We start from the raw sequence: 56,929 nt of genomic DNA, 5'->3' as shown, positions 1-56,929 counted from the left end.
ATATCCGCGCCACCGCCAAGCGCTGGCTGATCGATGTGGAGATCCCGGCCTCGCGCATCGACGACCTGCCGACCACCTTCTCCGGCGGGATGCAGCAGCGCTTACAGATTGCCCGCAACCTCGTCACCCACCCGAAGCTGGTGTTTATGGATGAGCCCACTGGCGGCCTGGACGTGTCGGTGCAGGCGCGCCTGCTCGACCTGCTGCGCGGCCTGGTGGTGGAGCTGAACCTGGCGGTGGTGATTGTCACCCATGATTTGGGCGTCGCGCGTCTGCTCGCCGACCGTCTGCTGGTGATGAAGCAGGGTCAGGTGGTGGAAAGTGGGCTTACCGACCGGGTGCTCGACGATCCGCACCATCCGTATACCCAGCAGTTGGTGTCGTCGGTGTTGCAGAACTAATCCTCGAGCGGCGCTGCGCTTGGCCGGGCTCCCCATGCGAAGTAGCCCGGCCGAGCAACGCGGCGCCGGGAAGGCTCAAATGATTAAAGAGGCTAAAAATGAACGCGATTCGCGTCGAAAACGTCAGTAAAACCTTTGTTCTGCACCAACAAAACGGTGTCCAGCTTCCGGTGCTGCGCGATGCCTCGCTCACCGTCAACGCCGGAGAATGCGTGGTGCTGCACGGTCATTCCGGCAGCGGTAAATCCACCCTGCTGCGCTCGCTGTACGCCAACTATCTGCCGGATGAAGGCCATATTCATATTAAACACGGCGGCGAATGGGTCGATCTGGTGAGCGCCCCGGCGCGCAAAGTGGTGGAAGTGCGTAAGACCACCGTTGGCTGGGTCAGCCAGTTTCTGCGCGTGATCCCACGTATCTCCACGCTGGAAGTGGTGATGCAGCCGCTGCTCAACATTGGCGTACCGCGTGAAGTCTGCGCCGCGAAAGCCGCTCAGTTGCTGACGCGCCTCAACGTGCCAGAGCGCCTGTGGCACCTCGCGCCGTCGACCTTCTCCGGTGGCGAACAGCAGCGCGTCAACATCGCCCGTGGCTTTATCGTCGACTACCCGATTTTGCTGCTCGACGAACCCACCGCCTCGCTGGACGCCAAAAACAGCGCTGCCGTGGTCAGCCTGATTACCGAAGCCAAAGCCCGCGGCGCGGCCATCGTCGGCATTTTTCATGACGAAGCCGTCCGCAACCAGGTCGCCGACCGCCTCCACCCAATGGGTACACCTGCATGATTATCAATAACGTAAAGCTGGTTCTTGAGAACGACGTGGTTCATGGTTCCCTTGAGGTTCAGGACGGCGAAATTCGCGCCTTTGCCGAAAGCCAGAGCCGCCTGCCGGAAGCGATGGACGGCGAAGGCGGCTGGCTGCTGCCGGGGCTGATTGAGCTGCATACCGATAATCTGGATAAATTTTTCACCCCGCGCCCGAAGGTTGACTGGCCCGCCCACTCGGCGATGAGCAGCCACGATGCGCTGATGGTCGCCAGCGGCATCACCACCGTGCTGGACGCGGTCGCTATCGGCGATGTGCGCGACGGCGGCGACCGTCTGGAAAACCTTGAGAAGATGATCAATGCCGTTGAGGAGACGCAAAAACGCGGCCTCAACCGCGCCGAGCACCGCCTGCATCTGCGCTGCGAACTGCCGCATCACACGACCCTGCCGCTCTTTGAAAAGCTGGTTGGCCGCGAGCCGGTCTCGCTGGTCTCCCTGATGGACCACTCGCCGGGGCAGCGCCAGTTCGCCAACCGCGAAAAGTACCGCGAATACTACCAGGGCAAATACTCGCTGACCGATGCGCAGATGCGTCAGTATGAAGAAGAGCAGCTTCAGCTTGCCGCACGCTGGTCGCAGCCGAACCGCGCCGCCATCGCCGGGATGTGCCGTGATCGCCATATCGCGCTGGCAAGCCACGACGATGCCACCCATGAACACGTGGTCGAATCGCACCAGTTGGGCAGCGTAATCGCCGAATTCCCTACCACCTTTGAAGCCGCGGAATCCTCACGCCGCCACGGCATGAACGTGCTGATGGGCGCGCCGAACATCGTACGCGGCGGCTCGCACTCCGGCAACGTCGCCGCACGTGAATTAGCTCAGCTCGGCCTGCTGGATATTCTCTCCTCTGATTACTACCCAGCCAGTCTGCTGGACGCCGCCTTCCGCGTGGCGGATGACGACAGCAATACCTTTAGCCTCCCTCAGGCCATCACGCTGGTGACGAAAAATCCGGCACGAGCGCTGAATCTGCACGACCGCGGGGTGATTGGTGAAGGGAAACGGGCCGACCTGGTGCTGGCGCACCGTAAAGGCGAGCACATTCATATCGACCACGTCTGGCGTCAGGGGAAAAGGGTGTTCTGATGAAAGGAAAACTGGTCTGGTTAATGGGGCCCTCCGGCTCCGGTAAAGACAGCCTGCTGGAAGTGCTTCGCCAGCAGGAGCTTTCGCAACTGTTAGTGGCTCACCGCTATATCACTCGCCCGGCCAACGCCGGGTGTGAAAACCATATCTCGCTGAGCGAACAGGAATTTTTCACCCGCGCCGGGCACAATCTGCTGGCATTAAGCTGGCACGCTAACGGCCTGTATTACGGTGTGGGCGTAGAGATTGACCTCTGGCTGCACGCCGGGTTTGACGTGGTGGTGAACGGTTCCCGCGCGCACATGGCGCAGGCCAAAGCCCGCTATGCTGATGCGCTGCTGCCGGTCTGTTTGCAGGTTTCACCAGAGATCCTTCGCCAGCGGCTGCACGCCCGCGGGCGGGAGAACGGCGTCGAAATTGCCGCCCGGCTGGAACGCGCCGCGCGCTATACGCCCTCGGAATGTCATACGCTCAATAATGACGGCAGTCTGCTACAGTCGGTAGAGAAGCTCCTCACGCTGATGGGGAGAAAGGAGCCACGCTATGCTTGTCTGTGAACTACGCCATGCCACCTTCGAGGACATCGAGGACGTTTACGCGCTCATGTGCGAGCTGAAGCAGGCCGAATACGACAGAGACGCCTTTTATACCGGCTTCGCCGCCAATCTTCAGGATAGGAACCTGCACTATCAGCTGGCCGTGCTCGACGACGAGGTGGTGGGTATGGTGAGTTTGCATTTGCAGTTTCATCTGCATCACGCCAACTGGATTGGCGAGATTCAGGAACTGGTGGTGATGCCACAGGTGCGCAGCACCGGCATTGGCAGCCAGCTGCTGGCATGGGCGGAAGAGACCGCGCGCGAAGCAGGCGCAGAGATGACCGAGCTTTCCACCAGCACGAAGCGCCTTCATGCCCATCGTTTTTACCAGCGTGAGGGCTATGCCCCAAGCCACGTTCGTTTCACCAAAGCGTTATGAGGATGCTGTATGAGTTTGAGCCTCACCCTCAGCGGTACCGGCGGCGCACAGGGCGTGCCCGCCTGGGGCTGCGACTGTCTGGCCTGTACGCGGGCCCGTCGCGCCCCGCAGTATCGGCGTAAACCCTGTAGCGGCGTGGTCCGCTTTAACGACGCCATCACCCTGATCGACGCCGGGCTGCACGATCTCACCGATCGCTGGCCCGCCGGATCTTTCCAGCAGTTTTTGCTCACCCACTACCATATGGATCACGTGCAGGGGCTGTTTCCGCTGCGTTGGGGCGTGGGCGACACCGTTCCGGTTTACGGCCCGCCGGATGAACAGGGCTGCGACGATCTGTTCAAACATCCCGGCCTGCTGGATTTCAGCCACACCGTGGAACCGTTCGTGGTCTTTGATTTGCAGGGATTACAAGTGACGCCCGTGCCGCTCGAACACTCGAAGCTCACCTTTGGCTACCTGCTGGAAACGCCACACAGCCGCGTCGCCTGGCTCTCGGATACCGCCGGGCTGCCGGAGAAAACGCTGACCTTTTTAAGCAATAATCGCCCGCAGGTGATGGTGATAGACTGCAGCCACGCTCCGCGGAATCAAACGCCGCGCAACCATAGCGACCTGGCGACGATTCAGGTCCTTAACGACGAGATCCGCTGCCCGCGCGTTATCCTGACCCATATCAGCCACCAGTTTGATGAATGGATGATGACCCACCTGCTGCCACCCGGCATTGAGGCAGGCTACGACGGCATGGAAATCCGTCTGGATTAACGGTCGTAATCGTCGTCGAGACGCTGTTCGTCGTCCGATAGCTGACGGCGCTCCTGGTCTAACTGACGCTGGCGATCGTCAAGCTGGCGGCGGCGGTCATCAAGCTGCCGACGACGATCGTTATATTGCTGACTGCTCTGCGTGCTGCGGCGATCGTTATAGGATCGATCGTCGTCATCACGATCGCGGCTGGAACGATCGCTGCTGCCTGGGTTATAGGCATCGTTGATCGCCTGCTGAATGTTGCCGATGGCGTCATCAATAATGTCGGCGTGGGCGAGCTGGCTGGTCAGCGACAGCGCGCAGAAGAACACGGCGGTGAGGTAGCGTTTCATAGGGCCAGTCTCGTCAGGGGGCTGGCTGTAGGTTATGCAAGTATCTCCTACCGATGTAGCGGAGGAATCCCAATCCTGCCCGATAAAAATCGCGTGATAAATGTCACCCCGTTTTTCCCATCGACACGTCAAATATGACGACAGCCTGTTTTTCGTCAGCGTTTTGTCCAAAAATCAGCCGTATTATCAGGGAATGTCCACAATAAAAAAGTGGCATAAAAGATGCATACTGAGGGCGACAGCGCGTATGCGCGATTTGATTAACTGGAGCGAGACCGATGAAAAAAGTCGTCACGGTTTGCCCGTATTGCGCATCAGGTTGCAAAATCAACCTGGTGGTCGATAACGGAAAAATCGTCCGGGCAGAGGCGGCTCAGGGGAAAACCAACCAGGGTACCCTGTGTCTGAAAGGCTATTACGGCTGGGATTTCATTAACGATACCCAGATCCTGACGCCACGCCTGAAAACCCCAATGATCCGTCGCCAACGTGGCGGCAAGCTGGAATCCGTCTCCTGGGACGAAGCGCTGAATTACGTGGCTGACCGCCTGAGCGCTATCAAAGCGAAATACGGCCCGGATGCCATTCAGACTACCGGTTCCTCACGCGGAACGGGTAACGAAACAAACTACGTCATGCAGAAATTTGCGCGTGCGGCGATTGGTACTAACAACGTCGACTGCTGCGCACGCGTCTGACACGGCCCTTCGGTTGCAGGTCTGCACCAATCGGTCGGTAACGGCGCCATGAGCAATGCCATCAACGAAATTGATGACACTGACTTAGTGTTTATTTTCGGGTACAACCCGGCAGATTCCCACCCTATCGTGGCGAATCACGTGATTAACGCCAAACGTAAAGGGGCGAAAATCATCGTCTGCGATCCGCGTAAAATTGAAACCGCGCGTATTGCTGATATGCATATTGCATTGAGAAACGGCTCGAACATCGCGCTGCTCAACGCCATAGGTCATGTCATTATTGAAGAAGATCTGTACGACAAAGCGTTCGTCGCTACCCGTACCGACGGTTTTGAAGAGTATCGTAAGATTGTCGAAGGCTACACGCCGGAGTCCGTCGAAGATATTACCGGCGTCAGCGCACAGGAAATTCGTCAGTGTGCGCGTATGTATGCCGGTGCGAAAAGCGCGGCCATCCTGTGGGGCATGGGTGTCACCCAGTTCTATCAGGGCGTGGAAACCGTACGTTCACTGACCAGCCTCGCAATGCTGACCGGTAACCTCGGTAAGCCACACGTGGGCGTGAACCCGGTTCGCGGTCAGAACAACGTTCAGGGCGCCTGCGATATGGGCGCATTGCCGGATACCTATCCTGGCTATCAGTACGTGAGCAACCCGGCTAACCGCGAGAAATTCGCCAAAGCCTGGGGCGTGGAAAGCCTGCCAGCACATACCGGCTATCGCATCAGCGAGCTGCCGCACCGTGCCGCGCATGGCGAAGTTCGCGCCGCGTACATTATGGGTGAAGATCCATTACAGACCGATGCAGAGCTCTCTGCGGTCCGTAAAGGCTTTGAAGATCTGGAGCTGGTCATCGTCCAGGATATCTTCATGACCAAAACCGCTGCTGCCGCAGACGTCATTCTGCCGTCTACGTCATGGGGCGAGCATGAAGGGGTGTTCACGGCCGCAGACCGTGGTTTCCAGCGCTTCTTTAAAGCCGTTGAACCGAAGTGGGACCTGAAAACGGACTGGCAGATCATCAGCGAAATCGCCACCCGTATGGGCTACAAAATGCACTACAACAACACCCAGGAAATCTGGGATGAGTTGCGCGGCCTGTGCCCTGATTTCTACGGTGCCACCTATGAGAAAATGGGTGAGCTTGGCTACGTCATGTGGCCTTGCCGCGATGAGTCCGACGCTGACCAGGGGACGTCTTACCTCTTCAAAGAGAAGTTCGACACCCCGAACGGTATGGCGCAGTTCTTCACCTGCGACTGGGTAGCGCCAATCGACAAGCTCACCGACGAGTTCCCAATGGTACTGTCGACGGTGCGTGAAGTTGGCCACTACTCTTGCCGTTCGATGACCGGTAACTGTGCGGCGCTGGCAGCACTGGCGGATGAACCGGGCTATGCCCAGATCAACACCGCAGATGCCGCGCGTTTAGGCATTGAAGATGAAGCGCTGGTGTGGGTGAACTCCCGCAAAGGCCGCGTCATCACCCGTGCCGCGGTGAGCGATCGTCCAAACAAAGGCGCGATTTACATGACCTACCAGTGGTGGATTGGGGCATGTAATGAACTGGTAACCGAGAACTTAAGCCCGATTACCAAAACGCCTGAGTATAAATACTGCGCCGTAAACGTTGAGCCGATTGCCGACCAGCGTGCCGCAGAGCAGTATGTTATTGATGAGTATACGAAGCTGAAGGCCGGACTGCGCGAAAGCGCAATGGGCTAAGCGGACTCGTTTCAACGCCTCCATTCGGGGGCGTTTTTTTATCCTGCCGATCTCTTTATACTGCCCCCTTCCTCGACAACCTACATAATAAGATGAAACGAATTTTTGCATTGTTATGGTTATGCCTGACGACGCTATCCGCGCACGCTGAAGAGCCGGGCAGTCAATACCTGGAAGCCGCCAAAGCGGGAGACGCGCGGGCGCAATACTATCTGGCCGATACCTGGTTTAGCTCCGGCGACCTGAGTAAAGCCGAATTCTGGGCGCAAAAATCTGCCGATAGCGGCGATGCCGATGCCTGCGCGCTGCTGGCGCAGATTAAAATCACTAACCCGGTAAGCCTCGACTATACCGAAGCCAAAGCGCTGGCTGAGAAAGCTGCGAAAGCGGGAAGCCGGGCCGGTGAAGTTATCCTGGCGCGCATTCTTATCAACAGACAGGCGGGCCAGACCGACTACCCGCGGGCGATTACGCTACTCCAGCAAGCGTCGATGAACGCCGAGAGCGATTTCGCGGTAGACGCGCAAATGCTGCTGGGGTTGATTTATGCCAACGGCGTAGGCGTGAAGGAAGATGACGAGAAGGCGACGGACTACTTCAAAAACAGTTCCGCGCTCTCCCGCACCGGCTACGCCGAGTACTGGGCCGGGATGATGTTCCTGAGCGGCGAGAAAGGGTTTATCCCGCAGAACAAGCAGAAAGCATTGCAGTGGTTGAACCTGAGCTGTACGGAAGGGTTTGATACCGGGTGTGAAGAGTTTGATAAGGTGAGCGCGGAGTAGCTTTTTCCCATGGTCGCTGCGCTCGCCCGGGCTACGTAGCCCGGCCAAGCGAAGCGCCGCCGGGATCTGCACCTAAACCAAAAAAATAATGCCGGGCAAGCCCGGCATTATTGTTCTATTTATTGATCGGCAGTTTTATCAAACCTGCCCAGCACTTCGCGCTCATACGCCAGCGCTTTCTTGCGGTCAAACTTGTGTTCCCACTTAGCAATAACCAGCACCGCCAACGCGTTACCCACCACGTTCAGCGCGGTACGCGCCATATCGAGGATACGGTCAACGCCGGCAATAAATGCCAGGCCTTCCAGCGGAATACCAACGCTGCCGAGCGTCGCCAGCAGTACCACGAACGATACGCCCGGCACGCCCGCGATCCCTTTTGAGGTCACCATTAGCGTCAGCACCAGCACGATTTCCTGCCAGATAGAGAGGTCGATACCGTAAAGCTGCGCGATAAAGATAGCCGCGATGCTCTGGTACAGCGTTGAACCATCGAGGTTAAATGAATAACCGGTCGGCACCACGAAGCTGGTGATAGACGCCGGAGCGCCATAAGCTTCCATCTTCTCAATAATACGCGGCAGCACGCTCTCGGAGCTGGCGGTGGAGTAAGCCAGAATCAGCTCGTCTTTCAGGATACGAATCAGGATCCAGATGCTCAGCCCGCAGATGCGCGCCACGATGCCCAGCACCACCAGCGCGAAGAACAGAATCGCGAAGTGCACCAGCAGCACCAGCCTCGCCAGCGGCCACAGCGAAGCGAAACCGAAGTTAGCGACCGTCACCGCGATCAGCGCAAACACACCCACCGGCGCGTAACGCATCACCATATGGGTGACTTTAAACATAGTTTCAGAGATAGAACGGAACACCGTAACCAGCGGTTCGCGGTGGGTGGCAGGCAGCGAGGAGAGCCCCAGACCAAACAGCACCGAGAAGAAGATAATCGGCAGCATATCGCCTTTCGCCATCGACGCGATGATATTGGTTGGTACCAACGACAGAATAGTACCCATCAAGCCATGCGCGTGGCTTTGCACTTCCGCGGTGGTGCTCTGGTATTTCGAAATGTCCACCGTCGCCAGCTGCGACATGTCGATCCCGGCCCCTGGCTGGAAGACATTCGCCATGGTAATACCGATGATAATCGCTATCGTGGTGATCACTTCAAAATAAATGATGGTTTTTGCGCCAATACGCCCTAACTGTTTTGCATCGCCCACACCGGCTATTCCAACGACCAGCGTGGAAATAACGATCGGCACAACAATCATTTTAATCAGGTGGATGAATATATCGCCAGCGGGAGATAACAGATTCATAACCAGCCAGTCGCGGCTATCGCTATGATAATGCAGGTAACTACCGAGAATAATACCTAGCACGAGGGCAATGAGAATTTGCCACGCCAGGCTGATTCGTGTTTTCTTCATAACTGCAGACTTCCTCAATGAAAAATACCATGCCAAACAGGAATGGTATCCATTTGAAAGGGGGTGATTTGTGTTGCGTTTACTTTTAGAGGTTTTTAACGCGCATTATCAGTACCATCTGCACGGTGTCTCGCGCAAGCCTTTCAGAACAGGGCTTTTCACTAAGAAATTCCATATTACTGCTGATTTCTACCAGTAATTATTTATAAGTTTTTGTTATAAAAAAAGAAAAAATCAGTTTTTTTCTATAAATCCCTCTCCGTAATTATTTTTGTTCAAAGAATCAAATGAACGTTATTTGAACAATTCCAATATTGCGTGATCTGCCGCGCAAATAGTAAACAAAGCGTCTTCTCCCTCTGTTATTAACTTTTATGAGACATATTATTAACATCTTACAAGGAGAAAAAAAGCATGAGCCAAATTCACAAACACCCTATTCCTGCAAATATTGCAGAACGCTGCCTGATAAACCCGGAGCAATACCAGACCAAATATCACCAGTCAGTCACTAACCCGGATGCATTCTGGGGTGAAGAGGGAAAAATCCTCGACTGGATGCAGCCTTACACCAAAGTGAAAAACACCTCCTTTGCGCCTGGCAATGTCTCCATCAAATGGTATGAAGACGGCACCCTGAACCTGGCAGCAAACTGCCTGGACCGTCATTTAGACGCCCGCGGCGACCAGACCGCCATCATCTGGGAAGGCGACGATGCCTCCCAAAGCAAACATATTACCTACCGCGAACTGCACCGCGACGTTTGTCGCTTCGCCAATACCCTGCTGTCACTGGGCGTGAAAAAAGGCGACGTGGTGGCTATCTATATGCCGATGGTGCCGGAAGCGGCGGTAGCGATGCTGGCCTGTGCCCGTATCGGCGCCATTCATTCCGTTATCTTTGGCGGCTTCTCACCGGAAGCGGTCGCGGGTCGTATCATCGACTCCAACTCCCGTCTGGTGATCACCTCTGACGAAGGCGTTCGCGCCGGGCGCAGCATTCCGCTGAAGAAAAACGTCGACGATGCGCTGAAAAACCCGAACGTCAAAACCATCGAAAACGTGGTCGTATTGAAGCGCACTGGCGGTAACGTCGAATGGCACGAAGGCCGCGACCTGTGGTGGCACGACCTGATGGAAAAAGCCAGCGACCAGCACCAGCCAGCCGAGATGAACGCGGAAGACCCGCTGTTTATCCTTTATACCTCCGGTTCCACCGGTAAGCCTAAGGGCGTGCTGCACACCACCGGCGGTTATCTGGTGTATGCCGCGACCACCTTTAAATACGTCTTCGACTACCATCAGGGCGACATCTACTGGTGTACCGCCGACGTGGGCTGGGTCACCGGTCATAGCTATCTGCTGTACGGCCCGCTGGCCTGCGGCGCGACGACGCTGATGTTCGAAGGCGTACCAAACTGGCCAACCCCGGCGCGTATGTGTCAGGTGGTGGACAAGCACAAGGTCAACATTCTCTATACTGCACCGACGGCGATTCGTGCGCTGATGGCGGAAGGCGATAAAGCCACCGCCGGCACCGACCGCTCTTCCCTGCGCATTCTGGGCTCTGTCGGCGAGCCGATTAACCCGGAAGCCTGGGAGTGGTACTGGAAGCAGATCGGCAACGAGAAGTGCCCGGTGATGGACACCTGGTGGCAGACCGAAACCGGCGGCTTTATGATCACCCCACTGCCGGGCGCTATTGAGCTGAAAGCGGGCTCCGCCAGCCGTCCGTTCTTCGGCGTACAGCCCGCGCTGGTGGATAACGAAGGCCATCCACAGGAAGGGGCGACCGAAGGCAACCTGGTTATCACCGACTCCTGGCCGGGTCAGGCGCGTACGCTGTTCGGCGACCACGAGCGCTTTGAGCAAACCTACTTCTCCACCTTCAAAAACATGTACTTCAGCGGCGACGGCGCGCGTCGTGATGAAGATGGCTACTACTGGATCACCGGCCGCGTCGATGACGTGCTGAACGTCTCCGGCCACCGCTTGGGTACCGCAGAAATCGAATCGGCGCTGGTATCACACCCGAAAATTGCCGAAGCGGCCGTAGTTGGTATTCCGCACAACATTAAAGGCCAGGCGATTTACGCCTACGTCACGCTGAACCACGGCGAAGAGCCGACGCCAGCGCTGTATACCGAGGTGCGCAACTGGGTCCGTAAAGAGATTGGCCCGCTGGCAACCCCGGATGTGCTGCACTGGACCGACTCGCTGCCGAAAACCCGCTCAGGCAAGATCATGCGCCGCATTCTGCGCAAGATTGCCGCTGGTGACACCAGCAACCTGGGCGATACCTCTACGCTCGCCGATCCGGGCGTGGTGGACAAACTGCTGGAAGAGAAGCAGGCCATCACGATGCCGTCATAAGAGCAGGCTTTCCCCTCTCCTGTTCACCGGGAGAGGGCCGGGGTGAGGGTGCGCCGCCGTACACCGCCCCTCGCCCGATCCTTTTTCCGCTCGGAGAAAGGAACAGTACGGTGTTCTGGTTCTGATTTGCACAACAAAAAACACTACGTAAGAAAACCTCTGGAGACTCTGTGATGAATGATCAAATTTGTCAGCAGATAGAAGATAGTGCGCATTTCAGGGAGCTCGTCCAAAAACGGCAACGGTTTGCCACCTTCTTATCGCTGATTATGTTAGTGGTGTACGTCGGTTTTATTTTACTCATCGCTTTTGCCCCTGGCTGGCTCGGCACGCCGCTGCATCCGGGCACCAGCGTTACGCGCGGTATCCCGATTGGGATCGGCATTATCGTCATTTCCTTCTTGTTGACCGGCATCTACGTCTGGCGGGCCAACAGTGAATTCGATCGCCTGAACAAGGCCGTACTGCGTGAGGTAAAAGCATCATGAAGAAAGTCCTGACGGCGCTTGCCGCCACACTTCCTTTCGCAGCCAACGCGGCCGATGCGATCAGCGGGCACGTGGAGCGTCAGCCAACCAACTGGCAGGCGATTATCATGTTCCTGATTTTCGTCATGCTGACGCTGTATATCACCTACTGGGCCTCGAAGCGCGTGCGTTCGCGCAGCGATTACTACACCGCTGGCGGCAACATCACCGGTTTCCAGAACGGGCTGGCGATTGCCGGTGACTTTATGTCAGCGGCCTCGTTCCTCGGTATCTCCGCGCTGGTGTACACCTCCGGCTACGACGGCCTTATCTACTCACTCGGCTTCCTCGTCGGCTGGCCAATCATTCTGTTCCTGATTGCCGAACGCCTGCGTAACCTCGGCCGCTACACCTTTGCTGACGTCGCGTCATACCGACTAAAGCAGGGGCCAATCCGCATGCTTTCCGCCTGCGGCTCACTGGTGGTGGTAGCGCTGTACCTGATAGCCCAGATGGTCGGTGCCGGTAAGCTTATCGAACTGCTGTTCGGCCTCAACTACCACGTCGCCGTGGTGCTGGTTGGCGTGCTGATGGTGATGTACGTGCTGTTCGGCGGCATGCTCGCCACCACGTGGGTACAAATCATCAAAGCGGTACTGCTGCTGTTCGGCGCCAGCTTCATGGCCTTTATGGTGATGAAACACGTCGGCTTTAGCTTCAATAACCTGTTCACCGAAGCGATGGCGGTACACCCGAAAGGCGCAGCCATCATGAGCCCTGGCGGGCTGGTGAAAGACCCGATATCGGCGCTGTCGTTGGGTCTCGGCCTGATGTTTGGTACCGCTGGTCTGCCGCACATCCTGATGCGTTTCTTCACCGTAAGCGACGCCAGCGAAGCGCGTAAGAGCGTGTTCTACGCCACCGGCTTTATGGGTTACTTCTACATTCTGACCTTTATCATCGGCTTTGGCGCGATCATGCTGGTGGGGGCGAACCCGGCGTTTAAAGACGCAGCGGGCGCGCTGATTGGTGGCAACAACATGGCGGCGGTTCACCTGGCCGATGCCGTGGGCGGTAACCTGTTCCTGGGCTTTATCTCTGCGGTTGCTTTCGCCACCATTCTGGCGGTGGTCGCCGGTCTGACGCTGGCCGGGGCTTCAGCGGTCTCTCACGACCTGTACGCCAACGTCTTTAAGAAGGGCGCAACCGAACGTGAAGAGCTGAAGGTCTCGAAAATCACCGTACTGGTACTGGGCGTGGTGGCGATCCTGCTGGGCATTCTGTTCGAGAATCAGAACATCGCGTTCATGGTGGGCCTGGCGTTCTCCATCGCGGCAAGCTGCAACTTCCCTATCATCCTGCTCTCCATGTACTGGTCGAAGCTGACCACCCGTGGCGCGATGATTGGCGGCTGGTTGGGCCTGCTGACGGCGGTCGTGCTGATGATCCTCGGCCCAACCATTTGGGTGACGATCCTCGGTCACGAGAAAGCTATCTTCCCGTATGAATACCCGGCGCTGTTCTCTATTGCCATCGCCTTTATCGGTATCTGGTTCTTCTCTGCCACCGATAACTCTGCCGAAGGTAATCTCGAACGCGAGCAGTTCCGCGCGCAGTTCATCCGTTCGCAGACCGGTCTCGGCATCGACCAGGGCCGCGCGCACTAAAATCCCCTCCCCGGCCTCTGGTCGGGGATCACATTTTTTCCCCCTTCAGGTGACGTTTATCACGTCGCCAAAACGAAAAAAGCCGATGCGTATCACAAGCTTTATCTGCGATTCGCAAAGGCCATCACACTTTTCCCGTTTTCACGCCTATCCCCGGTTTTACCTCTACGACGTTTACAGACAACCCGCGCCGCGCTTTTTATTCTTTACTCAAGGCTTCTGGCAAAGCGAGTTAAGCGCTCCGGGCTTAACAGCAGCGGCAGAAACAGCGGGCCGCTGACGGGCGGATTCACCAGCCAGCGTTCCAGCGTATCGGCATAGCGAAGCAGCTGCTGTTGATGCTTTTGCAACGAGCCAGCAGGCAGGCTTTGCAGGCCGTAATGGTCAAGCCACAGGGCATCGGTCACCGCCGCCGCCACGCGAGAGAACATCTGGCTGTAGATTTCCGCGCTGCGCCAGGCTGCCAGCAGCACCTCCAGCGTGTCGTCCGGGCAGGTAATCCGCGGCATCAACTCCCGCAGGTTTTGTACCGTGCGAGTGGCAAGGAAGCAGGCGGCCTCTTTTTCCAGCGTGACACGCTCGCGCTGCTCTTTGCCAAGCACCGGGTCGTCGGTCGGCATTAAGGGCTGCCAGGCGTGCATCCAGTTGGCACTGCGGGTGTCCATGTGCAGCAGCTGCTGCGCCTGGGAAAGGCTCTCAGGGATTTGGCTTTGGTAGTGCAGCCGTCGCCCGAGGAAGTTTGGCGTTTTACACAGCCAGTCGTAGCTGGCGTGAACGATAGTAGAAAGCCGGTGTTTATCCTGAGTCGAGCGAAAGCCAAGCTGCTGATGCTCGGCCCAGCGTTCAAAGGCCGACGGCGCGGAATCCTCGATCTGATTGGCGGCGGAAAGGCCAAAGAGATTAATGGCGTTGGCGGAGTCCATGACCCGGCTATCGGGCAACCACTGCCAGCTAACGCGAGAGGTAATGGCCTCAATTTCGTTTTCGGCGGCGCTCAGCGCCCAGCTCAGACGGCCGCTGATTTCATCGGCCAGATAGCACGGCAGCGCGGTCCAGCCGTAGCCGGTGCCGAAGAGGTCGTACTCGATCCATTTTTTATGCCCCGGCAGCGTTGCGATGTGCGGGTGGTTGGCAAAACCGGGGTGATAGTCCAGCTCGGTGGCTTTGATAGAGGCGCGAACGTCGTCCGAAAGCCGAGCAAGGATGTTGGAAAGCTGCTGGCGAGGCCAGCTGTCATCAATAAAGTCGCGCAGCACCAGCTTTTTCCCCTGGGCGCGCAGCAGGCTCCAGACATCGTGCAGGCTCTGCTGCCAGCGGACAGTCTGAAAGTCCGGCGTGGTCAGGCTCAGAATCATGCCGCTGAGGTGCGGCAACGACGGCAATAACGAGTGCAGTATTGCGGCATAAAACTGCTGCCAGAAATCCGGCGCACTTTTTTCGTCGAAGGTCAGCTCGGGAAATTTACGCTTAATAATATCGTCATTAGGCGCCGCTTCCCCCTGAAGCCAGAACGAAAGGTTATTTTCCGCCAGATAACGGTCAACGCGTTTTAAATACTGCAACGCGTAGTTTTGCTGATGAATTAAGTTCTCGACGTGGAGTTTCTGACTTAACGGCGAGGGCGTCGCAAGAATAGAAAGCAGTTCCTGCTGGTGCAGGATGATGCCGGTGAAACCGTGCTGTTTCGCGCTTTTAACGCCCTGAATAAACCAGGGCCAGTGCCAGATAAAAGTGCTGTTCAGCTCCATCAATTGATGCGGAATACGTTTCATTGCGTCGCCTTGCGGATTTTGGTGTTGATATATTAATCGAGGATGTCATGAAAAAATATGCGTTGGTCGGAACTGGGGGTCGTGCAGGTTTATATATTTCCGCTATTGGTGGCACCTGGCGTAATAACGCCAGAATGGTCGCCTTTTGCGATACCAACCAGACGCGAATGAACTACGCCAATACGCTGCTGCAAAAAGAGGGAGCCGAGCCGGTCTCCACCTGGAAAGCGGCGCAGTTTGAAGAGATGATCTGCGAAACGCGTCCGGATATCGTCATCGTCACCACCATGGACCGCACCCACGACGACTATATCGTGCGGGCGCTGCACGCGGGCTGCGATGTGATCACCGAAAAGCCGATGACCATCGACGAAAAGCGCGCGCTGCGTATTCTGGACGCCATCGAAGAGACCGGGCACACCGTGCGCGTGGCCTTCAATTACCGTTATGCGCCGCACCACAGCAAGGTGCGTGAACTGCTGATGCAGGGCGTGATAGGCAACGTCACCTCCGTTCACTTCGAGTGGCTGCTCAACACCGAACACGGCGCAGACTATTTCCGCCGCTGGCACCGCGAAAAACGTAACAGCGGCGGCCTGCTGGTGCATAAATCCACCCACCATTTCGACCTGATGAACTTCTGGCTGGCGAGCTATCCGGAGCGCGTGTACGCCGAAGGCAGCCTGCAATTCTACGGCAAAGAGAACGCCGAGAAGCGCGGCGTCAGCCAGTTCTACCCGCGTACCCATGGTTATGCCGAAGCCAAAGACGATCCGTTCGCGTTGAATATGGCGGACAACGAACAGCTGAAAGCGCTGTATCTGGACGCCGAGCATGAAGATAACTACTTCCGCGACCAGAGCGTGTTCAGCGACGGCATCACCATCGAAGACACCATGTCGGTGCTGGTGAAATATCAGAACCAGGTGCAGCTCACCTACTCGCTTAACGCCTATCTGCCGTGGGAAGGGCTGAACGTGGTGTTTAACGGCACCGAAGGCCGCCTGGAGATGAAAATCGTTGAGAAATCCTACGTTAACGCCGGTGGCAAACGCGAAAACGAAGGCAGCCTGGAGCAGTGCGATATCACCGTCTTCCCGATGTTTGCCGAACCGTGGAAAGCCAAATTTAATCTCGGCGAAGGCGGCCACGGCGGCGGCGATAACGCCATGCTGGCGGACCTGTTTGGCGAACCGGGCAACGACCCGCTGCAGCGCGCCGCCGACCACCGCGCGGGGGCGATGTCTATCCTCACCGGCATTGCAGGCAACATTTCGATGCAGCAGCAGCGCCCGGTGAACTTTAAGGAGTTTGAACTGGTTTCCCGTCTGACAAAACGTTAAGCCGCACGCCTTCCGGCGTGGCAGGAGGCTGCGCCGGAGCGAATGGTCAGTATTTTGCTGTTACTCACCTGTTTAATAACGCTATCTATGCCTCTATCCTGGAGACAAATAATGAATAAACTCGTTTCAGGTGTCATCGCATCGCTGTTATTTTCCTGTACCTCTGCCTGGGCGCAGCAGCCCGTTGAATTACGCATGTCGTGGTGGGGCGGCAATAGCCGTCACCAGGCCACGCTCAAGGCGCTGGAAGCCTTCGAGAAAAAGTATCCCGATATCAAAGTGAAAGCCGAATACACCGGCTGGGACGGGCACCTTTCGCGCCTGACAACCCAGATGGCAAGCGGCACCGAGCCGGATGTGATGCAGACCAACTGGCCGTGGCTTATCATTTTCTCCAAAAACGGCGAAGGCTATTACGATCTCAATAAGCTCAAGAGCGAGCTCGATTTCAGCCAGTATCAGGCCAAAGATTTGCAGTCCACCACCGTCAAAGGCAAGCTCAACGGCCTGCCTATCTCGGTTAACGCGCCGGTCTTTTACTACAACGATGTCACCTGGCAGAAAGCCGGGCTGGCCTATCCTAAAACCTGGGACGAATTCTTTGCCGCCGGGAAGGTGTTCCAGCAGAAGCTCGGCAACAACTACTACCCGTACACCATGGTCGATCAGGATGTGATTCTGCTGCTTAACGCCTACATGATGCAGAAACACCAGAAGCCAATGTTCAACAGCGACGGCAAGTTTGCCTGGAACGACGCGCAGTGGATTGAAGCCTTCAACTTTGTGAAGCGGCTGAGCGATGACCACGTGCTGCCGTCACCGAAAACGCTCTCCGCCTACGGCAAGGGCAATCTGTATGAGATGAAACCGTGGATTAACGGCGAATGGGGTGGCCTGTTCACCTGGAACATTACCATCCGGATGTTTGCCAACAACATGACGCCACCGGCGAAGCTGGTACTCGGCGACTACGTAATGCAGCCGGGAACGGACGAGTCCGGCGTTTACTTTAAAACGTCACAGATGTTCTCGATAGCGAAGTCCACCAGGCATCCGAAAGAGGCGGCGATACTGCTGAACTTCCTGGTCAGCGACCCGCAGTCGGTCGAGGCATTAGGGCTGGAGCGCGGTATTCCGCTGAACAAGGCGGCAGAAACGCTGCTGACCGAAAAAGGAGTGATTGATCCGAATGACCCGGTCGTCGCCGGATTGCGCCAGGCGCAGTCGATGCACACTACCGCTGTCGCCACGCCGTATATTGAAGATTTGCAGGTTATCGATCAGTTTACCTCAGCTCGCGAGAAGCTGGACCTCGGTAAGCAGACGACCGCTGAAGTGGTCGCCGATTTCCGCCAGCAGGTGGAACGCATTGTGCGGCGGTTGAATCGCTAATGTTGCCTGACGGCGCTTTGCTTATCTGGCCTTCGGGATTGCGCCCTTGTAGGCCGGGTAAGCGCAGCGCCACCCGGCAACGGCGTCAAAACATAATCCAGCCCACTAACGGTGCCACCAGCACCATCACCACACCGGACAGCATCATCACCAGGCTTGCCACCACACCTTCCTGCGGCCCTAGCTCATAGGAGCGCGCCGTCCCGGCACCGTGCGAGGCCGCACCAAAGCCCGCGCCCTTCGCCATCCCTTCACGGATCGCTAAGCGCAGGAACAGCACGTCGCCAATCGCCATACCGAATACGCCGGTCACCACCACAAACAGCGCCACCAGCTCAGGCTGGCCGCCGAGGGATTTCGCCGCCGCGAGGGCAAACGGCGTGGTGATGGAACGTACCGCCAGGCTACGCTGAATTTCATCCGACAGCGTAAACAGACGCGCCAGCCATACTGAACTGGTTACCGCCACCACCGTCGCCGTGATCACGCCCGCGGAGAGCGACATCCAGTGGCGCTTGATGATCGCCAGGTTGTCGTACACCGGCACCGCAAACGCGATAGTCGCCGGGCCAAGCAGCCACAGCAGCCAGTGCGCTTCGCCCATGTAGTTCTGATAGGAGATATGGCCGAACACCAGCATCAGCACCAGCAGCACCGGGGTCAACACCAGCGGCATCAGCGGCAGCTTGCGAAAGCGGCGATACAGGCGTTTGTTGGCAAAGTAGAGCACCAGCGTAATCGCCAGGCACAGCACGCTCAGCTGAAAGTTACTCATGACGCATCCGCTTTAGCTCGTAACGATAGACCTTATCGACCACCCACGCGGTCGCCGCCAGCACCATCATCGTGCTCAACGCAATTACCACAAAAATCCGCCAGCCGTCGACCATCAGCAGTTGGGCATAGTTCACCACCGCCACCACCGCAGGCACAAAGAACAGCAGCATTTCCGCAAGCAGCCAGCGAGACCCGGCGCGTACCCACTTCAGCGGCACAATATGGCAGACGATCAGCGCCAACAGCAGCACCATGCCAACCAGGTTAGCGGGAAGCGGCAAATGCCACCAGCTCACCAGATATTCAGCAAAAACAAACAGTCCCGCGTACAGCACGACCTGTACTGGAACCTGGAGACGGTTTAAAACGGAGGGCACAACGCGCCCTAAGGCCTCAGCCATGGAGGGATGTCCAGAAAAAATGAGAGAGGCACAGTATAGTGAGACAACGATGATGACAAAAATGAATTAAACTCATCGGTAGCATAGTTTAGAGGCATAATCATGGACATCAGAACGCTGCGCTACTTCGTCGAAGTTGTTCGTCAGCAGAGCTTTACCCGCGCGGCGGAGAAGCTCTTCGTGACGCAACCCACCATCAGTAAAATGCTCAAAAACCTGGAAGATGAGCTGAACTGCACCCTGCTTATTCGCGACGGCCGCAAGCTGTTAATGACCGATACCGGGCAGGTCGTGTTCGACCGCGGGCTGGCTATCCTCGACGAATTCCGCCAGCTAGAAGCGGAGCTCAGCGATATTAACCATCTCAATAAAGGCGTGCTGCGACTCGGCATTCCCCCGATGGTCGGCATGCTGATGGCCGGGCCCATTAGTCTGTTTCGCCAGCGCTACCCCGGCGTAGAGCTGAAAATCTCCGAGGGCGGCGGGCTAACCGTGCAGCAGGCGGTCATGAACGGCGAGTTGGATCTGGCGATGACGGCGCTGCCGGTGGAAGAAGAAAGCGCGCTGACCACCCGGCTCTTGTTCAGCCACCCACTTTGCGTGCTGGTGCCGCGTTCCGGCGACTGGCTGGAGCAAACGTCGGTATCTCCACAGCAGCTTGCCGCGCATCCTTTGCTTATCTACAACGAAGATTTCGCCCTTAGCCGCCAGCTGATGCAACTGTTTACGCGCCATCACGTGAAGCCACGTATTGCGGTGCGCAGCGGGCAGTGGGATTTTCTCGCCGCGATGGTCCAGGCGGGCGTCGGCGTGGCGATTCTGCCGGAGCCGATTTGCCGCAGGCACGATGAGAAAACCCTGCGCTGGCTGCCGCTGGAGAGCGATTTGCGCTGGCAGTTGGGGATGATTTGGCGGGAAGGGGTTTATTTGTCTCACAGCGCTCAAGCGTGGCTGAAGTGCTGTGAGGGGTTTACGCTGCCAGAGTAGATATGGTGCCATTCCCGGGGTCGGCGTAAACGCCTCGCCCGGGCTACGATACACGACCGTAGCCCGGCCAAGCGCAGCGCCGCCGGGGCAGCACCGGACTTAACTACGCATCCTCAATCAACAGCGCTTCCAACAGGTCGAGGTCATGCAGCAGCTTCTGCAAGGTCTCGTTGCTTATCTGACGCGTCGCGCGCAGGTGATACAACTCCCCACGCTCAGAGCGCAGCGCCGCGAGGCGGAAGCGGCGTTCAAGCTGCTCTTCCAGCATCGAGGTCTCCACGTCGTTGCGCCCATCGACGCGGCGGCGCAGGTTACCAATCACGCGTGAACTGACCTCGGTCAGCAGCTGATTATCGATGTTCTCGGTGGTATCCGCGGCAAGACGCTCCTCCATTTTCTGAATAGCGACAATCGCCACGTCCGCCGTCGCCGCCCGCGCCAGGCGCTCTTCTTTACGCTGCTGCACGTTATCGGTTGATTCGATATGACGCAGCAGAATCGGCAGCGCAATCACCCCGACAAACAGCGAGAACAGAATCACGCCCGCGGCCAGGAAGATAAGCTCATAACGCGCCGGGAAGGCATCACCAGAAGGCAGCAGCAGCGGAATGGAGAGCACACCGGCCAGGGTAATCGCCCCGCGCACGCCGGCAACGGAGGAGATCAGCAGCTCACGAGTGGTCCATGAGCCAAACTCCATCGGTTTCTTTTTCAGGAAGCGCTGGCTCAGCTTGCGCATCGTCCACAGCCAGCCAAAACGTACCAGCATCAGCGCCGCGTAAATCAGGATGATATCGGTAAACAGCATCCAGGTTTCGACGTTCGGGTCAGCCTCTGCCGCCACCAGCGAGCTTTCGAGAATATCCGGAAGCTGTAGACCTAACAGCAGGAACACCATGCCGTTAAACACAAACTCCAGCATCGCCCAGGTGCTGTTGGCACGCAGACGCATCGCCAGCGGCGCGGTGCGCATCACGCCGGAACGGGTGATGGTCATCCCGGCCGCTACCGCCGCGAGAATACCGGACACCCCGATATGTTCGGCAATGAGATAAGAAGCGAACGGCAGCAGGAACAGCAGCACAATCTGCGTGGCCGGTTCATCACCACCCCAGCGGCTCAGGAAACGCATCGAGCGACCGTACGACCAGCTGACCACAAAGCCTGCCAGAATGCCGCCGATTGCCACTTTGAGGAATTCCATCGTCGCACCGCCGACGGTAAAGACCATCGTGCCCATCGCCACCGCGACGGCAAACTTCAGCGACACCAGGCCAGAGGCGTCGTTCATCAGTGCTTCGCCTTGCAGAATCCCCATGATTTTTTTCGGAATGCGCCCCTCACCGACAATCCCGGAGAGCGCCACGGCATCGGTCGGCGAGAGTACGGCCGCCAGCGCAAAGGCTGGAATCAGCGGTATACCTGGCACAATCCAGTAGATCAGGAAGCCAATCCCTACGACCGTCACCAGCACTAATGCCAGCGCCAGCCCGAGGATCTCTCGCCCATGCTCAATAAACTCGCGCGTCGGCGTTTTCCAGCCGTCGGCAAACAGCAGCGGCGGGATAAACAGAACGAGGAACAGTTCCGGGTCAAATTCAACGTGCAAACCAAACGTCGGCCACGCCAGCAGCGCGCCGATGGCGATTTGCATTAAAGGTAGTGGGATCTGGAAGGGCATTACGCGCGTAACCACCCCGGAGAGCGAAACCACGAGGGTCATGATGAGTATAGTGAAGAATATTTCCATGCGTTCCCTGTTTACAGCGTTGTCTTATTATTCAAAACATGAAGCGTCGTGCTTCCGAGTTTACGTTACCCAGATTAACGCAAAAGGAAACGAGAGGTGGCTGAAAATAGAAAAAAAGTCCAGACCTGTAGCCCGGCCAAGCGACAAACAAAAAACCCGCCATCAGGCGGGTTTTTTCTGCGAGAGTAGGAGATTAAATCGCCCAGCCGCCCGCATAGAAGATAACCAACGCCGCCGCAATCACTACGGTGCCGATGTTCAGCTTGCGCCATTCGCCTGAAACCACGCGGCCAACCACCAGCGTCGCGAAGCCAATCATGATGCCGGTAACGATGTTACAGGTCAGCACGATCATCACCGCGGTGATAAGACCAGACATCGCGTCAACGAAGTCGTTGAAGTCGATACGCGCCACGTTGCTCAGCATCAGCAGGCCGACGTACATCAGCGCAGGTGCGGTCGCATAGCCTGGAACCAGGTAAGAGAGCGGAGAAAGGAACAGAATCAGCAGGAACAGCACACCGACGGTGATCGCCGTTAAACCGGTTTTACCGCCTGCCGCCGTACCCGCTGCGGACTCAATGTACACGGCCGCCGGGGATGCACCCACAACCGCAGAGAACACGCTGCTCAGGGAGTCAGTGGTCAGCGCTTTGCCGCCGTTAATGATCTGGCCGTCTTTATCCAGCAGGTTTGCCTGACCGGCTACCGCGCGGATAGTACCGGTGGCATCAAACACGGCGGTCATCACCAGCGCCAGTACGCTTGGCAGTACAACCGGGTTCAGCGCGCCCATAATATCGAGGCTACCAATCAGCGAGTTGCCTTGGTCATCGCTCAGCGATGGCATGGCAAACACGCCGGAGAAGTGCACGTTTGGATCGAAAATCAGGCCGACGATAGAGACACCAATGATGGTCAGCAGAATGCCGCCCGGTACCTTCAGTTTCTCCAGACCGATAATCATCGCCAGACCTACCAGCGTCATGATAACCGGGAAGCTATCGAACTGACCCAGCGCAACCGGCAGGCCGTCCAGTGGGTTTTTCACCACCATGCCAACGCCGTTCGCGGCGATCAGCAGCAGGAACAGGCCGATACCAATGCCCGTACCGTGCGCAATGCCCTGCGGCAGATTGCGCAAAATCCAGCTACGAATACCGGAAGCAGAGATGATGGTAAACAGTACACCCATCAGGAATACCGCGCCCAGCGCAACCGGAATGCTGATGTGCTGGCCCAGCACCAGGCTAAAGGCGGTAAAGGCGGTCAGTGAAATCGCACAGCCGATAGCCAGCGGCAGGTTTGCCCACAGGCCCATCACGATAGAACCGACACCGGCCACCAGACAGGTTGCCACGAAGACCGCAGCCGGTGGGAAACCGGCTTTACCCAGCATGCCCGGCACCACGATCACCGAGTAAACCATCGCCAGGAAGGTAGTAAGACCGGCGACAATCTCCTGACGAACGGAGCTACCACGTGCAGAAATTTTAAACCAGGCGTCTAACGAACCGCCGGTACGCGCTGAAGGCGTAGACATAGAAAACATCCCCTGAGAGTTTTTATCATTCGTTCGTCTGCGTGGTGGAACATCCACTGCCAGCTAAGCGTCATCTCCATGTGCTACTTGCGGCAATAGGGGAGCCACAAAAAAGCAAACGATTAACTCCGCGCAGACAAAACGATATTCGGAATTCCTTATCCTCGGCGTGTGCGAGATAAGGTTGACCCGCTCATTTCCGGCGTAAGATGCGTCCGAAATTTGAAGGCAAACGATTATCTGGCTTTTATGCCCCTTTTTTCAACAGAAGTTTGCCCTGGTTTATGAAAATTAACGAATGCCGATGGAGAATTGGTCAACCCATGCGCAAACGTTATCGTTCATGCGCAATCCAGCAACATTTCTATGGCAAAAATGTCGCAATTATCAGAGGAAGAATGAATAAGGATTACTCATCTTCCAGCAAACGAGCACCGGTCCCCTCTTCCCCCAGTTTATCGCCAGGGTTACGCAGCGGACAGTCGCGCAACGACATGCAGCCGCAGCCGATGCAGCCGTTCAGTTGGTCGCGTAAGGCTTCCATCGCGTGGATGCGTTTATCCAGTTCTTCGCGCCATTGCGTGGTGAAATGCTTCCAGTCTTTCGGCCCCAGCGTGTGGTTTTCCGGCAGAACGCTCAGCGATTCACCGATAGTGCCGAGCGGGATCCCTAACCGCTGGGCAATTTTGATAATCGCCACGTAACGCAAAACATCACGCTTATAGCGTCGCTGATTACCACTATTTCTCGTGCTACGAATTAGCCCTTTGCTTTCATAAAAATGCAGCGCTGAGACCGCAACGCCAGTTCGTTTCGCTACTTCACCCGGTGAAAGCAGCGTTTTTATTCTCGTCGATTTTTTTTCCATAATCCGCTTTACCTCAAGTTAACTTGAGGAATTATACTCGCCGACAGAACAGAAATCGACGCGAAAATAGACAACGGGGAGAGCCTTATGTCCCATCGGGAAATTATTCAGACGCTAATTGAATGGATAGATGAACATATCGATCAACCGCTTAATATCGATATCGTGGCCCGCAAGTCCGGCTACTCTAAGTGGTATCTGCAAAGAATGTTCCGCACCGTGATGCATCAGACGCTAGGCGACTATATCCGCCAGCGACGCCTGCTGCTTGCCGCAGAAGCGTTGCGCACCACCCAGCGGCCCATCTTTGATATCGCCATGGATCTCGGCTACGTCTCGCAGCAGACCTTCTCGCGCGTATTCCGCCGCGAGTTCGATCGCACGCCGACGGACTACCGTCACCATATCTCCGCCTAATACGCATTCAGGCTGCCACACCGGCTGTAGCGGCCTTATCCATGCTTTGATCAGGGTTATTGGATTGACAAAAATCCTGCGTTTACCTCTGGTGAATAAAACAGCAAACGTGATATAGTTCACATTATGATATGAAACAGAAACGCTGTTTCACTCAATTTGTGAATGCCTTCAGATAGCCAGAGCGCCCAGTGCCTCATACACAAGTGCTGTCCGGGCAGCTTGTCGTTTATCTCTGAGGAAAAGGTCCCATGCTTTCACTTACCGCAGGCGTTACGCTGTTACGTTGGCCATTAACCAGCGCGGTGCTGATGTTCGTTGCTAGTACCCTGAAAATCAAACTTCGTAAAGCCGATTACATCGGTCTGGGCGCTATTTGCAGCATGCTGGGTCTTGCGGCCGCCTGCTGGTTCGCAACCAGTTTGCTCGGTATTACCCTGGTAGAAATCTCCACTATCTTTAACAATATCAAAGATGTGATGGTTGAAGTGATGAGCCAGACGCCGCCAGAATGGCCGGTTGCGCTCTACTAAATATAAAAAACCCCGCCGCGGCGGGTTTTTTTATTATCAGGGTGCGGCTATTCCCCGCCTAAGGCCAACGCAATACGCCGGGCCGCTTTTTTGAGTTTGTCCTGCCACTCCCCCACGTTGCTTTGCGCAAAATGTTGAGTCGATGACACCAGCGCCAGCGCGGCGCAGTGTTCTTTCGGCGCAAAACGCACCGGCACCGACAGCGACGATACCCCGACCGCCAGCTCCTCATCGGCGCGGTAGCAGCCCGCTTTGCGAATCTGCTGCATCCGCTTAAGAAACGCCTCTTCCGTTTCACCCAGACCTGCGGCCAGAACCTCTTCACGACAACGTTCGAACAACCCACGCTGCTGCTTCGAGGTTTGGTTGGCTATCACCACTTTTGGCGCGCTGCCGGAAAACATCGGGCGCGGGCGACCGCGGCCATAAATCAGCGCAATCTCCTGATTCGAACATTCGTGGTGCAGGTCGAGAAACACATCGCCATCAAGTCTGGAGAGTGTGCAGTGGCAGCCTGTCAGCGTCACCAGTTCACGCATCTGCGGGATACTCGCCGCCAGCAGCGGGTCAGTGCTGCGAATAACATAATCCAGCAGCGTGATACGCGGGCCAAGGGCGTAGAAACCGCCGTTAAAACGCTGCAACAGACCAGCCAACATCAGCTCTTTCAGGTAGCGGTAGCCAGTGGGAGTTGAACATCCCAGCGCTTCGACGATGCGGTCGGCTTCCCATACGGGGCGTGCGGCAGTGAACAGATCAAGTACCGACAGCATTCGATTCAGGCTGGTCATGATGTCTCTCCATGGCAAAACGCGCATTGTAGCGGTTGCCATCGACACGAGCCAGATGGCGGCTTCCACCGGCTTGAAAAAGCCCTACCGAAGCCAGGTTTTTTAGCCGTATTTGGTTAAATGAGGATGTCGTGCTGCGCGACCTCAAGAGTGCGAAATATGTGCAGAACGTAGCGGCGGACTCTCGACGAAATGAATTGGAAGCGGGCGGCGACGGGAAAACCGCCGATTATGCCCACCTCCGATAAAAATGACGGATAGCCTCGGTTACAAAATTTGCTTAACCCGCACATCCTGCAAGCGTCGCAGAGTGATAGTGCTGGCACCTTTGTAGGCGTCCTGAATATGCGCGACGATCAGCGCTACTGCTCGCACTTCGTCACGCTGTTCAATGGCCTCCAGCAGCTCAGCATGCTCTTTGTAAGTCTGGGTTATTCGGGTTTCATATTCAAAATCGAGCCGCCGCATAATGCGAATGCGGTTGGTGATATTGGTCAGAATCGCCGTCAATTCCCGATTGCCTGCTGCCTCGGTTAGCGCCAGGTGAAACTGCTCATCCAGCGAAGCGATATCATCACACGCCAGCGCGATTTCCGGCGCAACCTGCCAGATAGCCTTCAGTCTGGTGAGCACCTGCCGGTTCACTTTTGCTGACGTCGAGCTGCACAAACTGCGCACCGAATTGGCTTCAATCAGCGCGCGCGTTTCGTACAGGTCTTCGTAGACATCGAAATCAATGGGGAACACTTCCCAGCCGTTACGCAGGCAGCGTCTGACCAGCCCCTCGTTTTGCAGCAACAGCAGCGCCTCGCGAACCGGCGTGCGGGAACATCCCAGCCGCCGGGCGATCTCCACCTCCGTAAAGCGATCGCCGGGTAGCAGGATAAATTGATAAATCTCCTGCCTCAGTTGCTGAAATACTCGTTCCGAATGCGCAAGAAGCGGCGTGGGTTCCGATGTCGTGACCGTCATAGAGTGCTCCGCAATTAACTGTGCTGGCGAATAAAGCGCGCACGCCAGGGTTTCAGCACCCACAGTGCCAGCCCAGCCGTGATGAAATCAAGAGCAATCGCACAGCCAAAGACGACATGCCACCCTTGAGTGTGCTGATACAGTAACGCGGCCAGCGGCCCACCGAAAATGGAGCCAATCCCCTGCGAGATATACAGCCAGCCGTAGTTCGAAGCGGCATTTTCGCTGCCAAACGTGTCAGTCAACGTAGAAGGGAACAGCGAAAAGATCTCGCCCCAGCCGAAGAATACGACCCCGGAAAGCAGCACAAACAGCATCGGATCGTCTCGACAGGCCAGCCACAGCATCATCGCTACCCCTTCAAGGGCAAAGGCGATAAACATGGTTTTTTCACGGCCATAGCGGTCGGAAATAAAACCAAACAACGGGCGAGTCAAGCCGTTGGTAAAGCGGTCGATGGTCAGTGCCAGCGGCAGCGCGGCCATGCCGAATACCACCGCTTTACTGATGCCAAAATCTTCGGCAAAGATAGCCATTTGCGAGGTCACCATAAGCCCGGAGGTCGACATCATCGCCATCATGGCAAACATCAGCCAGAACAGAGGCTGGCGCAGCATTTCACGAGAGGTAAACTGACGCGTCCCCTGCACGATTTTCCGGCTAACCGGCAGCGCAGTCGAGTTGGGTGGCAGGCTCAGCCCTTGGCTGGCCAATAGCCCTACGATAGCGAAGACGATACCAAACACGGTCATGGTCTGCTCCAACCCATAACTGCCCAGCGAAATCGAGATCGGGAAGGTAGTCAAAATCGCCCCCATACCGTAGCCCGCCGCCACAGCCCCTGCGGCAAAGCCTCGGTTTTGCGGGAACCACTTAACCATCAGCCCAACGACGCCAATGTACACAATCCCGGTGCCCAATCCGCCGATACAGCCATAGACCAGGTATAGCGCCATCAGACCATTGATGTGCGCGGAGAGCACCCAGCTTAGCCCGGCCATCACCGTGCCGATTGAAATCAACAGCCGGGGGCCAAATCGTTCAACCAGCCGCCCCTGAAAAGGAGAAAAGAAGGTCTGCAGAATAATCAGCAGCGAAAAGGTTACCTGCAGCTCCGGTAGGCCGACACCCAACTTCTCGGTCAGCGGTTTGGTCAGCAGCGTCCATACATACTGCGGGCTGGAGATTGAGGCCATACAGATAAGCCCCAACACCAGCTGCGCCCATTTGCCAAATTTTGGTGCTACCAAAGGTTCTCTGAGAACGGTCATTTTACGCTCCAATAGACGAAAAAATGTCGTCAGAACGCGGGCGCGCCCAGCGCGCCTCATCATTCCGCGAATGTTTCATTTGGAAAATGCTGGGTTACCAGCGGGCAACGCCACCATCGCTACGAGGGTCGCTGCCGCCTTCCAGCATGCCGTTGCAGTGCCGGAGAATAGCCCCGGCATGCCCCATGAGGTCGTCATAAGGGGGATAAATATCGACGTCATGGCCGTACTGTTTGAGGGTGTCGGTAGTCGCCGCTCTGAGGCGGCTTTCAATCTTAAGCGTGTCGCTGCTTTCTCCCCAGGTGCGCCCTAATAGCCAGCGCGGAGCGGCCACGGCCGCCTGCGGGGTCATTTTCTGGTGGAGGATGCGGTCAAAGACCGCCGCCAGCGTCTGTGGCTGGCCGTCTCCGCCCATGCTGCCGTACACCAGCACATCGCCGTTGGCCAGATGCGCCAGCCCGGGGTTGAGAGTATGGAACGGTAGGCGGCCCGGCTGTAATGGGTTGGTGGCATTTGGGTCAAGCGAAAAGCTGCTGCCACGGTTTTGCCAGATGATGCCGCTGTCGGCGAGGATCACCGCACTACCAAACTCATGATAAATGCTCTGGATAAAGCTGACGGCGGTGCCAGAACCGTCGATAACGCCCATCCAGATAGTGTCCGCAGGCCCGCGCCCTTTGCCCCAGGCCTGTGCCCGGTCGGGCACAATCTGCGCGCTGAGCTGAGCGATACTCTCTGCCGTCAGCAGCGACTGCGGGTCAAGGGTCATATGGGCCGGGTCGGTGATATGGCGATCGCGCAAGGTGAACGCCAGCTTAGTCGCTTCAACACAAAGGTGGACAAAATCGGCTTCGTCAGCAATAGCGCCCTTTTTACGCTGCTGTTCGATAATGCCGGTCATCAGCAGCGAGACCAGGCCCTGAGACGGTGGCGGCAGGTTATATACCGTCCCACTCTCCGTTTCCAGCGCCAGCGGCTTCACCCGTGCCGCGCGATAAACATCAAAGTCGCTAAAGCGCAGCAGGCTTCCGGCCGCCTCAAGTTCGCTAGCGATCAGTCTGGCCGTTTCACCGTGGTAAAAATCACTCAGCCCGTGAGTTGCCAACCGCTCCAGAGTGTTGGCAAGCGCAGGTTGAAGCAGCAGATCGTCGGGATCGAGCGCCTGACCTGTTGGCGCAAACAGGCCGCGAAAGCCAGGGTACTGGCCGAGCTGCGGCAAGCGTGCGGTGATTTGTTGATGCAGCCCTGCGCTCACCGGTACGCCATGACGCGCATAGTGGATGGCATCGTTCAGCAGACGCGTTAACGGCAGCGGCGCGTTGGCCATCTGCTCTCCTGCCCACTCCAGCGCACGTTCCCAACCGCCCACCGTGCCGGCGACAGTATTGGCTGCCAGCGGGCCGCGCACCGGAACCTGCTCATAGCCAGCCTGGCGATAAAAATCGATATTTGCTTTCTCCGCTGCAAAGCCACAGGCCTGAATCGCCACCGGCGCTTCACCCGGTTTTGAGATTAACCAGAATCCATCGCCGCCGATGCCATTCATATGCGGGTAAACCACCGCGATGGTCGCCGCCGCCGCCACCATCGCCTCAACCGCATTACCGCCATCGCGCAAAACGGCCACTGCACTTTCTGCGGCCAGCGAGTGCGGCGCAACGGCCATGCCCTGCATACATTTAGCTGATTGGATTTGAGTCATCGTCTGCACCTTGCCTACATGAGTGTATACACAGATGTAGGCACAAAGCGTGCCAATTGTTATTTTTGTTAATTATCTTGTGGTTATATGAATAAAACAGAAAAGGCGGAGGTTAACGCGGAGCAATGTTCGCACCGAAGCGGTGCCGATGTGGTCTGATGGTGCGCACTAAAAAAGCAAAAACCCTGCCGAAGCAGGGTTTTGTCGTCTTGATAAATGCCGCCGGGACGGCGATGAATCAGAACGGGATATCGTCATCGAAGTCCATCGGCGGTTCGTTAGACGGTGCCGGAGCGGACTGCTGCTGCGGGCGAGACTGCGCGCCGCCGCTGAACTGATTGCCGCCCTGTGGCTGCTGAGGCTGACCCCAACCGCCCTGCTGCTGCTGGCCGCCACCTGCCGGTGCGCCGCCGCCCTGACGGCCACCCAGCATCTGCATGGTGCCACCAACGTTAACCACGACTTCGGTGGTGTATTTTTCAGCGCCGGACTGATCGGTCCATTTGCGGGTACGCAGCTGGCCTTCGATATAAACCTGAGAGCCTTTACGCAGGTATTCGCCTGCTACTTCCGCCAGCTTGCCGAACAGCACAACGCGGTGCCATTCAGTCTGCTCTTTCATTTCACCAGTCGCTTTGTCACGCCAGGATTCGGAAGTAGCCAGCGTAATGTTGGCAACTGCGCCACCATTCGGCATGTAGCGTACTTCCGGGTCCTGGCCCAGGTTACCGACGAGAATCACCTTGTTTACGCCTCTGCTGGCCATGTTTGTCTCTCCTGAAAAATGAATCTTGATTAAGTGTAAACGCGCCAGTGTATCATTTCCAGACGGTATTTTGGTAGCTGCGAGACAGATTCCACTAAACATCTTATCCCGCTGCAATTTTCAACAGCATCCGGAATCGGCATTCCAATACTGTATATTCATTCAGGTTAAGTTGTGTCATAATTAGCCGTTTCTGCCGTTTGTCCTTCTAACAAACCAGGCAATCCGTGTATCTCCTCTACCGGGAAAGGTGAATGGATAAGATCGAAGTTCGGGGCGCCCGCACCCATAATCTCAAAAACATCAACCTCGTCATCCCTCGCGACAAACTGATTGTCGTGACCGGGCTGTCCGGGTCTGGCAAATCCTCACTGGCTTTTGACACCCTCTACGCCGAGGGGCAGCGTCGCTATGTAGAATCGCTTTCTGCCTATGCGCGCCAGTTCCTGTCGCTGATGGAAAAGCCGGATGTCGATCATATTGAAGGGCTGTCGCCTGCGATCTCTATCGAGCAGAAGTCGACGTCACACAACCCGCGTTCGACGGTCGGTACCATTACCGAAATTCACGACTACCTGCGCCTGCTATATGCCCGCGTAGGCGAGCCGCGCTGCCCGGATCACGACGTGCCGCTGGCGGCGCAAACCGTCAGCCAGATGGTCGATAACGTGCTGTCACAGCCGGAAGGCAAGCGCCTGATGCTGCTGGCCCCGATCATTAAAGAACGTAAGGGCGAGCACACCAAAACGCTGGAGAACCTGGCAAGTCAGGGCTATATCCGCGCGCGCATCGACGGCGAAGTCTGCGATCTGTCCGATCCACCAAAGCTGGAACTGCAGAAGAAACACACCATCGAAGTGGTGATTGACCGCTTTAAAGTACGCGATGACCTGACGCAGCGTCTGGCGGAATCGTTTGAAACCGCACTGGAGCTCTCCGGCGGCACGGCGGTGGTCGCCGATATGGACGACCCGAAAGCAGAAGAGCTGCTGTTCTCCGCCAACTTCGCCTGCCCGATTTGCGGCTACAGCATGCGCGAGCTTGAGCCACGCCTGTTCTCGTTCAACAACCCAGCGGGCGCATGCCCAACCTGTGACGGCCTGGGCGTGCAGCAGTATTTCGATCCTGACCGAGTTATCCAGAACCCTGAGCTGTCGCTGGCCGGTGGCGCGATTCGCGGCTGGGATCGTCGTAACTTCTATTACTTCCAGATGCTGAAGTCGCTGGCAGAACACTACGAATTCGACGTTGAAGCCCCGTGGGAAAGCCTTGATGCCGCCGCGCAGAAAGCCATTCTTTACGGCTCCGGCAAAGAGTCGATTGAATTCAAATACATCAACGACCGTGGCGATACGTCCGTGCGTCGCCATCCGTTTGAAGGCGTGCTGCACAACATGGAGCGCCGCTATAAAGAGACGGAATCCAGCGCGGTGCGCGAGGAGCTGGCGAAGTTCATCAGCAACCGTCCGTGCGCCAGCTGCGACGGTACCCGTCTGCGTCGCGAAGCACGCCACGTCTACGTTGAAAATACGCCGCTGCCGACCATCTCCGACATGAGCATCGGTCACGCGATGGACTTCTTCAACAACCTGAAACTCTCCGGCCAGCGCGCGCAGATTGCGGAAAAAGTACTGAAAGAGATCGGTGACCGTCTGAAGTTCCTGGTCAACGTCGGCCTGAACTACCTGACCCTCTCCCGCTCCGCAGAGACCCTCTCCGGCGGCGAGGCGCAGCGTATCCGTCTGGCAAGCCAGATTGGCGCGGGGTTGGTTGGCGTGATGTACGTGCTGGATGAGCCGTCTATCGGCCTGCACCAGCGCGACAACGAACGCCTGCTCGGCACGCTAATTCACCTGCGTAACCTCGGTAACACGGTAATTGTGGTCGAGCACGACGAAGACGCTATTCGCGCCGCCGACCACGTTATCGACATTGGCCCTGGCGCGGGTGTCCACGGTGGCCAGGTAGTCGCTGAAGGGACGCTTGACGACATTATGGCGGTGCCAGAGTCGTTAACCGGGCAGTTCATGAGCGGGAAACGCAAAATTGAAGTGCCGAAAAACCGCGTTCCGGCGAACCCGGAAAAAGTGCTTAAGCTAACGGGTGCTTCGGGTAACAACCTGAAAGACGTGACCCTGACGCTGCCGGTCGGCCTGTTTACCTGCATCACCGGCGTGTCCGGCTCCGGTAAATCAACGCTGATTAACGATACCCTGTTCCCGATTGCGCAGACGCAATTAAACGGCGCAACTATCGCTGAACCGGCGCCGTACCGCGACGTTCAAGGGCTGGAGCATTTCGATAAAGTTATCGATATTGACCAGAGCCCGATTGGCCGTACTCCGCGTTCCAACCCGGCCACCTACACCGGCGTCTTTACGCCAGTGCGTGAGCTGTTTGCCGGCGTGCCAGAATCACGTTCACGCGGCTATACGCCGGGCCGCTTCAGCTTTAACGTCCGCGGCGGGCGCTGCGAGGCCTGTCAGGGCGATGGCGTTATCAAAGTCGAAATGCACTTCCTGCCGGATATCTACGTGCCGTGCGACCAGTGCAAAGGCAAACGCTATAATCGCGAAACGCTGGAGATTAAGTACAAGGGCAAGACCATCCACGAAGTGCTGGATATGACCATTGAAGAGGCACGTGAGTTCTTCGATGCCGTTCCGGCGCTGGCGCGTAAGCTGCAAACGCTGATGGACGTTGGCCTGACCTACATTCGTCTTGGCCAGTCGGCAACCACGCTTTCCGGCGGCGAAGCCCAACGCGTGAAGCTGGCGCGCGAGCTGTCCAAACGCGGCACCGGTCAGACGCTCTATATTCTGGACGAACCGACCACCGGCCTGCACTTTGCCGATATCCAGCAGCTGCTGGAAGTGCTGCATCAGCTCAGAGATCAGGGCAACACGATTGTGGTTATCGAGCACAACCTGGACGTGATTAAGACCGCGGACTGGATTGTCGATCTCGGTCCGGAAGGCGGTAGCGGCGGCGGTGAAATTCTCGTCTCCGGGACACCAGAAACGGTGGCTAACTGCGAAGCCTCGCACACGGCCCGTTTCCTTAAGCCTCTGCTGGGTTAATCACGAGTACATCTGCTGTCGGAGCGTTTCCGGCAGCAGATCCACTGCCAGCTGATACGACGCATCTACCAGATAGTAAATTTGCGAGCTTGGCAGCGACCCATCCAGGTAGACGGTGCTCCAGTGCGCTTTGTTGAGGTGTCGGCTTGGGCGAACGTCTTTATGCTGCTGACGCAGCAGCTCTGCCAGTTCGGGGCTGGTTTTCAGCGACACCGCCGGGCGGTCTTCGACATCCTTCACCATCGCAAACAGCACGTCGGCCACTTTAATCTGTGTTGCCTTCCAATCGCTGTGCACGCTCTGTTCCGCGCCACGCTTCGCCATGCAGTACAGCAGAAGATCCGAACTGGTCATCATTTTATACTCCTCAGTCTCGCAAACCATGTTGTGCAAAAAAGCATCATTTCAGTGTGCAACAAGACGCCGAAAGGATAAACCTTTCAGCGCCTGATTTTGACTAAAAAAGCATCATTTATTGATAGGGCGTTAGTACTCGGAGTTAACGATCACTTCTTCGTTAAACGCACCTGCCTGCGGCAGCGGGCGATAGGTCGAGTTAGAGGCGCGCAGGACGCGGATACCGCGGGCTCCTACTTCACGCGCGGCGGTGATGTCGTTATCGGAATCACCATAGAACACCCTGATGTTCTTCTCTTTCAGCCACTGGGTCTTCGTGTTCTGACCCGGCTCATCACCGGCAAAAATCACCGGATTCATGTTCGCCCCGGGGATCAGGAAATCATCCTGCAGCGTTTTAGAGACGGTTTCGGTTTTGGTCTGGCTACGACCGGTCACGAAGTAGATGCTGTCGCCGCGCTTCACGTGCATTGCAATCAGCGAACGGGCCACTTCTTTCGGGATACTGAACGCGTCCCAGCCGTTATTCATTTTTTCCCAGAACTCGGGGTTCTTCAGGTAGTCCTGGCTATCCGGCGAGTAGGTTCTTTGCCCGCGCCAGAAGCCTGGGCTTGAGAACAGGACGGTATCGTCGATATCAAAACCGACCGCCATTGGCGGATGGCCCATCAGGCTGTTTTCAATTTGCGCCACGGAAACCCAGTGGATAGGAGCCTGTTCGGCCAGCTTCGCAACGTCGGTACCTGGATAGAGTGGAGAAGGTGACGAGGCGTGAGCCGTCACCGAAGCATTCAGTGCAAATAACAAGCAGACGGCACTGAGAGCTTGCGTGATCTTGCGCATGTTTTCCCTTAATTCGTCGAGTCGTTATTGTAATAAAGTGAGTGTTGCTTCAAATAAAAGCACTGCGACCTTACCGTCTGAGGGATACGATTGAAAGGTTTATCTCAGAATAATCCTGAAAAAAGTAAGGGGATCACAGTTTGATGCTTTGAAAGCACGCTGGCTCAGCATATACCTCCGAGTCAGCGTGAGCACTTACTTACATGACTGCAGCAAAGGCTTTTGCCACACGCTGTACGTTGCGGCTATTGAGGCCCGCTGCGCACATACGACCGCTGGCAATCAGGTAGACGCCAAATTCATCGCGCAGACGATCGACCTGCTCGGCGCTCAGGCCGGTATAGCTGAACATTCCTCGCTGTTTGAGCAGGTAGTCGAAGTTACCGTTCGGCATCTCTTCTTTCAGCACGTTTACCAGCGCCTGGCGCATGTCCAGAATCCGAGTGCGCATTCCTTCAACTTCTGCCAGCCACATGGCTTTCAGCTCAGCATCACCGAGAACGGCAGCCACAATCTGCGCGCCGAAGTTTGGCGGGCTGGAGTAGTTGCGACGGACGGTCGCTTTCAGCTGACCCAGCACGCGCAGCGCGGTCTCGTTATCTTCACAGATAATCGACAGGCCGCCGACGCGTTCGCCGTACAGGGAGAAGATTTTGGAGAATGAGTTGCTGACCAGCGCTGGCAGGCCAGCATCGGCGATGGCGCGAATGGCATATGCGTCTTCTTCCATGCCTGCGCCAAAGCCCTGGTAGGCGATATCGAGGAACGGAATAAGATCGCGTGCTTTCAGTACTTCAACCACGCCATCCCACTGTTCATTTGTGAGATCGGCACCAGTTGGGTTATGACAGCACGGATGCAGCAGCACGATGCTGCGCGCTGGCAGCGTGTTCAGCGTTTCCAGCAGCGCGTCGTAACGCACGCCGTTGGTTTCACTATCAAACCAAGGATAGGTGCCAACCTTGAAACCAGCGCCTTCAAAAATCGCGATATGGTTTTCCCAGGTAGGGTCGCTAACCCATACGCCAGAATCCGGGAAGTAGCGCTTGAGGAAGTCTGCGCCCACTTTCAGCGCGCCGGAGCCACCCAGTGTCTGGATAGTCGCCACGCGCTGTTGCTGGAGAACCGGGTGATCGGCGCCAAACAGCAGCGGTGCTACTGTGTGACGATAACTGTTCAGCCCTTCCATCGGCAGGTACAGCGATGCGCCGTGCGGCTGCGCGTTGAGTCGCGCTTCGGCCTCCGCCACCGATTTCAGCTGCGGAACAATGCCGTTTTCGTCATAAAACAGGCCGATGCTGAGGTTAACTTTGTCGCTGCGCGGATCTTCTTTAAAGCGTTCCATTAAGGAAAGAATCGGGTCGCCCGCATAGGCGTCAACTTTTTGAAACACGCGATGGTTCTCCAGGTTTACAGAAGGCAGGAAATAACACAATAAACTGGATGGGGAGGAAGGTCGAGCGGTTGATGAAAAGATTGCCGGATGGCGGCGTAAACGCCTTATCCGGCCTACGGTCAATGCGCGATGTAGGCCGGATAAGCGCAAGCGCCATCCGGCACGCGATAGGCTTAGTCGATATACTTCATCGCCACCCGCGACGTCAGGCGCGTAATAAGTTCGTAAGCACTCACTTTTGTGATTTCAGCAATGCGTTCAACCGGCAGGCCATCGCCCCACATGATCACTTCATCACCGGTTTTATCCTGGGCATTCGGACCCAGATCGACGCAGACCATGTCCATCGCCACGCGGCCCACAATTGGCACTTCGCGGCCGTTAACCAGCACTGGCGTGCCGGACGGTGCCGCGCGCGGGTAGCCGTCGCCGTAGCCCATCGCGACCACGCCGAGGCGGGTATCGCGTTCGCTGACCCAGGTGCCGCCGTAGCCAACCGGCTCACCGGCTTTGTGCTCGCGTACGGCAATCAGGCTGGAGGTCAATGACATCACCGGCTGCAGGCCGAAGTCTGGGCCCCACGGTTTCTGTTCCAGCGGGGATACGCCGTAGAGAATGATACCAGGGCGCGCCCAGTCGAAGTGCGATTGTGGCCACAGCAGAATGCCGCCGGATGCCGCGATAGAACGTAGACCCGGTTTGCCGTCGGTGAAGGCGGTGAAAATCGCGAGCTGTTTTTCAGTCGCGCCGCATTCCGGTTCGTCGGCACGGGCAAAGTGGCTGACCACGTTAACCGGCTGGCGCACGTTTTTGCACTGGCTCAGACGCTGATAGAACGCATCGGCATCTTCCGGGAGTACGCCCAGACGGTGCATACCGGTGTCGAGCTTCATCCACACGGTGACCGGCTCGCTGATGTCAGCGGTTTCCAGCGCTTCAAGCTGTTCGATGTTATGCACGGCGGTATGCAGATGCTGGGCAGCAATCGTCGGTAGATCGGTCGCGTTGAAGAAGCCTTCCAGCAGCAGAATTGGCTGAGTGATCCCGCCCTCGCGCAGGCGCAGCGCCTCTTCAAGACGGGCAACGCCAAAAGCATCGGCGTCGGGGAGCGTTCGCGCGGTCTCGAGGAGACCGTGTCCGTAAGCGTTCGCTTTCACCACCGCAACCAGCTTGCTGGCAGGTGCCAGTTCACGCAGACGTTGCAGGTTGTGTCGCAGAGCGCGGCGGTTAATGACTACAGTTGCCGCTTGCATTTGTGTTCCTTGATATGAATTTGCTGATTCAGCGTTGTTATTCGTCGTCGTACTGCGGACCGGCGTAGTTATCGAAGCGCGACCATTGACCGTTAAACGTCAGGCGCACCGTGCCGATTGGGCCGTTACGCTGTTTACCGATAATAATCTCGGCGATGCCTTTTAAGTCACTGTTTTCGTGATAAACCTCATCACGATAGATGAACATGATTAAGTCGGCATCCTGCTCGATCGAGCCAGATTCACGCAGGTCGGAGTTGACCGGGCGTTTGTCCGCACGCTGTTCCAGGGAGCGGTTAAGCTGCGACAGCGCCACCACCGGCACGTGCAGCTCTTTGGCTAACGCTTTGAGCGAGCGGGAAATTTCGGCGATCTCCAGCGTACGGTTGTCGGAAAGCGACGGCACGCGCATCAGCTGGAGGTAGTCGATCATGATAAGGCCGATGCCGCCGTGTTCACGGGCGATACGGCGCGCGCGGGAGCGCACTTCCGTCGGCGTCAGACCGGAGGAGTCATCGATATAGATGTTTCGTTTTTCCAGCAGAATGCCCATGGTGCCGGAGATACGCGCCCAGTCCTCGTCATCGAGCTGGCCGGTACGAATACGGGTCTGGTCAACACGTGACAGCGACGCCAGAGAACGCATCATAATCTGTTCGGATGGCATCTCGAGACTGAAGATCAGCACCGGTTTATCCTGCAACATCGCCGCGTTTTCGACGAGGTTCATCGCAAAGGTGGTTTTACCCATCGACGGACGCGCCGCCACGATGATCAGGTCCGACGGCTGGAGACCGGCGGTTTTCTTGTTGAGGTCATCATAACCGGTGTTCACCCCGGTGACGCCGTCATGCGGCTGCTGGAAAAGCTGTTCGATGCGCGCGACGGTAGCGTCGAGCACTTCGGTAATATTTTTCGGGCCTTCGTCTTTGTTAGCGCGGCTTTCAGCGATTTTAAAGACGCGGGACTCGGCGAGATCCAGCAGGTCTTCACTGGTGCGCCCCTGCGGGTCGAAACCGGCTTCGGCAATCTCGTTAGCCACCGCAATCATTTCACGAACAACGGCACGTTCACGGACGATATCGGCATAAGCGCTAATGTTCGCCGCACTTGGCGTATTTTTGGAGAGTTCTGCCAGATAAGCAAACCCGCCGACGCTGTCCAGTTGCCCCTGTCGCTCCAGCGATTCCGCGAGCGTAATCAGGTCAATCGGGCTTCCGCCTTCCTGCAAACGGCCCATCTCTGTAAAGATGTGACGGTGCGGACGGGTATAAAAATCTTCCGCCACCACGCGCTCGGCAACGTCGTCCCAGCGCTCGTTGTCCAGCATTAGCCCGCCCAACACCGATTGTTCCGCTTCAATCGAGTGCGGCGGTACTTTCAGCCCGTCTACCTGAAAATCGCGGACGCGAGGTTCGGTTTGCGGTTTGTTGAAGGGTTTATTTGCTGCCATAGTGAATGGTATTACCGAGATAAAGAGTGGGTCGAAAGATTACCACATAATCGTTCTGGAGGAAGCATGGCAACCCGTATTGAATTTAGCAAACATGGCGGCCCGGAAGTGCTTAACGCGGTCGAGTTCACTCCATCAGCCCCTGGCGAAAACGAAGTGCAGGTGGAAAACAAAGCTATCGGTATCAACTATATCGACACCTATATTCGCAGCGGGCTGTATCCGCCACCGTCAATGCCCAGTGGTTTAGGCACAGAAGCGGCTGGCGTGGTGAGCCAGGTGGGCAGCAACGTGAAGCACATCAAGGCGGGCGATCGCGTAGTCTACGCGCAGTCCGGGCTCGGTGCGTATAGTTCGGTGCATAACGTCCCGGCGGATAAGGTCGCCCTGCTTCCGGCGGCTATCTCCTACGAGCAGGCCGCCGCCTCTTTCCTCAAAGGCTTAACCGTCTTCTATCTGCTGCGCAAAACCTACGAAATCAAACCCGGCGAACTGTTCCTGTTCCATGCCGCCGCAGGGGGCGTAGGACTGATTGCCTGCCAGTGGGCAAAGGCGCTGGGGGCGAAGCTTATCGGTACCGTCGGCAGCGCGGAGAAAGCACAGCGTGCACTTCAGGCCGGTGCCTGGCAGGTGATTAACTATCGCGATGAGAATATTGCCGAGCGCGTCAAAGAACTAACCGGCGGGAAAAAGCTGTCGGTGGTGTACGACTCGGTGGGGAAAGACACCTGGGAAGCGTCGCTGGACTGCTTAAAGCGCCGTGGGCTGATGGTCAGCTTCGGTAACTCTTCCGGCCCGGTCACCGGGGTTAACCTTGGCATTCTCAATCAAAAAGGCTCACTGTTCGCCACCCGCCCTTCCCTTAACGGCTACATCACCAACTATGATGAGCTGAAAGAAGCTAGCCACGAACTGTTCTCGCTGATTGCGAGCGGGATTATCAAAGTGGACGTGGCGGAGAGCCAGAAGTATCCGTTGAAGGACGCGCGGCGCGCGCATGAGATTCTGGAGAGTCGGGCTACGCAGGGGTCAAGCCTGCTGATTCCGTAACGTTCCTGCCGCACAAAAGACTAGGGCTTCCCGTAGGAAGCCCTTTCTTTTTTTAGTTCGGCTGTATGTAGGGTACAGCTCGATGAATTCTTTAACGGCGGCAATAGTGACAGATTTATTACGCGAATCCTATGAGGTTTTATGCAAAATGATTGAGGTTGTGACGAGGACCTCAATACCTCCGATAATTGCCGCGATATGGCCGTTCTTTCGGTGAATTAATCGCCCGGATAATCCACACCGCCGCGACCGCCAGGATAAGCCATGGCAGTAACTTAATCATAATAGCAAACAGCCCGCCAACGAACATTAATACGGTGGCCACCACCAGCGCGGCAATAATGCCGAGCAGCGAAATCCCGGTGACCAGCAGCATCACAAAAAATCCAATCACAAATAACAGTTCCAGCATGGTGGTTCTCCCAGAAATCATACGTAGCTGTCTGAACTATTACAAAAAACGTGCCAAAAATAACTTATTGATTATCAATAAAAAAGCCCCGCAACATTGTGCAGAGCTTGGTGAATTTGACCAGGATTTAGCGAAAAAATTAACGCTTATCCGCGACCAGCTTTAACGCGTGTTCCAGTACGTTGATATCGGCACCCGCTTTGTGAGCGTTCTCGCTCAGGTAGCGACGCCACTGGCGCGCGCCAGGGATGCCCTGGAACAGACCCAGCATATGACGGGTGACGTGGCCCAGATAGGTGCCGTTGCTCAGCTCGCGCTCAATGTACGGATACATGGCACGCACTACGGCGACAGGGTCGGCATCAACATCGGCGGCACCGAAGATTTCGCGGTCGACCGAGGCCAGAATGCCAGGGTTCTGATAGGCTTCGCGGCCCACCATCACACCGTCCATATGTTCCAGATGCGCTTTGGCCTCTTCCAGCGACTTAATGCCGCCGTTGATGGACATGGTCAGGTGCGGGAAATCGCGTTTAAGCTGGTAGACGCGCGGGTAATCCAGCGGCGGAATTTCGCGGTTCTCTTTCGGGCTTAAGCCGGAGAGCCAGGCTTTGCGGGCATGAATAATAAACATCTCGCACTCGCCGCGACCGGAAACTGTGTCGATAAAATCGCAGAGAAATTCGTAGCTGTCCTGGTCGTCGATACCGATACGGGTTTTCACCGTCACTGGAATCGACACCACGTCGCGCATCGCCTTCACACAATCCGCCACCAGCTGCGCGTTGCCCATCAGGCAGGCACCAAACATGCCGTTCTGCACTCGATCAGACGGGCAGCCGACGTTGAGGTTAATTTCATCGTAACCGCGTTCTTGCGCCAACTTCGCGCAGTGCGCCAGCGCCGCCGGGTCGCTGCCACCCAGCTGTAATGCGACCGGATGCTCTTCTTCGCTATAGGCCAGATAGTCGCCCTTGCCATGAATAATCGCCCCGGTGGTCACCATTTCGGTATACAGCAGCGTGTGCTGCGACAGAAGACGCAGGAAGTAGCGGCAGTGTCTGTCGGTCCAGTCGAGCATGGGCGCGATGGAGAAACGGTGAGCGGGGAAATTGAGTTGTGATTCTGAAGACATGGCGAAGTTTTGAGCATCTGGTGAATTGGGGGCGCTACTATAGCACAGGCCGCAATTGGATACGATTCGCCTTGATGTGATATCATAAAATGATAGCATTAATGCACTTTGGCGGATGCAATACACAACGGAATGGAAGCATAAATGAAGTCATTAAACGCCAGGCACCAGAAAACACTGCATCTGATATTTTCGTTACCCACTCCTGCCACCCTGGAATGGCGAAAAATTGAGTCTCTGCTTGTAGCGTTAGGTGCAAAAGTATCGGAAGGAAACGGTTCCCGGGTACGGTTCGAAATCAATCAGATTGTGGCTTCTTTCCACCGACCTCACCCCGATAAAGAGGCAAAGGTTTACCAGGTTCGTGATGCAATGGCATTTCTTATCGCAGTAGGAGTAACTCCATGATGAATACCATGACGTATAAAGGCTATGCCGCAAAGATTGATTACAGCGACGAAGACTTATGCTTTGTCGGGCGAGTTGCAGGCATCAGGGACGTGATTGGCTTTCACGCCGATAACGTTACGGACCTTCGTACAGCCTTCGAAGAAGCCGTTGACGATTATATTGCCTACTGTGCAGAACAAGGGCGTGAACCACTGCGGTCAGCCAGTGGCAAAATCAGCCTGCGCATCTCTCCAGAGGTTCACTCTGCCATCAACGTTGCGGCAGAGGTCTCGGGGAAAAGCGTCAATCAGTGGATTAACGATACGCTTTCCAGAGCGGCTCACGGCTAACAAGAGTTGGGAGATCCCCAGCGGCGCTTCGCTTGGCCGGGCTACAGGATAGTATGGCCCTGTAGCCCGGACGAGGTGCGCAGCACCGGCTCCGGGAAGAGAGCTACGTTAGAACGCAACGCTCAGCTGTGCCCCCGCACCCCAGGTTTGGTTTTCGCCGTACAGCCCCATCAGGTCGACGTGGACCCGGTTGAACGGCGCAAAGCCAACCCCGCCGGTGAAGACGTTGCTGTCGTTGTTTTTCACATCAGCACGATAGCCCGCACGCACCGCCAGCCAGTCGAGCGGACGTACTTCGGCACCTACGCCAACGTACTGCGAGGTGTCTTCGCTTTTAAAACCTTTCGTTTCGGTGAGATCGCCATCGGCACTGAGGGTCAGCATATCGGTATGCCAGGCGACCCCAGCGGTGACCAACGGGCGAATCTGGTAGGTATCGCGCACGCCGTCGACCTCTTTGGTGTCGATGTCGCGAGAGAACAGGTTTTGTCCACTCAGGCCCACCGTCCAGTTATCGCCAAAATCAGCGGCCAGACCGGCATCAACGTTGAAACCGGTATCGTCATTGCGATAGCGGCTACTGTTGATGTCGTCGCTGCTGAAGTTGTAGATGGAGACGGTGTAATTATAGAGCCAGGTTTGCTGAAGCTTTGGCGTAATGCCCAGCGACACCGGCACACCGCCGAAGTCAAACTGGCGCGCGATAGCCACGCCGTAGTCACTGACGATTGCCGCGCGGCCATAGCCCTTCGATTTCAGATCCTGTGGATTCACGCCAAGCGCGCTTATCGGCGCCGCTTCAACGCCGCGCAGCAGGTTGATATCGCCCTGATCGATATACGAGCTGACCCGCGCCCTGGCGCTGGCTTTCGTGACAAACGCCACGTCCAGCACGTCGTTAGGGATACTGATAGCCAGCCCTGCGCCCGCTTTGGCGTTAGCCGTCTTTCCTTTCAGCGAGGAGAGTTGATCCGCCAGATCGCCTGCCGCTGCAGAAACCTGACGAGAAGAAGCGCTGTTTGGATTGACAAGATCGGCAAGGTTAATCGTGCTCAGTACCCGCCGGTAGTTGTTCACATCGTCGCTGATATCATCAATTTTGCTGCGAAGATCGTCCTTATCGGAAATCTGCGCACCAATGGTCGGCACAATAAGCGTGATATCGTCGTCCGGCTTCGCCTTCGCCAGCAGCGCCGGGTTGATGAGTACGCCGCTGCCATAATTCGCAGAAGCCACCCCCGTGCCGCCCATTGCGTCGTTACGCGCCTCCGTCCAGCCATTTGCCGCCCCTGCCTGTCCCGCCACGAAAAAGGAGACAGCGACCCCCATTAGCGAAAATTTGTCTTTTTTATTCACAGTTTGCTCGTCTTATTGTCGGTAATGAAACAACCCTCCATCCGTTATCGCCTGGATGGAGACGAACTGTTGCTGTGAATAGCGAGGAAAAAAGTGGTTTGTTCCCCTAACTGAAATTTTCTACGGTTATCGTTATTTTTAATAAGCACCCTAATCTTTATAGAAGAAGATGCTAATTTCGCCCAGGTTTTCCGTCGTGAGGGCCAAAAAACTGCGGCGGGTGATCGACCCAGCGATCCTCACGCGTCACGGCATACGAGGCGTTCAGCGGGTAATAGATGCGGTTGTGTTTTTTGTTCGCCTCGCCCACCACCAGCAGCCGCACCTCTTCGGAGGTGTTGTTGATAAAGGTATGGCACACGCCGGTTCCGGCGGGAAAACCGACGCTATCTCCCGGCTGGAGCTTCCACAGATAGCCGTTGATCCACGCCTGCGGGTAGCCCTCCAGCACGTAGATAAATTCCTCTTCGTCACTCTCCGCATGCGGATAAGAGGTGCGACGGCCGGGTGGGAGACGCTCGTGGTGAATACCGAGATGCCGCAGCCCTAGCGCGCGGGCCAACGGCGCGCCGATGGCAAAAAGCTCGTTGCTGTCGGGGTAAGTCGAGTCATCCGGTCCTTCAACATCATGCCAATGGCGAATGCAATCGGGTCTTTTCATCATTTTTCATCCTGAGTGTGAAGTACGCCTGCTATAACACACCTATAGCACACCGGTGGAAACTCGGCGTTTCCGGCATAACATGGTAAAGTAGGAGTTTGTTTCACCCGTAACCCGAGGACGCCAATGGATAAGACCACTACGCAAGAACTGTTAGCGCAGGCTGAAAAGCTGTGCGCGCAACGCGGCGTGCGCCTGACTCCGCAACGTCTGGAAGTGTTGCGCCTGATGAGCCTGCAAGAAGGGGCGATTAGCGCCTACGACCTGCTCGACCTGCTGCGCGTCAAAGAGCCACAGGCTAAACCGCCAACCGTCTATCGCGCGCTGGAGTTTTTGCTCGAACAAGGCTTCGTGCATAAGGTGGAATCGGCGAACAGCTACGTGCTTTGTCACCTGTTCGATCAGCCAACTCATACCTCCGCGATGTTTATCTGCGATCGCTGCGGCGTGGTAAAAGAAGAATGCGCGGAAGGGGTGGAAGACATTATGCACGCGCTGGCGGCCAAAATGGGTTTCGCTCTGCGTCATAACGTGATTGAAGCGCACGGCCTGTGCTCGGCCTGCGTAGAAGTAGAAGCGTGCAGCGCACACGAGCACTGCCATCACGACCATACCATTCAGATTAAAAAGAAATCCCGCTAGCGGGCGCTAAGCAGGGGGAGCGTACTTCCTTGTACGCACGGGCAGGAGGACGTTATTACCAGCGGTGGTTGTGACGTTTATCCCAGTTATCCACCTCTTTTTCGGCCTGATCTTTCGCGTAGCCGTAGCGTTCCTGAATTTTACCGACCAGCTGATCGCGTTTGCCTTCGATCACCGTCATATCATCATCGGTCAGTTTGCCCCATTGCTCTTTCACTTTACCTTTAACCTGTTTCCAGTTACCGCCGACTTCATCTTTATTCATCATTGAATCCTCGATCGTCAGTGAGTGAATAGCGAAAACGATGCTTCAGGAAAGACATCTTTTTTGCTAAGCGTGAGGTTAATTGTAGTCAGTCATTCTGGTGCTATTTCATTATTCGGAATCTTTAACCATTTCGTCAGGCAAACCAGCTGTTGTTTTTCCAGTGACGACGCCAGATAACGGCCAGCGACAGCCCGCGCAGCGCAAGGAATACGGCAAGCGCCAGCCACAGCCCATGGTTGCCCAGCAGCGGCAACGCCAGCATGGTGAGCGCAAACCCGGCGGCAGCCACCGCCATGCTGTTACGCATCTCCGCGCCGCGGGTGGCGCCGATAAACATGCCGTCGAGCAGGTAGCACCACACGCCGATAACTGGCAGCACTGCCTGCCACAGCACGTAGCGGTCGGCAAGCTGACGCAGCTCAGGTAGCGAGGTCAGCAGCGCCACAATATGTTCTCCCAGGAGCGCGTAAATCAGCGCAAATGCCAGCGCCACAACCCCCGCCTGACGGCATGCAGCACGCCATACTTCCAGCAGCTTGCTGCCGTCGCGCGCGCCATAGGCTTGCCCGGAATGCGCTTCTACCGCGTAGGCAAAGCCGTCCAGCGCGTAGGCAGTGAAGGTCAGCATCGTCATCAGCACCGCGTTCACCGCCACCACTTCGCTACCCAGCCGCGCGCCGAAGACGGTTATCGCGCCAAAGCAGAGCTGGAGCAGCAGCGAGCGCAGCATGATGTCGCGGTTGAGCGCCAGCAGGCGGCGAAAATCGCCCTGCCAGGCCGTTTTCAGCATCGCCCACGAGATCCCGCGCATCACCAGCACTTTGCGCGCCATTCCCAGCCCGACCAGTAACGTAGCGTATTCCGCAATCGCCGTTGCCAGCGCCGCGCCCTGCACGTTCATATGCAGCCCCATCACCAGCCACAGGTCGAGAACGATATTCAGCACGTTGCCGACGATGAGCAGTACCACCGGAGCCCGCGCATACTGCACGCCCAACAGCCAACCCAGCAACACCAGGTTCGCCAGTGCGGCAGGCGCGCTAAGCCAACGAATAGCGAGGAAGCGCCGGGCCTGTTCCAGCACCTCGCCGCTGCCGCCAACGATAGAGAGCGCCAGATTTATCAACGGTGTTTTAAACAATACGATAAGCAGCCCTGCGCCCAACGCCAGAAGCAGTGGCTGCACCAGCGCGCGAGCCAGCGCCTGCGGATTTTTCGCGCCGAACGCCTGCGCCGTGAGCCCGGTAGTGCTCATTCGCAGGAACAGCAGCAGCATAAACAGGAAGCTGGTTGCCGTAGCACCAATAGCGACGCCGCCCAGATAGACGGGGCTATCGAGGTGGCCAATAACGGCGGTATCGACCAGGCCCAGCAGCGGCACGGTGATGTTGGAGAAGATCATCGGTAGCGCAAGGCGCCACAGCGCCTTATCGGCGTGAGTAAGTAGCGGCATGAGTATCGACCAGAACGAAAAAAGGCTGCGATAGCGGAAGTATCGCAGCCATTAGAATCAGGGGAGAGTTACAGCCATTCGCCGTTGCGGATAACGCCAACGGCCAGCCCTTCGATGGAGAAATTCTGCTGGCGCAGATCGACCACGATAGGTTTAAATTCGCTGTTTTCTGGCAGCAATTCGACGACGTTGCCCTGTTTTTTCAGGCGTTTTACCGTCACTTCTTCATCAATACGCGCCACGACAACCTGGCCGTTACGTACATCCTGGGTTTTATGTACGGCAAGCAGGTCGCCATCCATAATACCGATGTCTTTCATCGACATGCCGCTGACGCGCAGCAGGAAATCCGCGCTTGGCTTAAACAGAGACGGGTCAACCTGATAGTGACCTTCGATGTGCTGCTGCGCCAGCAGCGGTTCACCCGCCGCCACGCGGCCCACCAGCGGCAGGCCCTCTTCTTCTTCCACCAGCAGGCGGATACCGCGAGAAGCGCCTGAGACAATCTCAAGCACGCCTTTACGTGCCAGCGCTTTCAGGTGCTCTTCAGCCGCGTTTGGGGAACGGAACCCCAAGCGTTGAGCAATTTCCGCACGCGTTGGCGGCATGCCCGTCTGGCTGATGTGATCCCGGATGAGATCAAACACCTCTTGCTGCCTGGTCGTTAACACTTTCATTCCGCCCCCTGGGTGTATATACAGTTATGCTGTGAGTATATACAGCTACTGGCTATTTTGGAACCGTAAAACTCACGAAATCAGGCAGTTTTCGCAGGTTTAGTGAAAATGAGCCCACAGTAAGATGACCCAGGTGATTACCGCCACGAAAATGGACAGCAGCACCGCCGCCGAACCCATGTCTTTTGCCCGGCCAGACAGCTCGTGATACTCGGAGCCGATGCGGTCAACCACCGCTTCCAGTGCACTATTGAGAATTTCCACTATCATCACCAAAAGGACCGATCCGATGAGCAGGACACGGGTGATGGCATCGACATCCAGCCAGCAGGCGATAATAATCGCGATAACAGAGGCTACCCCTTCCTGGCGGAATGCCGCTTCATTGATCCACGCCGCGCGGAATCCTTTCCAGGAATAACCCGCAGCTTTGATGATTCGGGTAATCCCAGTGGTATTATTGGCCATCTCAAGAACCTTTTTCGTTTTTACGTCAATGACAATGCGTGATATGAGGCGGTAGAACAGAAATTTCACCGACTTTCTGATATTCTTGCCGCGCATTTGCATGATTAACCAGAGGCTTTACATCGTTTATGTCCGGCTGGCCACGAATTTACTACAAATTACTGAATTTACCATTAAGTGTTCTGGTAAAAAGCAAGTCTATTCCGGCACAACCTGCCCAGGAATTGGGGCTTGATACGTCGCGCCCTATTATGTACGTCCTGCCTTATAACTCTAAGGCTGACTTGCTGACGCTGCGCGCTCAGTGCCTGGCGCACGATTTACCCGATCCGCTTGAACCCCTGGAAATCGACGGTACGCTACTGCCGCGCTACGTCTTTATCCACGGCGGCCCGCGCGTGTTCACCTACTACACGCCGAAAGAAGAGTCGATCAAACTGTTCCACGACTACCTCGATCTGCACCGCAGCAATCCAGAACTGGATGTGCAAATGGTGCCGGTGTCGGTGATGTTTGGTCGTTCGCCGGGTCGTGAGAAAGGCGAAGTGAACCCACCGCTGCGCATGCTGAACGGCTTCCAGAAGTTCTTTGCCGTTTCCTGGCTCGGTCGCGACAGCTTTGTGCGTTTCTCGCCGTCCGTCTCCCTGCGCCGCATGGCTGACGAACACGGTACCGATAAAACTATCGCTCAGAAACTGGCGCGCGTCGCGCGTATGCACTTTGCTCGTCAGCGTCTGGCCGCGGTCGGCCCACGTTTACCGGCGCGCCATGACCTGTTCAAGAAGCTGCTGGCGTCAAAAGCCATCGCCAAAGCGGTAGAAGACGAAGCGCGCAGCAAGAAAATTTCCCACGAGAAAGCCCAGCAGAACGCTATTGCGCTGATGGAAGAGATCGCGGCGAACTTCTCCTACGAGATGATTCGTCTGACCGACCGTATCCTCAGCTTTACCTGGAACCGTCTGTACCAGGGCATTAACGTAAACAACGCCGAGCGCGTACGCCAGCTGGCGCACGACGGGCATGAAATTGTCTATGTGCCGTGTCACCGCAGCCACATGGACTACCTGCTGCTCTCTTACGTGCTTTATCACCAGGGGCTGGTGCCGCCGCATATCGCTGCCGGTATCAACCTGAACTTCTGGCCAGCGGGCCCGATTTTCCGTCGCCTGGGTGCCTTCTTTATTCGCCGTACCTTTAAGGGCAACAAGCTCTACTCCACCGTGTTCCGCGAATACCTCGGCGAGCTGTTCAGCCGTGGTTACTCCGTTGAGTACTTTGTGGAAGGCGGGCGTTCCCGTACCGGCCGTCTGCTGGACCCGAAAACCGGCACCCTGTCGATGACCATCCAGGCGATGCTGCGCGGCGGTTCACGTCCGATCACCCTGGTGCCGATTTACATCGGCTACGAGCACGTGATGGAAGTGGGGACCTACGCCAAAGAGCTGCGCGGTGCGACCAAAGAGAAAGAGAGCCTGCCACAGATGCTGCGCGGCTTGAGCAAGCTGCGTAATCTGGGCCAGGGCTACGTCAACTTCGGCGAACCCATGCCGCTGATGACCTACCTGAACCACCATGTGCCGGAGTGGCGCGAGTCTATCGACCCGATCGAAGCCGTACGCCCAGCCTGGCTGACGCCGACCGTCAACAAGATGGCGGCCGAGCTGATGGTGCGTATCAACAACGCAGGCGCGGCAAATGCCATGAACCTGTGCTGTACCGCGCTGCTGGCTTCGCGTCAGCGTTCGCTGACCCGCGAGCAGCTGACTCAGCAGTTGGATTGCTATCTGGCACTGCTGCGTAACGCGCCGTACGCGCCGGATGCAACGGCACCGACCTCCTCTGCCAGCGAGCTTATCGATCACGCGCTGCAGATGAACAAGTTCGAAGTCGAGAAGGATACCATCGGCGATATCATCATTCTGCCGCGCGAGCAGGCGGTGCTGATGACCTACTACCGCAATAACATCGCGCATATGTTGATCATGCCGTCGCTGCTGGCGTCAATTATGACTCAGCATCGCGAGATTTCCCGCGAGCAGGTGCTGAGCATTATCGATACGCTGTATCCAATGCTGAAAGCGGAGCTGTTCCTGCGCTGGGATCGCACAGAGCTGCCAGCGGTTATCGATACGCTGATTGCGGAGATGGTTCGTCAGGACATGATTAGCGAGCAGGACGGTGAGCTGCGTATCAACGCCTCTCACTCCCGCACCCTGCAGCTGCTGGCTGCCGGTGCGCGCGAGACGTTGCAGCGCTATGCGATCACCTTCTGGCTGCTGAGCGGCAACCCGTCGATGAACCGCAGCACGCTGGAGAAAGAGAGCCGCACGCTGGCTCAGCGTCTCTCGGTACTGCACGGTATCAACTCGCCGGAGTTCTTCGATAAAGCGGTGTTCTCTTCCCTGGTGTTGACCCTGCGCGATGAAGGCTATATCAGCGACAGCGGCGATGCCGAGCCGGAAGAGACGATGAAGGTATACCAGATGATGGCTAGCCTGATTACCTCGGACGTGCGCTTGACGATTGAGAGCGTGACGCAGGAAGAGGCGGCGCAGTAAAAAAACAAAAATCCCCGGCTGAAACCGGGGATTTTTTTATGCATTGATATTGTAGCCCGGACGAGGCGGCACGCCGCCGTCCAGCAATGAATGCGCGTATCAAAACTGCCAGTAGCTCATCGCCAGCCCAATAAACAGCACCAGTCCCACGTAGTTATTGTTCATAAACGCCTGGAAGCACGGCCCGCGTTCGCGATGGCGAATCAACTTTTGCTGGTAAACAAACAGCGCACCGGCAATCAGAATTGACCAGTAAAATTCCCAGTGCAGGCCATTGAGCCAGCCGATAATCGCCATCAGCCCCAGCACGCAAGCTTGCAGGATACCGATAATCAGGCGGTCATTATCACCGAACAGAATCGCCGTCGATTTAATACCGATTTTCACATCGTCGTCGCGGTCAACCATCGCATATTGCGTATCGTAAGCCACCGCCCACAGAATATTGGCCAACAGCATCAGCCAGCAGCTCAACGGCAGCGTTTCGCTGACGGCGGCAAAGGCCATAGGGATAGACCAGCCGAACGCCGCACCAAGCACCACCTGCGGTAGATGGGTGTAGCGCTTCATGAACGGATAAATCCAGGCAAGCGCCAGCGCGGCAATTGATAGCAGGATGGTCATGGTGTTGAGGGTCAGCACCAGCACGAAGGAGAGCAGCACCAGCACAATAAACAGCGTCCGCGCTTCTTTCTCCGTCACCGCGCCGCTTGGCAGCGGCCTGTTGGCGGTGCGCTTTACGTGGCCGTCGAATTTACGATCCGCGTAATCATTGACTACACAACCTGCGGCACGCATCAACCAGACACCAGCGACAAATACCGCCAGGATCCACAGCGGCGGTACGCCAGGGGAAGCAACCCACAGTGCCCACAGCGTCGGCCACAGCAGCAATAGCGCGCCAATCGGTTTGTCCGTTCGCATGAGCCGATGGTAAGCGAGCAGCTTATTCGACCTAAGACTCCACTCCATTTTTCTTCTTCCTCTTAGTACAGCGGCGATGCGGGCAAAAAAAGCTCCGTCAGCAGCAGCGGTTTGCCGCTCAGACGCAGGCGGGAACGTCGCCCCCACAGCGCATCATGACACCCTATTTCAATAAAATCCCGGGTCAACGTCGATGACGTAAACAGATAGCGCCCGAGTGGCGTTTGCCCCAGCTGCTGTAGCGCCAGTTCCGGGCCGCAAAGCGTCGACTCCGGCACCACGGTACGCCCAGCAAGCCAGGGTTCGTCGCCCACGCACAATAATATTTCTCTCAGCCAATAGCGAGGTTCGTCCGGCAGCAAATGCTGCTCGCCTTCCAGCGCATCACGGGTGACAAAGGCTTCGTTCAGCAGCGTGACGCTAACGGGCTTCCCGAACTGCTCAAACCGTTTGGTCATCGAATCTTCCAGCATCAGCCAGTCGCGCTGTGCCGATTCAAGCGGGGGGATAACGTCAAAATAGCGCAGCGCGCGAAGCTGCGTCAGTGCAGAGTGCGACATGCCTGTCTCTCCAATACATAACTTCTGGCTATTGTATCGCAGAACACAGCGGGAGGGGGTGCAGGAATGGTCAAATACGATCATTAGCGCAACAGCAGTGCAACAGTTTGTTGTCGCGCAATGACGTGTAGAAAAAAGGTGTGCCCATAAGGGCACACCGAAAGGCTTCGCCTAAACATCGGCGCTGCGGGGTAAAACTTACCCCTTGCCTTTTACAGCGCCGATAAAGGTGGAACGAGCAGATTTCGAGCCCAGGCGTTCGGCTTCATTCATCAGCTTCAGGGCTTTGTCGATATCCCCTTTGGCCACCGCCTGTTTAATACCGTTGTTGAAGTAGGTTTCCGTGTCATCCAGCATCGGCTCTGCTTTCGCGGCTGGAGCGGCAGCTGGTGCAACGACTGGAGCAGCGGCAGGCGCACTATAGGCTGGCGCAGCAGTGTTACCCACGGTGACCGGAGCCGGGCCGGAGGAGCCAAACAGTGGGCCGACCAGGACGCTAGAGCTGCTGTTGGTTTTGACTTTCAGCTTCACGAGACCGTCGGTGGTGTGTTTAGCCACCGGGTCTGGGATATCCGGAACCGCGTTGCCGGTGCCCTTGGCATAGGCTTTTGCTGGGTCCAGCAATGTTGTGGTCTGCTGGAGATCTTTTTCAGTGGTAAAGACCAGTACATAGAGTTTTTGCTGACCTAAGGCCGGGGTCAGGCGCATGACGCCTTCAAGACGGTCGGCGCTCATTACGCCAGGTGCCTGATAGGTAAAGTAGCTGCTTGGGAAGTAAGCAGATGGCGTCATGTTCTGATCGAGGATCAGCACGTTCGGCGCAAAAACATTAGTTTGTTTATTCACTTCGCTGGCTAGCGTCAGCGTCAATTCACCGATGTTAGCCGGTACGCTGTAGGCCGCGACGTTACCGGTGATGCCCGGTACGTTCAGGCTCTGACCACCGGTAGAAAGCTGGGTGGCCTGCACTTTAGATTGATCGACCGGTGTCCAGGTCAGTTGCTGGAGGGCCGAGGTTGGGATAGTTGGCGCGGCGCTGGTGTTTTGCGGCACATAGTTGACGTCCGCAAGGCTGATACCCGGAACGCTCGCCAGTAATCCAGCGGATAAGCACAGAGCAACGAGACTTTTTTTCATTTTCATTATGATGACCTCAGAAATCGTCAGTCTAGCGGTAGCCAGGCAATAGCGCGCTAAACCTTACGGAACAGAGGGGCTCTCGCCCCTCGTCAGTTTATTGCTTCAGGTTAGTGCTGAATTACCACCAGATTTCCATCTGAGCACCGAAGGACCACTCATCGCTGTCGCCACGGCTATTTGTAGAGATTCCAGAATTATTAGACGCGGCATAACGCAGTGTTTTGTCGCCGTCTTTGATGTAACCCCAGTTTTCATCCCACTTCGCATAGGTAGCGAAGACACGGATTGCCGGACGAGACCAGATGCTGTCACCAGCCTGCCACTGTTGTGCCAGGGTGATTTTGTACTGGCTGTTGCGATCGCCAGTCTGTTGAGATTTCACGTTGTCATAGCCAACTTCCAGCAGGGTGCTCATGATAGGCGTCCATTTGTACATAGGACGAATACCTACAGTCCACCAATCGGTACCCAGATTGTTGTCCATATCAGTTTTCTGGAACATACCGACGTACATCAGATCAATGTTGTCAGTGACAGAGATTGCACCGTGGTCGAGCAGTCGCCACATTTTCCCGTTGTTGTTGATGTTGCTGTCAACATAATGGGTCGTTGTGTCAGTCGCATCGTCTGTAACGGAGTAGGTTGCGCCGTAGGATCCTTGTGGGATGCCTTTACCTTGAGTGGTCATCGCATCGGTGGCGTACTGAACAACAAACTTGTTGTAGCCCTTCAGCATGCTCTGAGTGTGTTCAGCAGTGAACATCCAGCCGTCTTTCGAAGCGCCGTCAGCTAAACGATAGTCGTCTGTTGTATTAGCACGACCATAGTCAACACCCAGTTCCAGGACACCATCTGGGTTGGTCTGCAGGCCAGCTAAACGGACATCAAATACGTCGTTCGCGGTATCTTTAGAGGTATCGTAAATATTCTGGCTGCTGAACGTGTAAGAACCGCCCGCTTCCTGAGAACGGGTTGCTGCCAGAGACAGTTTACCGAAGCCCAGGTCGATGTTTTCGATACCGGCACCAGGACCAGAGATATCCCAGTAGTAGAAGTCAATCATGTGAACGTCATGACGCTGGTAGAAGCGCTTACCGGCCCAGATGGTGGAGCCAGGCAGCCAGTCAATCAGGTTTTTACCCTGGACGTTCGCTTCGCGGAAGGCTGGGTCGGTTGCTTCCCAGTCGTTCTGCTGCGCTACGGAGTAAGCCACGTTAGTGTCGAAGTAGAAGCTCTTATCGCCTTCTTTCCACACTTCCTGACCTAATTTAAGTTCGGCATAGGTTTCACATTCGTTACCGAGACGGTATTTACTTCCGGCACCGGTTGCCTGGAAGCACTGTTGTTCACCGCCGCTGCCCGTCCAGCCAATGCCGGAACGTGCGTAACCATGGAAATCTACGGCCATTGCCTGAACAGACATAATGCCTGCTGCTACGGCAACCGCCACGGGGAGTTTGCGCAGAGTAATCATCATTCTATCTCCTGAGATCATTGCTTTTCTTGAACATTCCACCCTTCTTGCCTTATCGCTGGCGACGTAAGAGCTTCATGCTTGTTTTGTTTTATGGGACTTCTTTAAACGCCTGGCTCTTTGTGCTGCCGACGACATGCGGTGCCATCTTCACGGAACAGATGGCAGCGCTCTGGCGGCAAGCCGATAGCGAATGTGGCTCCCTCTTCGACCAACACCACGTCGTTCTGGCGATAGACCAAGTTCTGACGGATGGCAGGGATCTGGATATGAATTTGCGTTTCGTGACCAAGCTGCTCGACAACATTGACCACCCCTTCCAGCGTCACATCGGCGATGTGGCTTGGCAGCAGGTGTTCAGGGCGAATGCCCAGCGACATGTTGGCGCCAACCTGAACGTTGTTACTCTCGACCGGGAGCCAAATCTGCTGACGGTTCGGCAGCTCGACCTGCACCTGATCGATGGCGGTGGCGGTGACTTTGACCGGCAGGAAGTTCATCTTCGGCGAGCCAATAAAGCCCGCAACGAAGCGGTCTGCCGGATAGTGATACAGTTCCAGAGGCTTCCCGACCTGCGCGACGCGACCGGCGTCCAGCACCACGATTTTGTCGGCCAGCGTCATCGCTTCGACCTGATCGTGGGTGACGTAAATCATCGTGCGGCCCAGACGTTTGTGCAGACGGGAGATTTCAATACGCATCTGAACGCGCAGCGCGGCGTCCAGGTTAGACAGGGGTTCATCCAGCAGGAACACGCGCGGTTCGGCCACCAGCGTACGACCAATCGCCACGCGCTGACGCTGACCACCGGACAACGCTTTAGGTTTACGTTCCAGAAGATGGGCTAACTGCAGAACTTCGGCGACCTGGGTAACGCGCTGGTTGATAAGTTCTTTTTTGGCACCCGCCAGCTTCAGGCCAAAAGACATGTTCTCGGCAACGGACAAATGGGGATACAGCGCGTAGGACTGGAACACCATGCCCACGCCACGTTCGGCGGGCGGGATATCGTTCATGCGGGTTTCACCGATGAACAGATCGCCGCTGGTAATCGTTTCGAGACCCGCGATCATACGCAGCAACGTCGATTTGCCGCAGCCGGATGGCCCGACAAACACCACGAACTCCCCTTCCTGGATATCGAGGTTGATATCTTTTGATACCACCACGTCGCCCCAGGCTTTCGTTACATTGCGTAGCTGTACGTTCGCCATGCCCTTCTCCCTCGTTACAACTTGTCACCGACAGAAACATTCAAGATGGGCTGACTATGCCGTACACATCAATTTGGTGAATCCTCCACCCCCCCGGTTTTTTATGGGGGAGGAGACGGGAGGATGAGAAGGCGCGCTCTGCCCCCGATGACATCTCATCAAAACGAAAATCGTGATGGGGCCGACAAAAAACGGCGCTTTTTTTTGTGCGCTAAGACGCATAACGGGGATTTATGTTACGGAGATCACACTACTGGCCCCGAGGGCGTAGACCTCAGGAGGATGGAAAGGGGTTGCTAAAAAAGGAAACTCATCGACGTTAAACCACCTCTGTGTATCCATAAGTACATAATCTGGAAAGGACGGGATATATGAAAATCAAAACTGGCGCTCGCATCCTCGCGCTGTCCGCATTGACCACGATGATGTTTTCCGCCTCTGCTCTGGCAAAAATTGAAGAGGGAAAGCTGGTTATCTGGATCAACGGCGACAAAGGCTATAACGGTCTGGCCGAGGTAGGTAAGAAATTTGAGAAAGATACGGGGATTAAAGTCACCGTAGAACACCCGGATAAACTGGAAGAAAAATTCCCGCAGGTTGCAGCGACCGGCGACGGCCCGGACATCATCTTCTGGGCACATGACCGCTTTGGCGGCTACGCGCAGTCTGGCCTGCTGGCTGAAATCACTCCCGATAAAGCGTTCCAGGACAAACTCTACCCGTTCACCTGGGATGCCGTACGCTATAACGGCAAACTGATTGCTTACCCAATCGCGGTTGAAGCGCTGTCGCTGATTTACAACAAAGACCTCGTGCCAAATCCACCAAAAACCTGGGAAGAGATCCCAGCGCTGGATAAGACGCTGAAGGCGAAGGGTAAATCTGCGCTGATGTTCAACCTGCAAGAACCGTACTTCACCTGGCCGCTGATTGCTGCCGACGGCGGTTACGCGTTCAAGTTTGAAAACGGCAAATATGACGT

At 56.3% G+C, this 56,929-nt stretch carries 54 protein-coding genes and 1 pseudogene (1 of these 55 cut by a window edge); 23 read left to right on the top strand and 32 right to left on the bottom strand.

Annotated elements, in window-relative coordinates:
- The 6 genes from phnK to phnP form a co-directional block, all read left to right on the top strand.
- Positions 1-401 carry the 3' portion of a phosphonate C-P lyase system protein PhnK gene (phnK, locus tag RDN66_RS02705; RefSeq protein WP_202216736.1) on the top strand. 358 nt of this gene lie to the left of the window's left edge, so only the last 401 of its 759 coding nucleotides appear in the window; its start codon lies beyond the left edge, outside the window; its stop codon occupies positions 399-401.
- A gap of 98 nt (positions 402-499) precedes the next feature.
- Complete coding sequence (gene phnL / locus RDN66_RS02700; protein WP_123651191.1) at positions 500-1,186, top strand: phosphonate C-P lyase system protein PhnL; 687 nt, start codon at positions 500-502, stop codon at positions 1,184-1,186.
- On the top strand, positions 1,183-2,319 hold the full coding sequence (gene phnM, locus RDN66_RS02695) for an alpha-D-ribose 1-methylphosphonate 5-triphosphate diphosphatase (RefSeq protein ID WP_035896838.1): 1,137 nt from the start codon (positions 1,183-1,185) through the stop codon (positions 2,317-2,319). Before phnL ends, phnM begins: the two co-directional genes overlap by 4 nt.
- Positions 2,319-2,876 carry a ribose 1,5-bisphosphokinase gene (phnN, locus tag RDN66_RS02690; RefSeq protein ID WP_035896841.1) on the top strand — a complete coding sequence of 186 codons (558 nt, stop codon included), beginning with the start codon at positions 2,319-2,321 and terminating at the stop codon, positions 2,874-2,876. Before phnM ends, phnN begins: the two co-directional genes overlap by 1 nt.
- The gene (gene phnO / locus RDN66_RS02685) at positions 2,863-3,297 is read left to right on the top strand and encodes an aminoalkylphosphonate N-acetyltransferase (protein WP_035896843.1); all 435 of its coding nucleotides are present in this window, start codon (positions 2,863-2,865) and stop codon (positions 3,295-3,297) included. Before phnN ends, phnO begins: the two co-directional genes overlap by 14 nt.
- A 9-nt stretch (positions 3,298-3,306) precedes the next feature.
- A complete protein-coding gene (gene phnP / locus RDN66_RS02680) occupies positions 3,307-4,065 on the top strand; it encodes a phosphonate metabolism protein PhnP (RefSeq protein ID WP_202216737.1) in 759 nt (252 codons plus the stop codon).
- Here the strand turns inward: phnP and yjdP are convergent.
- Positions 4,062-4,400 carry a DDRRRQL repeat protein YjdP gene (yjdP, locus tag RDN66_RS02675; protein WP_202216738.1) on the bottom strand — a complete coding sequence of 113 codons (339 nt, stop codon included), beginning with the start codon at positions 4,398-4,400 and terminating at the stop codon, positions 4,062-4,064. The two genes, phnP and yjdP, sit on opposite strands and share 4 nt — an antisense overlap.
- A 278-nt stretch (positions 4,401-4,678) precedes the next feature.
- Between yjdP and fdhF the strand changes: the two genes are divergently transcribed.
- Together fdhF and RDN66_RS02665 are read left to right on the top strand one after the other, a co-directional pair.
- Entirely contained in the window at positions 4,679-6,826 is a 2,148-nt protein-coding gene (fdhF, locus tag RDN66_RS02670; RefSeq protein ID WP_081918588.1) for a formate dehydrogenase subunit alpha, read from the top strand.
- Between the two features lie 92 nt (positions 6,827-6,918).
- Positions 6,919-7,608 (top strand): tetratricopeptide repeat protein, encoded by a 690-nt coding sequence (locus RDN66_RS02665; protein WP_202216739.1) that lies wholly within the window; start codon positions 6,919-6,921, stop codon positions 7,606-7,608.
- A 119-nt stretch (positions 7,609-7,727) separates the two neighbouring features.
- Here RDN66_RS02665 and gltP read toward each other — a convergent pair whose 3' ends face one another.
- Entirely contained in the window at positions 7,728-9,041 is a 1,314-nt protein-coding gene (gene gltP, locus RDN66_RS02660) for a glutamate/aspartate:proton symporter GltP (RefSeq protein ID WP_308537529.1), read from the bottom strand.
- A 414-nt stretch (positions 9,042-9,455) separates the two neighbouring features.
- On the opposite strand from gltP, the gene acs reads away from it, so the two are divergent.
- The 3 genes from acs (at position 9,456) to actP (ending at position 13,548) form a co-directional block, all read left to right on the top strand.
- Positions 9,456-11,414 carry an acetate--CoA ligase gene (gene acs / locus RDN66_RS02655; RefSeq protein ID WP_123652251.1) on the top strand — a complete coding sequence of 653 codons (1,959 nt, stop codon included), beginning with the start codon at positions 9,456-9,458 and terminating at the stop codon, positions 11,412-11,414.
- A gap of 173 nt (positions 11,415-11,587) precedes the next feature.
- Complete coding sequence (locus RDN66_RS02650) at positions 11,588-11,902, top strand: DUF485 domain-containing protein (RefSeq protein ID WP_035895957.1); 315 nt, start codon at positions 11,588-11,590, stop codon at positions 11,900-11,902.
- Entirely contained in the window at positions 11,899-13,548 is a 1,650-nt protein-coding gene (gene actP, locus RDN66_RS02645) for a cation/acetate symporter ActP (RefSeq protein ID WP_035895955.1), read from the top strand. The genes RDN66_RS02650 and actP overlap by 4 nt, the downstream gene beginning before the upstream one ends.
- 206 nt (positions 13,549-13,754) lie before the next feature.
- On the opposite strand, the gene RDN66_RS02640 is transcribed toward actP, so the two are convergent.
- On the bottom strand, positions 13,755-15,320 hold the full coding sequence (locus RDN66_RS02640; protein WP_202216741.1) for a hypothetical protein: 1,566 nt from the start codon (positions 15,318-15,320) through the stop codon (positions 13,755-13,757).
- A 47-nt stretch (positions 15,321-15,367) separates the two neighbouring features.
- Here RDN66_RS02640 and RDN66_RS02635 point away from each other — a divergent pair, with 47 nt between their 5' ends.
- Positions 15,368-16,663 (top strand): Gfo/Idh/MocA family protein, encoded by a 1,296-nt coding sequence (locus tag RDN66_RS02635; protein ID WP_202216742.1) that lies wholly within the window; start codon positions 15,368-15,370, stop codon positions 16,661-16,663.
- A gap of 108 nt (positions 16,664-16,771) precedes the next feature.
- Positions 16,772-18,055 (top strand): ABC transporter substrate-binding protein, encoded by a 1,284-nt coding sequence (locus tag RDN66_RS02630; RefSeq protein ID WP_374043973.1) that lies wholly within the window; start codon positions 16,772-16,774, stop codon positions 18,053-18,055.
- Between the two features lie 85 nt (positions 18,056-18,140).
- Here RDN66_RS02630 and RDN66_RS02625 read toward each other — a convergent pair whose 3' ends face one another.
- Positions 18,141-18,830: an LrgB family protein gene (locus tag RDN66_RS02625; protein ID WP_035895947.1), complete on the bottom strand. Its 690-nt coding sequence runs from the start codon at positions 18,828-18,830 to the stop codon at positions 18,141-18,143.
- Positions 18,823-19,233 carry a CidA/LrgA family protein gene (locus RDN66_RS02620; RefSeq protein ID WP_035895946.1) on the bottom strand — a complete coding sequence of 137 codons (411 nt, stop codon included), beginning with the start codon at positions 19,231-19,233 and terminating at the stop codon, positions 18,823-18,825. Before RDN66_RS02620 ends, RDN66_RS02625 begins: the two co-directional genes overlap by 8 nt.
- A gap of 102 nt (positions 19,234-19,335) precedes the next feature.
- Here RDN66_RS02620 and RDN66_RS02615 point away from each other — a divergent pair, with 102 nt between their 5' ends.
- Positions 19,336-20,220, top strand: coding sequence for a LysR family transcriptional regulator (locus tag RDN66_RS02615; protein WP_308537528.1), 885 nt, complete (start codon positions 19,336-19,338; stop codon positions 20,218-20,220).
- Between the two features lie 103 nt (positions 20,221-20,323).
- On the opposite strand, the gene RDN66_RS02610 is transcribed toward RDN66_RS02615, so the two are convergent.
- The 3 genes from RDN66_RS02610 to soxR form a co-directional block, all read right to left on the bottom strand.
- Complete coding sequence (locus RDN66_RS02610; protein WP_035895943.1) at positions 20,324-21,970, bottom strand: Na+/H+ antiporter; 1,647 nt, start codon at positions 21,968-21,970, stop codon at positions 20,324-20,326.
- A gap of 193 nt (positions 21,971-22,163) precedes the next feature.
- Complete coding sequence (locus RDN66_RS02605) at positions 22,164-23,513, bottom strand: NCS2 family permease (protein WP_123652247.1); 1,350 nt, start codon at positions 23,511-23,513, stop codon at positions 22,164-22,166.
- A 409-nt stretch (positions 23,514-23,922) separates the two neighbouring features.
- Positions 23,923-24,381 (bottom strand): redox-sensitive transcriptional activator SoxR, encoded by a 459-nt coding sequence (gene soxR / locus RDN66_RS02600; protein WP_035895941.1) that lies wholly within the window; start codon positions 24,379-24,381, stop codon positions 23,923-23,925.
- A gap of 87 nt (positions 24,382-24,468) precedes the next feature.
- Between soxR and soxS the strand changes: the two genes are divergently transcribed.
- A complete protein-coding gene (gene soxS / locus RDN66_RS02595; protein ID WP_035895940.1) occupies positions 24,469-24,798 on the top strand; it encodes a superoxide response transcriptional regulator SoxS in 330 nt (109 codons plus the stop codon).
- A 251-nt stretch (positions 24,799-25,049) separates the two neighbouring features.
- A complete protein-coding gene (locus tag RDN66_RS02590; protein ID WP_035895939.1) occupies positions 25,050-25,331 on the top strand; it encodes a YjcB family protein in 282 nt (93 codons plus the stop codon).
- Between the two features lie 47 nt (positions 25,332-25,378).
- Here RDN66_RS02590 and RDN66_RS02585 read toward each other — a convergent pair whose 3' ends face one another.
- The 5 genes from RDN66_RS02585 to ssb1 form a co-directional block, all read right to left on the bottom strand.
- Positions 25,379-26,122, bottom strand: coding sequence for an IclR family transcriptional regulator (locus RDN66_RS02585; protein ID WP_035895938.1), 744 nt, complete (start codon positions 26,120-26,122; stop codon positions 25,379-25,381).
- 267 nt (positions 26,123-26,389) lie between these two features.
- A complete protein-coding gene (locus tag RDN66_RS02580; protein WP_035895936.1) occupies positions 26,390-27,094 on the bottom strand; it encodes a GntR family transcriptional regulator in 705 nt (234 codons plus the stop codon).
- A gap of 14 nt (positions 27,095-27,108) precedes the next feature.
- Positions 27,109-28,425, bottom strand: coding sequence for an oxalate/formate MFS antiporter (oxlT, locus tag RDN66_RS02575; protein ID WP_373240733.1), 1,317 nt, complete (start codon positions 28,423-28,425; stop codon positions 27,109-27,111).
- Between the two features lie 34 nt (positions 28,426-28,459).
- Positions 28,460-30,067: a gamma-glutamyltransferase family protein gene (locus tag RDN66_RS02570; protein ID WP_308537527.1), complete on the bottom strand. Its 1,608-nt coding sequence runs from the start codon at positions 30,065-30,067 to the stop codon at positions 28,460-28,462.
- Between the two features lie 238 nt (positions 30,068-30,305).
- Complete coding sequence (ssb1, locus tag RDN66_RS02565) at positions 30,306-30,833, bottom strand: single-stranded DNA-binding protein SSB1 (RefSeq protein WP_035896752.1); 528 nt, start codon at positions 30,831-30,833, stop codon at positions 30,306-30,308.
- A gap of 254 nt (positions 30,834-31,087) precedes the next feature.
- Here ssb1 and uvrA point away from each other — a divergent pair, with 254 nt between their 5' ends.
- Positions 31,088-33,913 carry an excinuclease ABC subunit UvrA gene (gene uvrA / locus RDN66_RS02560; RefSeq protein ID WP_123652245.1) on the top strand — a complete coding sequence of 942 codons (2,826 nt, stop codon included), beginning with the start codon at positions 31,088-31,090 and terminating at the stop codon, positions 33,911-33,913.
- Here uvrA and RDN66_RS02555 read toward each other — a convergent pair whose 3' ends face one another.
- The 6 genes and pseudogenes from RDN66_RS02555 to dnaB form a co-directional block, all read right to left on the bottom strand.
- The gene (locus RDN66_RS02555; protein ID WP_123652258.1) at positions 33,914-34,267 is read right to left on the bottom strand and encodes an MmcQ/YjbR family DNA-binding protein; all 354 of its coding nucleotides are present in this window, start codon (positions 34,265-34,267) and stop codon (positions 33,914-33,916) included.
- Positions 34,268-34,399: 132 nt separating this feature from the next.
- Positions 34,400-35,113, bottom strand: coding sequence for an acid phosphatase AphA (gene aphA / locus RDN66_RS02550; RefSeq protein ID WP_035896755.1), 714 nt, complete (start codon positions 35,111-35,113; stop codon positions 34,400-34,402).
- A gap of 199 nt (positions 35,114-35,312) precedes the next feature.
- Complete coding sequence (gene tyrB, locus RDN66_RS02545) at positions 35,313-36,506, bottom strand: aromatic amino acid transaminase (RefSeq protein WP_123652243.1); 1,194 nt, start codon at positions 36,504-36,506, stop codon at positions 35,313-35,315.
- Positions 36,490-36,673 (bottom strand): annotated as a pseudogene (locus tag RDN66_RS24260) (hypothetical protein); the annotation flags it as partial. The pseudogene RDN66_RS24260 and the gene tyrB, both read right to left, overlap by 17 nt.
- A gap of 9 nt (positions 36,674-36,682) precedes the next feature.
- Positions 36,683-37,762, bottom strand: coding sequence for an alanine racemase (gene alr / locus RDN66_RS02540; RefSeq protein WP_308537526.1), 1,080 nt, complete (start codon positions 37,760-37,762; stop codon positions 36,683-36,685).
- A 37-nt stretch (positions 37,763-37,799) separates the two neighbouring features.
- Positions 37,800-39,215 carry a replicative DNA helicase gene (gene dnaB / locus RDN66_RS02535; RefSeq protein ID WP_035896759.1) on the bottom strand — a complete coding sequence of 472 codons (1,416 nt, stop codon included), beginning with the start codon at positions 39,213-39,215 and terminating at the stop codon, positions 37,800-37,802.
- A 66-nt stretch (positions 39,216-39,281) separates the two neighbouring features.
- Here dnaB and RDN66_RS02530 point away from each other — a divergent pair, with 66 nt between their 5' ends.
- Entirely contained in the window at positions 39,282-40,265 is a 984-nt protein-coding gene (locus tag RDN66_RS02530; protein WP_202216745.1) for a quinone oxidoreductase, read from the top strand.
- Between the two features lie 172 nt (positions 40,266-40,437).
- Here the strand turns inward: RDN66_RS02530 and pspG are convergent, their stop codons facing one another.
- Together pspG and dusA are read right to left on the bottom strand one after the other, a co-directional pair.
- Entirely contained in the window at positions 40,438-40,677 is a 240-nt protein-coding gene (pspG, locus tag RDN66_RS02525; RefSeq protein ID WP_035896763.1) for an envelope stress response protein PspG, read from the bottom strand.
- 139 nt (positions 40,678-40,816) lie between these two features.
- Positions 40,817-41,812 carry a tRNA dihydrouridine(20/20a) synthase DusA gene (gene dusA, locus RDN66_RS02520; RefSeq protein WP_202216746.1) on the bottom strand — a complete coding sequence of 332 codons (996 nt, stop codon included), beginning with the start codon at positions 41,810-41,812 and terminating at the stop codon, positions 40,817-40,819.
- 144 nt (positions 41,813-41,956) lie between these two features.
- Between dusA and RDN66_RS02515 the strand changes: the two genes are divergently transcribed.
- Together RDN66_RS02515 and RDN66_RS02510 are read left to right on the top strand one after the other, a co-directional pair.
- Positions 41,957-42,220, top strand: a complete 264-nt coding sequence (locus tag RDN66_RS02515) for a type II toxin-antitoxin system HicA family toxin (RefSeq protein ID WP_202216747.1) — start codon at positions 41,957-41,959, stop codon at positions 42,218-42,220.
- The gene (locus tag RDN66_RS02510) at positions 42,217-42,552 is read left to right on the top strand and encodes a type II toxin-antitoxin system HicB family antitoxin (protein ID WP_227675121.1); all 336 of its coding nucleotides are present in this window, start codon (positions 42,217-42,219) and stop codon (positions 42,550-42,552) included. The genes RDN66_RS02515 and RDN66_RS02510 overlap by 4 nt, the downstream gene beginning before the upstream one ends.
- A gap of 108 nt (positions 42,553-42,660) precedes the next feature.
- On the opposite strand, the gene RDN66_RS02505 is transcribed toward RDN66_RS02510, so the two are convergent.
- Together RDN66_RS02505 and RDN66_RS02500 are read right to left on the bottom strand one after the other, a co-directional pair.
- Positions 42,661-43,908, bottom strand: coding sequence for a conjugal transfer protein TraF (locus RDN66_RS02505; RefSeq protein ID WP_202216748.1), 1,248 nt, complete (start codon positions 43,906-43,908; stop codon positions 42,661-42,663).
- 172 nt (positions 43,909-44,080) lie between these two features.
- The gene (locus RDN66_RS02500) at positions 44,081-44,569 is read right to left on the bottom strand and encodes a cupin domain-containing protein (protein WP_035897345.1); all 489 of its coding nucleotides are present in this window, start codon (positions 44,567-44,569) and stop codon (positions 44,081-44,083) included.
- A 126-nt stretch (positions 44,570-44,695) separates the two neighbouring features.
- Here RDN66_RS02500 and zur point away from each other — a divergent pair, with 126 nt between their 5' ends.
- Entirely contained in the window at positions 44,696-45,211 is a 516-nt protein-coding gene (gene zur, locus RDN66_RS02495) for a zinc uptake transcriptional repressor Zur (protein WP_035897338.1), read from the top strand.
- 55 nt (positions 45,212-45,266) lie between these two features.
- Here the strand turns inward: zur and RDN66_RS02490 are convergent, their stop codons facing one another.
- The 4 genes from RDN66_RS02490 to RDN66_RS02475 all read right to left on the bottom strand — a co-directional run bounded on the left by RDN66_RS02490 (position 45,267) and on the right by RDN66_RS02475 (position 48,077).
- Positions 45,267-45,476: a CsbD family protein gene (locus RDN66_RS02490; RefSeq protein WP_202216749.1), complete on the bottom strand. Its 210-nt coding sequence runs from the start codon at positions 45,474-45,476 to the stop codon at positions 45,267-45,269.
- A 136-nt stretch (positions 45,477-45,612) separates the two neighbouring features.
- Entirely contained in the window at positions 45,613-46,932 is a 1,320-nt protein-coding gene (gene dinF / locus RDN66_RS02485; RefSeq protein ID WP_035897336.1) for an MATE family efflux transporter DinF, read from the bottom strand.
- A gap of 68 nt (positions 46,933-47,000) precedes the next feature.
- Positions 47,001-47,609: a transcriptional repressor LexA gene (gene lexA / locus RDN66_RS02480; RefSeq protein ID WP_202216750.1), complete on the bottom strand. Its 609-nt coding sequence runs from the start codon at positions 47,607-47,609 to the stop codon at positions 47,001-47,003.
- 99 nt (positions 47,610-47,708) lie between these two features.
- Positions 47,709-48,077, bottom strand: coding sequence for a diacylglycerol kinase (locus RDN66_RS02475; protein ID WP_035897343.1), 369 nt, complete (start codon positions 48,075-48,077; stop codon positions 47,709-47,711).
- 128 nt (positions 48,078-48,205) lie between these two features.
- Between RDN66_RS02475 and plsB the strand changes: the two genes are divergently transcribed.
- The gene (plsB, locus tag RDN66_RS02470) at positions 48,206-50,635 is read left to right on the top strand and encodes a glycerol-3-phosphate 1-O-acyltransferase PlsB (protein WP_202216751.1); all 2,430 of its coding nucleotides are present in this window, start codon (positions 48,206-48,208) and stop codon (positions 50,633-50,635) included.
- 99 nt (positions 50,636-50,734) lie between these two features.
- Here plsB and ubiA read toward each other — a convergent pair whose 3' ends face one another.
- The 5 genes from ubiA to malK all read right to left on the bottom strand — a co-directional run bounded on the left by ubiA (position 50,735) and on the right by malK (position 55,947).
- A complete protein-coding gene (gene ubiA / locus RDN66_RS02465) occupies positions 50,735-51,607 on the bottom strand; it encodes a 4-hydroxybenzoate octaprenyltransferase (protein ID WP_035896879.1) in 873 nt (290 codons plus the stop codon).
- A 14-nt stretch (positions 51,608-51,621) separates the two neighbouring features.
- Positions 51,622-52,119, bottom strand: a complete 498-nt coding sequence (gene ubiC / locus RDN66_RS02460) for a chorismate lyase (protein WP_123652237.1) — start codon at positions 52,117-52,119, stop codon at positions 51,622-51,624.
- Positions 52,120-52,317: 198 nt separating this feature from the next.
- Positions 52,318-53,262: a maltose operon protein MalM gene (gene malM / locus RDN66_RS02455; RefSeq protein WP_202216752.1), complete on the bottom strand. Its 945-nt coding sequence runs from the start codon at positions 53,260-53,262 to the stop codon at positions 52,318-52,320.
- Between the two features lie 115 nt (positions 53,263-53,377).
- On the bottom strand, positions 53,378-54,736 hold the full coding sequence (locus RDN66_RS02450; RefSeq protein WP_202216753.1) for a maltoporin: 1,359 nt from the start codon (positions 54,734-54,736) through the stop codon (positions 53,378-53,380).
- A gap of 101 nt (positions 54,737-54,837) precedes the next feature.
- The gene (gene malK, locus RDN66_RS02445; RefSeq protein WP_035896870.1) at positions 54,838-55,947 is read right to left on the bottom strand and encodes a maltose/maltodextrin ABC transporter ATP-binding protein MalK; all 1,110 of its coding nucleotides are present in this window, start codon (positions 55,945-55,947) and stop codon (positions 54,838-54,840) included.
- Between the two features lie 371 nt (positions 55,948-56,318).
- Here malK and malE point away from each other — a divergent pair.
- The coding region (gene malE / locus RDN66_RS02440) for a maltose/maltodextrin ABC transporter substrate-binding protein MalE (protein WP_308537525.1) at positions 56,319-56,929 on the top strand (611 nt) is incomplete at its 3' end.

Source organism: uncultured Kluyvera sp., from assembly GCF_902485085.1.
In the GTDB taxonomy this organism is placed as follows: domain Bacteria; phylum Pseudomonadota; class Gammaproteobacteria; order Enterobacterales; family Enterobacteriaceae; genus Kluyvera; species Kluyvera ascorbata.
The sequence above is the reverse complement of the archived record's forward strand: the minus strand, read 5'-3'. Positions and strand labels throughout refer to the sequence as shown.

Coding starts and splice junctions, on each gene's coding strand:
- RDN66_RS02605 (WP_123652247.1), bottom strand. CDS start 23,513: ATGTCTACGCCTTCAGCGCGTACCGGCGGTTCGTTAGACGCCTGGTTT.
- ubiC (WP_123652237.1), bottom strand. CDS start 52,119: ATGTCGCACTCTGCACTGACGCAGCTTCGCGCGCTGCGCTATTTTGAC.
- ssb1 (WP_035896752.1), bottom strand. CDS start 30,833: ATGGCCAGCAGAGGCGTAAACAAGGTGATTCTCGTCGGTAACCTGGGC.
- oxlT (WP_373240733.1), bottom strand. CDS start 28,425: ATGAGGCGCGCTGGGCGCGCCCGCGTTCTGACGACATTTTTTCGTCTA.
- RDN66_RS02510 (WP_227675121.1), top strand. CDS start 42,217: ATGATGAATACCATGACGTATAAAGGCTATGCCGCAAAGATTGATTAC.
- actP (WP_035895955.1), top strand. CDS start 11,899: ATGAAGAAAGTCCTGACGGCGCTTGCCGCCACACTTCCTTTCGCAGCC.
- ubiA (WP_035896879.1), bottom strand. CDS start 51,607: ATGGAGTGGAGTCTTAGGTCGAATAAGCTGCTCGCTTACCATCGGCTC.
- RDN66_RS02665 (WP_202216739.1), top strand. CDS start 6,919: ATGAAACGAATTTTTGCATTGTTATGGTTATGCCTGACGACGCTATCC.
- gltP (WP_308537529.1), bottom strand. CDS start 9,041: ATGAAGAAAACACGAATCAGCCTGGCGTGGCAAATTCTCATTGCCCTC.
- pspG (WP_035896763.1), bottom strand. CDS start 40,677: ATGCTGGAACTGTTATTTGTGATTGGATTTTTTGTGATGCTGCTGGTC.
- aphA (WP_035896755.1), bottom strand. CDS start 35,113: ATGCGCAAGATCACGCAAGCTCTCAGTGCCGTCTGCTTGTTATTTGCA.
- lexA (WP_202216750.1), bottom strand. CDS start 47,609: ATGAAAGTGTTAACGACCAGGCAGCAAGAGGTGTTTGATCTCATCCGG.
- RDN66_RS02450 (WP_202216753.1), bottom strand. CDS start 54,736: ATGATGATTACTCTGCGCAAACTCCCCGTGGCGGTTGCCGTAGCAGCA.
- RDN66_RS02640 (WP_202216741.1), bottom strand. CDS start 15,320: ATGAAACGTATTCCGCATCAATTGATGGAGCTGAACAGCACTTTTATC.
- soxS (WP_035895940.1), top strand. CDS start 24,469: ATGTCCCATCGGGAAATTATTCAGACGCTAATTGAATGGATAGATGAA.
- RDN66_RS02625 (WP_035895947.1), bottom strand. CDS start 18,830: ATGAGTAACTTTCAGCTGAGCGTGCTGTGCCTGGCGATTACGCTGGTG.
- acs (WP_123652251.1), top strand. CDS start 9,456: ATGAGCCAAATTCACAAACACCCTATTCCTGCAAATATTGCAGAACGC.
- RDN66_RS02585 (WP_035895938.1), bottom strand. CDS start 26,122: ATGACCAGCCTGAATCGAATGCTGTCGGTACTTGATCTGTTCACTGCC.
- RDN66_RS02620 (WP_035895946.1), bottom strand. CDS start 19,233: ATGGCTGAGGCCTTAGGGCGCGTTGTGCCCTCCGTTTTAAACCGTCTC.
- soxR (WP_035895941.1), bottom strand. CDS start 24,381: ATGGAAAAAAAATCGACGAGAATAAAAACGCTGCTTTCACCGGGTGAA.
- dusA (WP_202216746.1), bottom strand. CDS start 41,812: ATGTCTTCAGAATCACAACTCAATTTCCCCGCTCACCGTTTCTCCATC.
- RDN66_RS02610 (WP_035895943.1), bottom strand. CDS start 21,970: ATGGAAATATTCTTCACTATACTCATCATGACCCTCGTGGTTTCGCTC.
- phnP (WP_202216737.1), top strand. CDS start 3,307: ATGAGTTTGAGCCTCACCCTCAGCGGTACCGGCGGCGCACAGGGCGTG.
- RDN66_RS02515 (WP_202216747.1), top strand. CDS start 41,957: ATGAAGTCATTAAACGCCAGGCACCAGAAAACACTGCATCTGATATTT.
- malM (WP_202216752.1), bottom strand. CDS start 53,262: ATGAAAATGAAAAAAAGTCTCGTTGCTCTGTGCTTATCCGCTGGATTA.
- yjdP (WP_202216738.1), bottom strand. CDS start 4,400: ATGAAACGCTACCTCACCGCCGTGTTCTTCTGCGCGCTGTCGCTGACC.
- uvrA (WP_123652245.1), top strand. CDS start 31,088: ATGGATAAGATCGAAGTTCGGGGCGCCCGCACCCATAATCTCAAAAAC.
- phnM (WP_035896838.1), top strand. CDS start 1,183: ATGATTATCAATAACGTAAAGCTGGTTCTTGAGAACGACGTGGTTCAT.
- phnL (WP_123651191.1), top strand. CDS start 500: ATGAACGCGATTCGCGTCGAAAACGTCAGTAAAACCTTTGTTCTGCAC.
- alr (WP_308537526.1), bottom strand. CDS start 37,762: ATGCAAGCGGCAACTGTAGTCATTAACCGCCGCGCTCTGCGACACAAC.
- RDN66_RS02530 (WP_202216745.1), top strand. CDS start 39,282: ATGGCAACCCGTATTGAATTTAGCAAACATGGCGGCCCGGAAGTGCTT.
- RDN66_RS02580 (WP_035895936.1), bottom strand. CDS start 27,094: ATGACGGTCACGACATCGGAACCCACGCCGCTTCTTGCGCATTCGGAA.
- dinF (WP_035897336.1), bottom strand. CDS start 46,932: ATGCCGCTACTTACTCACGCCGATAAGGCGCTGTGGCGCCTTGCGCTA.
- RDN66_RS02555 (WP_123652258.1), bottom strand. CDS start 34,267: ATGACCAGTTCGGATCTTCTGCTGTACTGCATGGCGAAGCGTGGCGCG.
- RDN66_RS02615 (WP_308537528.1), top strand. CDS start 19,336: ATGGACATCAGAACGCTGCGCTACTTCGTCGAAGTTGTTCGTCAGCAG.
- zur (WP_035897338.1), top strand. CDS start 44,696: ATGGATAAGACCACTACGCAAGAACTGTTAGCGCAGGCTGAAAAGCTG.
- RDN66_RS02475 (WP_035897343.1), bottom strand. CDS start 48,077: ATGGCCAATAATACCACTGGGATTACCCGAATCATCAAAGCTGCGGGT.
- RDN66_RS02635 (WP_202216742.1), top strand. CDS start 15,368: ATGAAAAAATATGCGTTGGTCGGAACTGGGGGTCGTGCAGGTTTATAT.
- RDN66_RS02650 (WP_035895957.1), top strand. CDS start 11,588: ATGAATGATCAAATTTGTCAGCAGATAGAAGATAGTGCGCATTTCAGG.
- plsB (WP_202216751.1), top strand. CDS start 48,206: ATGTCCGGCTGGCCACGAATTTACTACAAATTACTGAATTTACCATTA.
- dnaB (WP_035896759.1), bottom strand. CDS start 39,215: ATGGCAGCAAATAAACCCTTCAACAAACCGCAAACCGAACCTCGCGTC.
- RDN66_RS02570 (WP_308537527.1), bottom strand. CDS start 30,067: ATGACTCAAATCCAATCAGCTAAATGTATGCAGGGCATGGCCGTTGCG.
- RDN66_RS02590 (WP_035895939.1), top strand. CDS start 25,050: ATGCTTTCACTTACCGCAGGCGTTACGCTGTTACGTTGGCCATTAACC.
- RDN66_RS02490 (WP_202216749.1), bottom strand. CDS start 45,476: ATGAATAAAGATGAAGTCGGCGGTAACTGGAAACAGGTTAAAGGTAAA.
- phnN (WP_035896841.1), top strand. CDS start 2,319: ATGAAAGGAAAACTGGTCTGGTTAATGGGGCCCTCCGGCTCCGGTAAA.
- phnO (WP_035896843.1), top strand. CDS start 2,863: ATGCTTGTCTGTGAACTACGCCATGCCACCTTCGAGGACATCGAGGAC.
- malK (WP_035896870.1), bottom strand. CDS start 55,947: ATGGCGAACGTACAGCTACGCAATGTAACGAAAGCCTGGGGCGACGTG.
- RDN66_RS02500 (WP_035897345.1), bottom strand. CDS start 44,569: ATGAAAAGACCCGATTGCATTCGCCATTGGCATGATGTTGAAGGACCG.